The organism is Calothrix sp. CBUCES-K 9914 (assembly GCF_059640475.1).
The window spans coordinates 1-43575 of record NZ_JBXXZH010000056.1; the positions used below are offsets into that span (position 1 = coordinate 1).

Genomic DNA, 43575 nt, shown 5'->3' on the forward strand with positions numbered 1-43575 from the left:
CCTTATTACTTAAGAATGGTTCTTGACCAAGGGTACTGGCCAGATACGTTTATGACTCCACCGAGTGATGAGGCATTGCAGCGTGATGTAGAACTTATTAAAGCAATGGGTTTTAACGGAGTACGTAAACACCAAAAAATTGAAGACCCACGTTTTTTATATTGGGCAGATGTTTTAGGGTTGTTGGTTTGGGAAGAAATGCCTAGTGCTTATCGCTTCACCCGTAAAGCAGTGGAACGGATGACGCGCGAGTGGACTGAAGCAATAAAGCGAGATATGAGCCATCCGTGTATTGTAGCTTGGGTACCTTTTAATGAATCTTGGGGAGTGCCAAATCTCGTAGAAACGGCAGCTCATCGTAACTACGTTTTAGCAATGTACCACTTAACGAAAACGCTTGACCCAAGTCGTCCAGTAATTGGTAACGATGGTTGGGAAAGTATAGATACAGATATTCTCGCAATTCATGACTACGACACTAAACCGTTGCACCTAGCTCGTCGTTATGGGGGAGAAGTTAAATTGTCAGATGTGCTTAATCAAAAGCGTCCCGGTGGACGTATCCTTACCCTTGATAACTTTCCTCATCAAGGACAACCAATTATGCTGACTGAATTTGGTGGTATTGCTTATGCTCCTGATGATAGCTTAGATAAAGATAAAGTTTGGGGATATGAGCGCTGCTTCAATATTAGCGAGCTACAAATGAAATACGCTGGTTTGCTCGAAGCGGTTAATAATATAGAGATATTCAGTGGATTTTGTTATACACAATTCACCGATACCTTCCAAGAAGCTAACGGTTTGTTGTATGCTGACCGAACGCCAAAATTCCCCATAGAAGAAATTCGCGCTGCGACGCTTTCAGGGGAAGGATTTTGCACTCCCAACAATTGTTAAAGTGTTATCTTGTGGCACAGGCATCTTGCCTGTGCAGTGATATAAGGGCAGATTAACCATATAATACAATTAAACGCACACCCACCCCTTTAACCCCCGCTCCGTTAACACAATGTCGTAATTTTGCGTGCGTTTGGGGGCGGTTTGGGGGCAGTTTGGGGGCAGGTTTACAGGGTTGTATATATATAATCCGAATTTTTGCGTTAACCTGTCCCTACGGGTATAATAACCACATCACGCACGCCCTTTTTTGGTCGTTGCATTTAAACGTGCGTGTCTCGTTAAATTAAAAAGAAACGAACAATATTTATAATTATTAAATAAATTATTGAGCAAAAGAGTAAGAAAATAATATGGCACCTACTAATGAAAAAATGGGTAAAGTTACTACCACCATCACGGTTACTAACCACATAGATCAGATTTTAGCTCTTCGAGGGTTTATACCAGAAGAACAAGTACGCTCAATTACATTACATGATGTTTTAGTTGATACAGGAGCAACAAGGCTTTGCTTACCTAGAAATATTGTTCTTGATTTAGGATTACCTCTTCAGGGAGAAGTAGATATAAAAATAGCTACGGGAATAGAAACCGCACGTATATATAAAGAGTTACATATAGTAGTTGAAGGACGAGAAGGATTGTTTAATTGCATTGAACTACCAGAAGATTCAGACCCATTATTAGGATTAATACCATTAGAAGATTTAGGGTTAGAACCTGATTTAACAAATCAAAAACTGCACGTTTTACCAGAGTCTGGGAAAAACACTTATTTGATGGTTTTGTAACCAGGGTGCAGGTTTACGGGATTTTAATATAGTCTGAGATTGTGGGTTAACCTGCCCTTACTGCAATTTAAGGTGAAATATGACTTTTTAGAATACAAAGTAAGGAGTAATAAATATTTTAAATTTGGGACGGTTAATTTGTAGGCTGTGTAACAAATGAGGTACTGGCGCCACATAAAATAATTTAGGGTATAAATAGGCATCCTTGCCTATAAGATTCCACCAGTTATGATAGCTAAGGATACGTGTTTAATTTGTCCTCATAGCATGGTGTAAATCAATGTGCGGAATCGTTGGTTATATTGGCACTCAAGCAGCGACGGAAATATTGCTCTCAGGTTTGGAAAAGCTCGAATATCGTGGTTATGATTCTGCGGGAATTGCTACGATCTTGGAGGGTGATATAAATTGTGTACGCGCGAAGGGTAAGTTACACAACTTGCGCTCGAAGCTTGAACAAATAGAAAATCCTGCTCAAGTGGGTATAGGTCATACACGCTGGGCAACGCATGGAAAACCAGAAGAGTACAATGCTCACCCCCACATGGACACTCCCAACCGTGTGGCTGTAGTACAAAATGGTATTGTTGAAAATTATCGCGAGTTACGCGAAGAACTCAAGAGTTTTGGTGTTGAGTTTCGTTCGGAAACCGATACAGAGGTTATTCCACATTTAATTTCTAGATTCCTGCAAGAGGAAATTGCTACAGGGGAAGCATATTCACCCTTCTTTGAGGCAGTTCGTAAAGCAGTTGGTCAACTTCATGGCGCCTTTGCTGTAGCAGTTGTTAGTGCTGATTTTCCTGATGAGTTAATTGTAGTACGTCAACAGGCGCCTTTAGTAATTGGGTTTGGGCAGGGTGAATTTTTCTGTGCATCTGACACACCTGCGATTGTTTCATATACCCGTGCGGTATTACCACTTGATAATGGTGAAATAGCCAGGTTAACACCGTTGGGTGTGGAAGTTTATGATTTTACGGGTAAGCGACTTAAGAAACAACCTCGCTTACTCAACTTGAGTCCAACAATGGTTGAAAAACAAGGATTCAAGCACTTTATGCTCAAAGAAATATATGAGCAACCAGGTGTTGTGCGTGCTTGTTTAGACGCTTATTTTACAGAGTCTCCAAATAATGAATCTCCTATAAATTTAGGAATTCCCAGCGAATTTTATGCTGATTTAGAACAAATTCAAATCGTAGCTTGTGGTACTAGTTGGCACGCTGCACTTGTAGGTAAATACTTACTAGAACAGCTAGCGCAAATTCCAACTCAAGTCAGCTATGCTTCTGAATATCGCTATGCACCTGCACCCTTAACTGCTAATACTTTAACTATAGGTGTTACCCAGTCAGGTGAAACAGCCGATACACTAGCAGCACTGGGAATGGAAAGAGAACGGCGCCAAGGTCGTGAGCCAAAATATCAAGCAAGGCTTTTAGGTATAACCAACCGTCCAGAAAGCACCCTTGGACATTCAGTTCCCCATATTATTAGTACATTAGCAGGAATTGAAATTGGTGTAGCTGCAACAAAAACATTTATTGCCCAATTAATGGCATTTTATGCGCTGGCAATTGATTTAGCATATCGGCGCCAAGCCTTACCTGTTCAAAAAATAGAAGATATAATTAACGGGTTGCGTCAAATTCCTAAAGAAATCGAAGCAACATTAGAAAAACAAGAACAACTGAGCGAAACTTTAGCACATAATTTTGCTGATACCCAAGATGTTATATTCCTGGGACGCGGAATAAATTTCCCAATTGCTTTAGAAGGCGCCTTAAAGCTCAAAGAAATCAGCTATATTCATGCAGAAGGTTATCCTGCTGGAGAAATGAAACATGGACCAATAGCATTATTAGATGCAAAAGTACCAGTAGTTTCAATTGCCGTACCTGGTGAAGTTTACGAAAAAGTAATTTCTAACTCCCAAGAAGCCAAAGCGCGCGACTCCCGTTTAATAGGAGTAACACCAATAAGCGACGGAGAAGCAGGAGAAATTTTCAACGACTTACTACCCATAGCCAACGTCGATGAAATATTATCACCTATCCTCACCGTAGTTCCACTGCAACTACTCGCTTATCATATAGCCGCGCGTAGAGGTTTAGACGTAGACCAACCACGCAACCTAGCAAAATCTGTAACCGTAGAATAATCTTGTAGCACAGCCTTCCCAGGCTGTGCAGTTAATGTAATTTTATTTACCACAGAGACATAGATAGCACAGAGAAAACAGCTAATATTTGTAAGTTGAGTGAAGGCGCCTTCATACTGGTCTGTGTCATTAAATTTGGAGAGTAGAAAAAACGAACCGCAAAGAACGCAAAGAACGCAAAGGAAGAATTAAGAAGAGAGAACACACCAAAACTATTGACACAGACCAATACCTAAGAACGCCTACTCGTTTACGAGCATCTTGTCTAGCTTGATGCTTGAAATAACTATTTGGATCGAAACGTAACCCTGGCAAAATAAAAGCAAAATTGCGGGAGCATCTAATGAACCTACAGTAAGCTGCTTATCGCACAATCTGTTAGCGTGACTATTTAATACGGTTTTCCGAACTACTTATCTTGAGGCGCCCTTAATGAGATTACTCAATGAATGTTTCAGCTTCAATTGCAGATTCTGACTTTAAACTTAATAATTCATATTTGTGTTCTTTTTTGTTAGTAAAAGAAAATAGTATTGCAGAATCTCGGATAGTTGCCAAATATTCTTGTGCTTTACTAATAGTCTCTACATCTTTAATCGCAGAATCTGCTATTAAGCATTTGTATTTTTTTGTCGAGCCTACTTCTTGTAAAGTTGCTGTTCTGCCAGGATAATTAATTTGAATCAATTTGACTTTTATAGAAATTTCTTTTTCTGCTGTTGTCTGAATATTTTTGATAATATCAAGAACCTTATATACAGTTTCTAGTTCTATTTCTCCAGTTTGCAGTTCTTTGTTAGGAGAAGCCCAGCCTATATGCAACTTACTTATTCCAATTCTAGTTAAAGCTTTTAAAAAATCAGTATATTTAAAAGCAGTTTTCTTTTTTAGCATATTCAATTTAGTCGGCAATTCATCTGCATTTGCTCCAAGATTTATTAACTGTATAAATTCTTTTAGGCATTGTCCTAAAAAAGACTCTCCTAAACCTAAACTATCTTCTTCATATACAGTACCTTCTAGACGCATACCAAATGAACCCTTAAATACACGAGACATAGCAACTTGGGTCTTCTGCTTTACTTCTTGTTCAATAATGTGGCTTTCTGATTTCCCTAGCTTTATTTGTCCTATAGCATCAATTGTCTCTTGTAATGAAAATAAGATTAATCCTAAATCGCCTACAGGAACTTCTAAGATATCTTTTTTTGGAAACTGTAAAACAAAGTCTATAATTTCTCTTCTTTTTTGTGTAGAAATTTTGGTAATATTATTACCATCGTCATTATTTGTGGATTGAATTATTTCCCCAGACTCTGGCATATATTCATCTGGTATTTCTTTACAATCAACAATATTGTAAACAGCGTCTTGGCTATCTTCATAAGGAATTTCTATTTGATAGACAAAAGCATCTTCTGTATCAGCAAATATATCTTTAAGCTCAACTTCACCCCGAACTATGTGCTGAAATCTAGATGAAGATACGGGAGCATATAACCATATTTCCGCAGAGTCTGAACTATCTACGCAAACTGCAATAAAAATAAATCCAGATTTATTTTTACAGGAAAACAATACAGGTTTATCATAAAAGTCATAAACTTCTATGATTTCAAGCTGTCCTAATACTGTTTTTTCCGGCAAAAAACTCATAATTTATATTGTTATTTTTGAGTAGAATTTTGTTGATTGCCATCAATCGGTTCAAAAACTTTCCAAGGCTCTTTATTCTCTGGTATCCACCAAGTATGATGAGATTTACCAACATTTGATGGAGTATTTTTTATTGTTCCCAGTTCGTCATTCAGAGTACCCTTGGCTATTTTCTTATTCCTAAAATACGCGACTCTACGAGATAGCTTTTTAGCATCATCCAATGACAAATAAATTGATACCCCACAAGCTTGACATTCCGATGTACCTTTAGGACATTCTCTTTCTGGATTTTCTTGCCGCCAAGATAGGAAATCTTCTGGTTCCGGTTTTTCATTTTTTATGTACCTGTAAAACTCTCCCGACGCAATATCGCATTCTGATGGAGGGCAGTCATTTGGGAAGTGTTTCGGATATGCCATCCTGTACTCTTTGATACAAAAATAAATTAATTTTATACATGTTATAACTTATTTTTTAGACTGGTATCACTAATTTACTATAAATCATAAACAAAATCTCAAAACTTTATGAACCTTTGCTTTTTGCCAAAAGCGTAGCTCGTAACATAACTTGAAGCGAAATCGCCAACCCAATTTTCAAAAATAAACTCATTCTGTTGATTGGGTTCTGTTCGGCACCTCTGTATCGACAACCGATATTTAATTTATTCTGTTTACCGTACTCTTTAATACGGTTTACCGAACTACATATCTTGAGGTGCCGGAATAGCATTCAAATCCGAGCATTACCAACAAATAGGATATACTTTGTATATCTAGAGGTACGATGAATGAAAACTCAAATTGGACGCTGGGGTAACTCTCTTGCCATCAGAATTCCCAAATACATTGCTGACGAATTAGCTTTGGCTGTAAATGGTGAAGTAGATTGCCGTCTTGAAAATGGTGTAATAATTATCCAACCAGTAAAGCAAAATCGTAAATATTCACTCCAGCAATTAATAAGCCAAGAACTCGATACTGAACCAGAGATTGATTGGGGGGAAGCAATCGGAGAAGAAGAATGGTAGATTACGTGCCTGCGCGTGGTGATTTTATCTGGCTAAACTTCGATCCCCAATTGGGACGCGAGGGTCGGGGTACTCGTCCAGCATTCGTTATTAGTTATACAGAATTTAATCAATATCGTGGTTTTGCCTTTGTGTGTCCAATCAGCAATACCAAACGCCGAAACCCTTTCTATGTAAATATTCCTGCCAATCTACCTGTAACGGGTGTAATCATGACTGACCAACTGCGCTCGTTAGACTATCGTGCAAGACAAGCAGCATTAATTTCAACATGTCCAGAAGATTTATTAATGGAAGTACTTGAGCGTATCTACCCAATTATGTTTGCTCATCAATTAGAGTAGTCAGTCAATTTCTTTACTTGGTTTCTGCCCTAAGTTATTAATGCCATTAACTACTACCCTTTCTGATGAACCCAAATTGCCCAGATCAGTTATGTTGTACAGGGGAACACCATAGGATGGTTGACAGATAACAACTCCTATTGCACTTGATGTTGCCAGTATCAAGTTGATTCGACAGATGTTTATTAGTTTCAAGGTTTTTACGCACGTTGATAGTATTTGCTAGATGATAATGATTACATAATTTATGTATATTTACGTATATCTTACGGTAGATTCAATTTTGTATTGGGCGCCTTGAAGAAACTATCACAACAGCTTAAAATCCGCCTTAAGAAAGTTTTTTAAAATACTATGTACTGTAAACAATACCTTCGCTAAATTCACTGCGTCCTTCCCAAACAACAGTTACTAGAGATAAAGTGTCTAATGATGATAACGATGACAAAGATGATAAAAATGATAGGGATTCTAATGATTGAATTATAATCATTTGCATTTAACAGTTAAGATTGATTTTGAATAAATAGTATTATAGATTACAAATTTTGATAATTTTGCTTTCTGAACAATTAGATAGGGGGGCGGGCAAGGATGCCCGCTCCACAAGAGGCAGCACAAGAGGCTGTACAAGAGATTTAATAATCAGCAATATTCTATCTTTGGGTAGATTAAACTTGACAAATAGGCGCCATAAAAAATCTTATTTGTAACCAATAAATCATCCGTTACATCCGTTTATAATCCGTTGCTAACTTTTCTTACTACGCGCATATGCTAAGTTTGCCCATATAGTCTTGAATGTTTATTATATATGAGTAATTCTTCTAAAAAGCATCCCCAAGCTTTAGTAATTGGTGCTGGGGTTAATGGTTTAACTTCTGCTTTGTGTTTGCAAAAAGAAGGTTTTAAAGTGACTGTGGTTGCTGAAAATTTGGCGCCGGATATAACTTCTGTTATTGCGGGTGCGTTATGGGAGTATCCACCAGCAGTTTGTGGACATCATCGTAATGAGGAGTCTCTTACCCGTTCAAAAGAATGGTGTATGACTTCATATGAGATATTTGATAAACTTGCATCAAAACCAGAAACTGGAGTTAGAATGCGTCCTGTTGTGTTTTTCTTCAAGCAACCTATTGAAGATAACGAGCAAGAATATAATAAGATGCTTGAGTTTAAAAATAAAGTACAAGGTTTTGAGCGTAATTCAAATTTAATTCAAGACAATAATATTAATACTCGTTATCAACTAAAAGATGCATATACTTTTATCGCTCCGATGGTTGATACTGATATGTATATAGACTGGTTGGTTAAACAAACTCTTGATTCAGGAATTAATATTATTCAACAAAAATTATCTGGAAGTTTATTAGAGCAAGAAGAGCATTTAAAAGCTGTATTCGGCGCCGATATTATTGTTAATTGTAGTGGTTTAGGTTCAATTGAACTAGCAAATGATGATTCTATGTATCCTTTACGTGGTGCATTAGTGCAAGTTGAGAACGATGGTAAAACAATGGCGCCTGTCTTAAAATCTTATTGCATGTCTTTTGATAGCTCTACATCCGACCAAGATATGATTTATATAATTCCTAGAGGAGATGATAGGCTTTTACTAGGTGGATTAGTTGAACCAGATGAATGGAGTATTGATATTGGACTTAATAATTATAAACCTGTACGCGACATGTTAGAACGGTGCATAGACTTTTTACCAATTCTTGAAAATGCAAAAGTTGATAAGGCAGAACCTGTAAAGGCAGGATTGCGTCCTAGTCGTAAACAAAATGTAAGATTGGAATATGAGCCAAACTCCTCAATAATCCATAACTATGGACATGGTGGTTCTGGTGTAACATTATCTTGGGGATGTGCAATTGAAGTAGCTTCCTTAGCAAAAACTAGAAATTATGGGCATAGATTTTACTCGCAGATAAAATAGGTAGAGACGTTACATGTAACGTCTCTACATCATATTATATTATGGGTAATTAACCTGACATGATATTACATGGTTTTACGGATATTACCTTGCCAGTTAATGGTTTGCTTTGCAGAACGTTGTCCTAAAGTTCTGGTTATTTCTAGTTCAATGTTGACTTTGGCGCCAGCGTGTGATGCTTGTGATATATTTGGTAGTTTACCCAAAGCTAGAGTAAATCGATTGAATTCGCGCGTTACAAGTTCTGGAGAAATATCACCTGTATACACTTTTTGATTATCAGGGAAACCACGTTCGCTACTGTCTTGCACATAATACTTAATCCGAAATTGAGTATTAATTATATCTGACCTTCCCCCTAAATCTACTATTTTTAAATTCAGGTTTTGTTCGGTGCCAGCAAATTCTGCCACAGCTAAACGTGCGACATCTTTTTTCGGAATGGCGTAGTTTAATGTATATTTAGTAACGTTACCTTCTGTTTTACTATTACCGTCAACCCATAAATCTTCAGGAAAAGAAATATCTACTTGGTTCTTATCATTAAGGATAATGGTTGCAGATTCAGTATAACGACTGACAGGTTGTTTGTCTTGCCAAGAGAGCGCAAAAGTTGCTTCGAGTCGTTTGTCGAATTCTTGGTATTCATCCTCAATAACTGAACCTGGAGCAAGTAGAGCAGTGGCGCCTGTACGAGTATCCCATTTGTTTTTGGACAAGTTGAATTGCTTACTCGCTAGTTCAGAAATTGGTACAGCTATTTTAAAGTTATCCGGCGCCAACGTTTCTTTGCTCTTAACAATCTTTAATCTTCCTAAATAACCTTTTTTACCATTGCTACCATTACTGCCATAGCTACCATCACGACCATCGGTACATCTGTATTTTTTCTTAGAACATTTATAATCTGGACTGCCTGGAGTTCCTTTACAAGTTTCTATTTCCCAATCTTTTTTACGACAGTTACATCCTTGTGTCCCAGAGGCGCCTCGTCCACCCCGTCCACCTTCTCCTCCTGATGCACGCACAAATATTTGTTTTAAGTCTTCTAAATTATTGAAGTAAACAGTTAGTAACCCGCCCGAACCACCGTCTCCACCTTTACCACCGTTTCCACCATTTCCACCGTTTGCTGCCTGTATATCGTGGTCTTTATTAGATTGGTGTACACAATAAGCATTGCTACCATGTTCGCCGTCTTCTCCATCTTCTCCATCTTTACCGGATAAATCAAGATTTATCGGAGAACGATTTGCAAAAATATTTTGGTTTTGACCTGATGTACCATCTCTTCCAGGGCGCCCATCACTACCATTGCTGCCATTTGTGCCGTAGTTTCTACTTGCTATGTTGTAAGGGTTTGTTGTACATACAACCGATGCTGATGTCGGCAAAGAACCATTAAATAAGCTAAGTGTAAATAATAATGCTAGTTTACCCCAAACCAATTTATGCATAAATATATTACTAAATATTACAAATAAGTAAGCAGCTTTTTTAAGCTACAACTCCAAACAGTAATATTCCTGATTTATGCACATTATTCATTCCATCTACTGTGGGATGGGCATCCTTGCCCGTCCCATAATTAAATCATGTTATTTAGCTACCGTTGGTAATCGATAATACCCCTTCTGTATCCCATACCCATAATAAGAATCTGTTTCATCCATAACATCATTAACAACCATTCCAAGAACATGCTGACTTGACTGTGTAAGTAAACTTTTCATTTCTTGGGAAATTGCTGAGTTAGCGGCGCCTGGACGAACTACTACTAAGGTGCCATCAACGAGTTTACCCAAAACTAAAGCATCGGCAGCATATATTACAGGTGGGGTATCAATGATTACAAAGTCATATTGTTGCTGTGCGGTTGCAATTAGCGCGTTCATTCGTGGAGAGGCAAGTGTGGCAAAGGGGTTTGAAGGAGTGGCGCCAGCAGTTAGGAGATAAACGTTATTTGCAATATGCTTTGCTGCTGAGGCTAAGTCGATTGTACTTTCTAATATTTCGTTTAATCCTTGCGAGTTTTCAATTTTCCAGATTTCGTGTTGACGCGAACACCGCATGTCAGCATCGATGATTAGTACTCGGCGCCCAAGTTGAGCCATTGCTAGTGCTAAGTTGGCACTCACAAAAGATTTACCTTCGTTGGGTACAGCGCTGGTGATAACAATGCTTTTGATTACTTGGTCGGGGAGAGTGTATTCGAGTGTTGCTTGAAGTTTTTCAAATGCTGCACTTGCTGGTGACCAGGGGTTATCACGAATGGGTAAAGTTGAGATGTCACGATTTCGATAATGACGACTTACAGAAAGACGCGGGATAGTACCAAGTAATGCATAGCCAAGTAGTTCTTGTGCTTCTTCGATGGTTCTAACTGACCCATCAAATGCTTCTAACATGAGCGCGGCGCCGATGGCTAGTATGATACCTAAGAATCCACCTAATGCTAAGTTCAAGTATAATTTGGGTGATACGGGGCGATTTGTAACTTGAGCCTCGGAGACTATACGCGCGTTACCAACAGTTTTGTTTTCGATAACTTGTACTTCTTGGTATCGTCTCAAAAGTTGTTCGTAAGTTTGACGCGCGACTTGTAAGTTACGTTCGAGTTGACGTTGGTTTTGTTCGAGACGTGGAAGTATCGAAGCGCGCTGTTTATATAGAGTTAAAGCATTACCTAAAGTGGCAACACGATTTGATAAACCTGTTCTTTCAATTTCTTGTTTGACAAGTTCGGCAATTAAGTTTTGTTTGAGGGGGTCAAGTTGTAAGTCGCGTTCTCTGAGAGCTTGTGATGTGCCGAGAGTTTGCACGATACGAAGTTCTAATTGTTGTCGCAGTACTTGGACTTTGTTGGCTAAGTCAATAATTATTGGATGCTCGTCGCTATAGCGGGTTCTTTCAACTGCAAATTTGTCTTGGGAGGAGCGAAATTCGTTGAGTAGTTGCTGAACTGCGGTTGATTGGCTGAGGGTATTAAGGGCAACTGCTTGACGTGAATTTAGACCAAGTTGATTTTGCAGAGCTTGGATTTGTGAGCTAATATCTACTAACTGTGCTTCTGATTTTATAATCTGGTCGGCTAAATCACTTTGATTCTTAATTGATGTTTTAGCTTCTTCTTGCAGTTCTACGACGCGATTTTTCTCTTTGAATTGCCGTAGTCCATATTCTGCTGAACGCACTTTTGCTTCGACTTCGGGTAATTGCTTGCTAATAAACTCCCGCGCGGCAACAGCTTCGGTTCGGTTTGTGCGAATATCGTTTTCGAGATAGTTTTTGATTAAAGTATTAACAACAACAGCAGCTTCCTTTGCATCAGAACTACGGTAACTAATTTGCAGTACATCAGTTCCTTTGACTCCGGCAACTTTTATCCTCTGAGAAAATTCAGCGACTGTGAGCGGTTGTCCTTTCGAGTTTTTTAGTTCTAGGGTATCAATAGTCTTTTGAACCAGAGGTTGAGAGCGAATGATTTCTGCTTGTGTTTCTAGAGGGTTAGCTGAGTTGAGACCTGGAATATCTATATTTTGTGATTCGGTAATTCCTGTCAGCGATGAATACAAATTGGCTCTATTGAATATGAGTTTTCCATCAGCTTCGTAAATAGGTGTTTGCGAAAACGTGACTGCTCCTGTGATTCCGACTACAGAACTAAGAACAACGGTAACTGCAAGCCAGCGGCGTTTCATGATTCGCCAAGCTTGTCGAAAATTGATTGAATCGTTTTCAGCATTTACTGGCATAGGAAAATTGTGATAATAATAAATTTAAATTTGAAGTCAATATATTTCAGTATTTACACAAACGGCATCAGTATATTCGCCTAAGTCAAGCTATTTAGATATTTGACACTGACAGTAGACCTCTCCCCCAACCCCTCTCCTGCAAGGAGAGGGGGTTAATATTCTCCCCCTTCCCTTAAAGGGAAGGGGGTCGGGGGGTTAGGTAATTAAAAATAAATATATGCTTTGTGTGTTATTTTTGCAAAAAATTGGGAACTCTAGGTATTAAGACAATAAAGATATCAGTACGATGTCAACAAATACCACTTTTTTCCAAAAAAACTTAACATTACCTAGGCAACTCACGATACCCCCAACTTTAGCGGTATTTCTACTTATCGCAGATTTGGCAGGCGTGTTTATCAGTGTTGGCTTTGCGCTGCAAACGCAGTTTAAAGAATTAATACAGCAGTTTAATCCCTTTGTTTCTGGAATAGTTTTATCAGTGTTAATTGGACTATATATATTTGATGTGTACCTCCTGCAAGTACAGGTAGCACTTGTTTGGACGAGATTTAGATTTATTATTAGTCTGATTACAGCAAGTGTACTTAGCGCTGCATTCATCCACTTATCAAACATTTGGCAAGCAAACTGGCAGCTAAGTCAAGGTATTTTGCTAGCTAGCTTAGGAGTATTTCCACTCTGGGCAATTATCTCTCGATTTTTAGCCGTTATTTATATACGCGCGCCGTTTGGAAAGGTTGGCATAGATGCTTTGTCCACTAGTAACCGCTGGTTAGTTGTGGGAGCAAGTCAAGGCGCCTATCAATTTAAACAAGATTTAGCGCAGCAGAATAAATATACTAATGTAATATTGACAAACTCTAGTAAATTCTTAGAATCTAATTCGCGTCCTTTATCTGGAGTTGTTGTGGCAACACAGGCGCCTCCGGAAGCAGAAGAATTACAAATGCTTTCAAAATATAGTCTCCAAGGGATACCTATTTATCAACTACCTGATGCCTACGAAAGAATCTGGTATAAGGTTCCACCAAATCTACTAAATGATAGTTGGTTTGTGTTTGATAAAGCGTTCAAGCTGAACTCAAATAAATTTCACCAGAACAGTAAGCGAGTAATTGATGTTGTTGCAGCCAGTTTGCTTTTAGTCGTGCTGTCTCCGCTGATGCTGTTAGCAGCTATTGCTGTTAAATTGAACAGTCCTGGTTCATTACTGTATTCACAGGTACGCAGTGGATATAATGGTGAAACTTTCCGCGTTCATAAATTCCGCTCGATGTATCAAGATGCAGAACAACTCGGCGCCCAATGGGCTATGGAACACGACTCACGTGTAACATCTGTAGGGCGTTGGTTACGATTAACGCGCGTAGATGAGTTGCCACAGCTATGGAACGTATTGAAGGGTGAAATGAGTTTGATTGGTCCGCGTCCCGAACGACCGGAGTTTGATGTCAAGCTTGCTACATCCATTCCTTACTACAATATGCGCTACAGCGTCAAGCCGGGAATAACAGGTTGGGCACAAGTTATGTATCCTTATGGTGCATCGGTTGATGACGCGCGCGAAAAGCTATCATATGACCTTTATTACATCAAACATTACTCACTTGCTTTGGATTTGGTAATTGCACTTAAAACCATTCGTGTTGTGTTATTAGGTAAGGGTAGATGATACGATTTTGGATTTTCCCTAAGAGGAACATGAATGGATTTTGGATTTAGGAATCACGTGTACATATAAAATAGACAGGGAGACCTAATGAGAATGAAAATTTTGGTTACAGGTGGAGCGGGTTATATAGGTTCGCATGTTGTTCGTCAACTTGGTGAAGCTGGTTATGACATAGTAGTTTACGATAACTGTTCAACAGGCAATGCAACCGCTGTGTTATTTGGTGAACTGATTACTGGCGATTTAGGTGATATTGAACGCTTGTATAAAATGTTCGCGCGCTATAAATTTAGTGCTGTCTTACATTTTGCAGCTAGTTTAATTGCTCCAGAGTCAGTTGTGAATCCACTTGACTACTACGCGAACAATACTCGCAACACGCTGAATTTACTCCGAGTCTGTGAAACATTCGGTGTTAACCAAATAATTTTCTCTAGTACTGCTGCTGTATACGGTGAACCGCAGCAAAACCCCGTCACAGAAGAAACCCCTACTATTCCTATTAACCCCTATGGACGCTCTAAGTTAATGAGCGAGTGGTTGATTCAAGACCAAAGTCGAGCTATTAATTTACGCTATGTTATACTGCGTTACTTTAATGTAGCAGGCGCCGACCCAAAAGGAAGAATTGGGCAAATGAATCCGAATGCTACACACTTAATACGTGCGGCGTGTGATGCAGCACTCGGACGCAAACCAGGTGTTAGAATATTTGGCACAGATTTTCCTACACCTGATGGTACTGGTATACGTGACTATATCCATGTTGAAGACCTTGCCTCGGCACATATTGCAGCATTGCGATATTTAGAAGAGGGTAATTCAAGTCAGGTTTTGAATTGTGGATATGGTCACGGTTACAGTGTACATCAGGTAATTGAACGTGTGAAGGCAATTTCTGGAGTTGATTTTGCTGTACTTGAAAGCGAACGGCGCCGAGGCGACCCTGCTTGTGTAACTGCTAGTGGGAAGAAAATTAGGGAGGTGCTTTCCTGGGCGCCTAAGTTTGATGATTTAGATATTATTGTGCGTAGCGCGTTACTTTGGGAAATTCGTCGCGATAGTAATATTCCAAAGCATCCGTTAATTAATACAATTGCTCGGCGTTTGCGTCAAAATATTACGCGCATTGAAGATTTACACATGAAGTCATGGCAGAAAGAATACTTGCAGCATTAGAAACCGGGTTTATGTCTTTTTATGCATAAATCCTGAAAATATCAGTAAATACCACGAGTGACTTTTTATAATTGTGATGTAAGCTATTCTTATACAAATTAACTACTTAAGTACAGCTACTACAGTGACAACAGTGTTTCTGAACTTAGTATGTGTAAACGTTTTAAGATAGCACTAACACTGCTATTCGACATGATTTTAGAGAAGTAGGATAACTCATATCTGATGAAACTCTAACGGGGGTAGTAGTTTTTTAATGTATACCAACCTGCATTTACCGTCTATAAAAGCTATGAAGAAAAAAAAATCAAATGCGTTTGGCAGTTCTTGTTACTCATCCAATTCAGTATTTTGCACCTGTTTTTTGCTACTTAAACCAGCAACCAGGTTTACAGTTGAAAGTATTTTTTGGTTGTAATCATGGAGTGATTCCAAGAGAAGACCCAAATTTTGGAGTTGTTTTCCAGTGGGATTCAAAGCCAACAGAAGGTTTTGACTATGAGTTCTTGTCTAGCAGTTCACTTGAAAGTTTACAAGGGTTTGCAGGGATTAAATTAGCTATTCAAGCGGTTAGTGCGATTAACAGCTTTCAACCTGATAGTGTGTTAATTTTTTCTTACTCACCCACTTTTATCACAGCTAGTACAGTATTTTTACGTTTAGCTGGTCATAAGCTAATGCTAAGGGCTGAGACTACAGATGAAGCAGTAATACGTTCTTCTATCAAGAAGAACGTACGACAGATTTTGCTAACTCTTTACTATCGTCAATTTACCCATTTTTTCCCTATTGGTATTAATTCAATTAGGCACTACCGTCGAATGGGAGTTGATGAAAGCCGCTTAACGTTGGTTAAATATGCTATCGACGTTGATTTCTTTCAGAAGCAGGTAGACTTTTGGTTGCCACAAAGGGAACACTTACGCGCGATGGCAGGCATTAAACCAGATGACCATGTTTTTATCTACTGTGGTAAGATGTTTGCGCCTAAAAACCCTTTACTGATTTGCGATGCACTCGCAATGCTGGCGCCGGAACAAAAGGAAAAACTTTGGTTGCTTGCTGTTGGGGATGGTGAATTAAGGCAGCAGTTTGAAACTACAGCGAAAGCACAGTTAGGAGAAAGAGCTGTTTTCTTAGGTTTCAAGAACCAGTCAGAGCTAGGACAGTATTATGCAATGGCAGATACATTAGTTCTACCTTCTCAAAGTGGTGAAACATGGGGGTTGGTAGTTAACGAGGCTCTACAGTTTGGTTTGAGAGTGGTTGTAAGTGATAAGGTGGGTTCTGGGCAGGACTTAATAACCAATAGTAAACTTGGAGAAATTTTTCCATCGGGAGATGTCTCTGAATTATTAAGAGTAATTTCTCAAGCAATAGTTCAGGATAAGCAGCCAAAGCGTAATTTATTTCAATCACCTCATCCTAAACAACTTTGCCTAGCTATTAATTTGGTTACTCAACAACTATAGATATTTAGTATTTATGAGAGTTTTAACAGTAGTTGGAGACTTAGGAGCAGGTGGAACCCAAAGAGCGGCTCAGAATTACACTTTAGGCTATAAACGAGCAGGGTGCCAAAGTGCAGTTCTAGCGATTAATGCAGGAGGAAGCAGAGAGGAGGTGCTAAAAAATTATAATATATCAGTATTTATAGGAGGCAATTTATTAGAAGAACAAAATAGAGCATTACAATTTGCAAAAGAGTGGAAACCTGATATTATTCATATCCACCGTCGAGGTTTTGCAGATCCTAAAACAGCAAATATAATTAGAAAACTTAAAAGTTATAACAATCGAGTATTAGAAACTAATGTATTTTCACGAGTAGACTACTCATCTGATAGAAATTTAATAGATATTCATTTACAATTATCACGTTGGTGTCTATGGAAATGGAAACAGTGGTCTCGCGGAATAAAACCAACTCCAATCGGTGCTGTAGTTCCTTACATGGTTGATTCCTCTGCGTTTTACCAAGTTTCTTCAGATAGTCGAAACGCTTTTCGTAATGCTTACGGTATCCCTGTAGAAGCTTTTGTATTCGGACGTATTGCTCAACGCAGTTTACCAAAATGGTCGCCAATTATTTTTGATGCTTTTACAGCAGTGGCGCAAAAGTATTCCCAAGCGTACCTATTACTAATTGGTTTACCTGATGAACTTCGACAATTATTGACATTTATTCCTGAAAATATACGTAAAAGGATTATCGAAATACCTTTCATTCAAGGTGATGAAAATTTACGCATCTGCTATAGTGCAATTGATGTCTTCCTTCATGCTTCGTTCATTGGTGAAAGCTTTGGGATGGTACTAGCAGAGGCAATGCTTTGTGGCTGTCCTGTAATTACTTTAAGTACTCCAAGCAAAGATAATAGCCAGCTAGAAGTTGTTGGACACCAACGTGGTGGGTTAGTTGTTACCGACCAAACAAGTATGGTTGAGGCTATGATAAAAATTATTCAAGATGAGCTACTTAAAAAACATTTATCTGAAGAAGGAGGGCAATGGGTGAAATCTCAATACGAGATATCGAAGGTAATGCCAGGTTTACTTAAAATTGCAGAAATAGCCTTGATGTCTAAAACACGAAATGAGTTACGAACTGCACTAGGAAATGACCCAGATATTTTTACAGAAGCTGATTGGTTTGATATTCAAAAATTGCTAGAAAATAAGATGGGCAAAATATCAATAAATAACTACATAACTATGTACATAGCCCATAACCCTTGGATTTATCGTCTCTACAGTCATCGACTAAAATAAAAAAAATAAAACATTATACTACTTAATTAATCACGAAAAAAATAGTATTTTCAATAGTAAAAGGAAAGTAATTATGTCACATCTTAATTTGGTATCGGCTACAGATACTAATGCTGAGTCTCAACTTGACCAACTCAATCAAAACTTGACATTATTTTATAATCGACCTGAAATAAGTGAATATTTTTATCAAGCACATAATTCTAACGAAACGTGGACAAAAGATAGTTATCACTGGCTAGTTCGCCAACAAATAAGCTCTGGTATGAGCATATTAGATTTAGGTTGTGGATCAGGACATGTTTTTGCAAATCTTCAAGACCTTAATATTTCCTATACTGGTCTAGATTGGAGTAAGAGGCAGATACAGGAAAATATTAACAGTTACGCTGGAAAAGCAAGTTTTGTATCTGCATCTCTTTATGATACCAATCTAGAAAGTAATTCCTATGATGTTGTTTTGTCATTTTATGTACTTGAACACTTAGTTTGGCCTCACTTATTTTTGAAAGAAATGTTTCGGTTAACAAAACCAGGAGGTATGATAATAATATTGTGCCCAAATTTCAGAGGTTTAGGAAGAATTCCTTCATTACAATATGGTAAAATAGTTGCCCCCTTAAAAGAAAAACTTAATGATGGTAATATAATTGATGCTTTTTTGCACTTTGGCTTAAGGAATATTTATTATCCATATCAAATCAAAAATAACTATCCCCAAGTTAAATTTCCCTTCTTAATTAATCTAAACCCGACTTGTTTATCAGGAAATTACTATATTGATAATGATGCTGTTTATTTTGTAGATGAGGAAGAAGTAAAATCTGAACTTTGCTCTTTCGGATGTGAGATCATAACTTACACTTGTTTGGAGCAATTTGGTAAACAAGACAAAAAATATAAAGGTACTTGTTTCATTGTTGCAACTAAGCAAAAATAAATCTACTTAAAATTATAATTAATAATTCCAAAAATGATTAATATTTGATGTTACTGATATTGAATTAGATAATGATAAACTTACAGACTAAGCTATATCACAGTATTAATGTTATTAACTATATTTGGTCGCATCCAGCTAATCGTGATTGTAAAATACCAAGGTTAGCTAACGCAATTAAATGGCAAATTAATAAGAGAGTTAAAGGTAAATACTGGGATTTAAAAATATTCAATAATATTTATTTGCGTTGTTATTCAGACAGCATATCAGCAGGTGGGGTAATTTATACTAATGGCTTATTTGATTATCATGAAATGAGTTTCATACAGCATTATCTACGTTCTAACGATCATTTTCTTGATATTGGTGCAAATATTGGTGTTTATACACTACTAGCAGCATCTATTGTTGGTAGACTTGGAAGCATAGATACATTTGAACCTAGCCCAAAAGTATTAAGCAGATTACGAGAAAATGTTGATATAAATAATCTGGACAATGTAAATATTCATGCAGTTGCAGTAGGTTCATCGTCTGGAAACGTATATTTTTCACAATATGAAGAAGACTCTCTAAATCATGTACAAACAACTCCAACAAATAATGTTACCTCTGTAGAGGTTCCATGCGTCAGTCTAGATAATGTACTATTTGGCAAACGGTATGCTATGGCAAAAATTGATATTGAAGGAGCAGAACCCTTAGCATTTCAGGGAGCGAAGAATATGCTTTCAGAACAAAATCCTCCGGTATGGTTATTAGAAATAAATGCTCCTCAACTGCGCTTTTTTGGCTTCTCGGAACAGCAACTTACGAGCTTACTTGCAGACTATGGCTATGATTTAGCTTGGTATGATGCTAATTCACGTCAGTTGTTATGGGATAGTCAACCTTGGAAAGAGCATAAACATAATGTTTTTGCCATTGCGCGTTCGGCAAGGGACGAAGTTATGTCAAGAGTTATTGATAGGTAAAAACTATGAGTGAGCTTAAAAAAATACTAATTATTGGAAATATATCAGAAAAATTTCATATTGGAAGCATAATGAGCAGGGCAACTAAAGAGCTAGGGTTAGACGTAGCTGTAATAGATTCTAATATACATAACTATGCCCCATCCATGAAGCATTTATGGGGTAAAGCATTTTTTAAATTATCAGGTAAACGCCCTTTAGAATGGTGCTTATTTAGTAAAAATATAGTTGAAATTATTGAGCAGCTACAACCTAAAGTAGTTTTAGTAATAGGTATTTTGCCTCTTACAGATAAAGTTATTGATATCTCGCATCTGTTCAATGCTAAGATAGTTAATTATTTGACAGATGACCCCTGGAATCATTGGCACTATTGTTCCAAATTTCTAGATAATTTGAAAAAATACGATTTAGTCTTAAGTACAAAAACAGCAATATTATCCGACCTAACTAAACACGGAGTTAAAAGAGCAGTATTTATGCCTTTTGCTTATGACCCTTTTCTTCATTATAAACCAGATAATATTTGTCAATCTGACAAAGAATTGTTTGAAACAGATATATGTTTTATTGGAACAGGCGATACCGAGCGTTTACCTTATTTAAAATCTATAGCTTCATTAACCGAATTAAATTTAAGGTTATATGGTGGCGCTTGGCAAAGAATATTTATTAGTAAATGGCAGAAATACCCGACTGTTTTTGATAAACAATTAAGATTAGCTATTTATTGCTCTAAATTATCTCTTGGTATTGTCAGGAAACGTAATAGAGACGAATCGACGCTTAGAACATTTGAGATTGCGGCATGTGGCGGATGCGGTATTTATGAGGATACTAACGAACATAGAGAAATTCTTAAGGGTTATCCAGAATATGGTTTTTTTTCTTCACCTCAAGACCTTGCAGAAAAATGCAAGTGGTTACTCGAACATCCAGTAGAACGAGAGGAAATGCGACAGCTAGGTATTCAGATTATAGTTCAAAAGCATAATACTTATGCAAATCGGCTTAAAACAATTTTGGAGTTAGTAAAATAAAATGAATTATCGGCAACGTGTTTATGACACATATGTATCGAAAAATAAACAATTCTTACAAGATATTCTACCAAACCCTGAGAAGCAGAATGCTCGTAATATTATTAACCTACGTCGTGCTATTAGTTCTTGGGTGGAGGAAGTATCACGAGGTAGTAAGGTTTTAGATGTTGCTTGTGGTTCTGGAAATATTTTGAGTCTGCTAGAAGAAGAAGGATTCACAAGCTTATATGGAGTAGATATAAGTTTTGAACAAGTGCAAATTGCCCGCCAAAAGTTTCCACAAGTTGTTTGTGCTGATGCAATCAAATATCTGTCGCAACATCCAGACACATTTTCTTTAATAACAGCCTTTGATATTTTAGAGCATTTTAGTAAAGAAGAAGCCGTAAAATTTTTGGATACTATTCACTCTGCTCTTGTTCCTGAAGGTCGTTTAATATTACAGTTACCGAATGGCGATTCACCATTTGCTGGGGGTACAGTACATAGTGACTTTACTCATGAAGTAACTTATACAACTGTTAGTTTAAAACATATACTTTTAACTTGTGGTTTTAGCAAACTTCAATTTCAGGAACATCATCCACAACCAACTTCTTTAAAGGGTATAATTAGATATGCCTTATGGAGAATTTTACGACAAATCATCAAATTAGTTCACTTTATTGAAACAGGAGGACCTTCAACGGGTATTTACACCAGAGTTATGCGAGCTACAGCAGTCAAAATATCTTAATTTAGTCGATAAAGATACATTGTAAAAAGCTATGAAAAATTACTACCTGAACTCTTGGTTTGAGCAAGACAAAGGACATAAAACAAGTTTATTTAAACGCTTATTTTATTGTTTTACTCGCCCTTTACTTTCGGCTTATGCCCGTAGTTATTTATCTTCGGAAAACCTAAGTAATCTTAACCCGTCACTCATACTTCCAGGACGAGGGATGCCTTTAGAAACTCGTCGTCACTGGGGCGCCGCTTTTTGCAATATAAAAGAAGCTACTGTTTTAGTTCAAGGAACTGGAACAGGTTGGGATGTTATTTCTTGGGCAAGGCTAAAACCAAAAAAGATTATTGCAACAGATTTGTTTGAATTTAAACAATCCTGGGAGCAAATAGCTAGCTACTGCCATTCATTAGGTGTTAATGTAGAATTTCGTCAGTCTTCTTTAGAAGATCATTCTTTTTTAACAGATAGTTCAATTGATTTATGTGCATCAGACGCAGTTTTTGAACATTGCTTAGATTTAAAATCAGTCCTTCAAGAATCGTTCCGTGTTTTAAAGCCAGGGGGGACGCTTTATGCTAGCTATGGTCCCCTTTGGTATTGTGCTGGTGGCGATCATTTTTCAGGTCGAGGTGGATTAGAAAATGCTTTCAATCATTTGGCTTTAGATTCTCAAAATTATGTAAAGTATATTCAAAGCTTTTTAGCGAAAGAAGAAGACTTTCAAAGTGGAGGAAGATATATAGAGCTTAATCTTTTTTCTCGTTTAAAGACTAAGGATTATTGTAGCTTATTTCAGGAAGTTAATTTTAAAATTAAAAATTTAATATTAGAATTAAGCCCTCAATCTCTAGCATTTAAGACAAGATACCCTAATTTATTTAATCAATTGAAAGTCAAATACTTAAACGAATGTAATGTCGATGACTTTTTAATTAGTGCAAATATTGTTCGTCTTGTCAAACCAGTTATTTATTAAATTCAAAAGTATATTTTTTAATTATTCCGAGTATTTTTATATGCCCCATAAATTATTTAGAATACTCGATCAAGTTACTCCTGGAGTTTCTCGAAGCTTGGGTTGGGAAGTTTTAACAACTTTATTCTCTTTCCCTGCCTCTATATTGCTTAACCGAACATTAGGTTCTGAGGAACGAGGACTACTTGCTTTAGTTATTCTCGTTCCATCTACAATTTTTACATTAGGAACTTGCCAATGGGAGAGATTATTGCAAGGCTTAATTACTTCAAAACAAATATCTGGTAAAGAGGCATGGCGCCGAACCATTTACTATACTTGTTGGCTTTCATTTATATTTATTCCTATAGGTATAGCTATCAGCTTTATTTTTAATAAGCTTTCAGATGAAGCTCGAATACTTAGTATTATTTATTATAGCAATTTCCCGTTATACATTTTAGGTGGCAGTCTTTCTGCTATTTATATTGCTGTTGGTAGTATTAACGGTCAGTATGCAATGAAAATAGGTCTACAAGGAAGCTATTTATTTTTACTATTTATCCTATTTTTGACTAACCTTGTATCTGTGAAATCTATTATAATTCTATATATAGTTATGCATTTTATTTCTCTTTTAGTTGGTTGGTTCCAAAAAGAGAAGTTGCTGAAGGGAGAACTGCTAAAAGAAAAACCACCAATTTATCCTCTTGTAAAATCATTCTTTCCTTATTTGCTAGAATCTTTTGCTGCTAGAATAGATATATGGACTTTCTCTATCTTTGGTTCTTTAGTTAGTTTAGGTAACTATATAGGTATAACAGGTTTAATGATTCCTGTTGGTTTATTATCCAATGCTATGACTAGTGCTAGTAAAGCACATTTAGATTGGACTAAACCTAATTTAGTAAATCGTTATTTAAAAAAAGCTATTATTGTTTTAATATGTCTTTTAACACTGCTAATTTTGGGAGGAACAACAATCGGACCATACCTTTTAAATTCTGTTTTAGGTAAAAGCTTTCAAGATGGTTATTGGATGATTCCTTGGATTGCTGTTATTGTAATTATTCAAGCTGCTACTGTTCAATTTCATTCCGCACTACAACTATCAGGGAGCTTAAATACATATTTGATTATTCAAGCGATAGAACCACTTGCAAAAACAATAATTATCTTGATACTAGGGTGGTGGTTATCTGAATTAGGTATTATGATTGGTTTGATCACCTCGCATGTTCTTAAAATCATTGCATGTATTTACTTTCAGAAAAAAATAAAATTAACAACGACATAAATTTAGGAGATGTTTATGGATATAAATACATATGATGCAAGCAAACTTTGGCAGAAAGAATTAGCATTAGATGGGAAATATGAGCATCATTGTTACTCAAAATATGAAATGGAAAAGCTTAAAAGACTTGGACAGGTATGGCGTAGAATTTTAAAAGTTACTAAACTTAAACAAAAAAACCGCCTATTTGAGTTAGGTTGTGGAGGAGGAATTCATCTTGCACGGTTAGCTTTAAATGGCTTTGAAGTTCATGGTATAGATGTATCAAGCGCTGTAGCTAACAGGGCGCAAAATTTTTTGAAGGAGGTTTCTGAATTTCAACCTATTGAAGCGACTGTTGAAGTAGCTAACATTTTTGAGTATCAAAGTTCTCAACTATATGACATGTGCTATCATTTCGGTGTAGTAGAACACTTTTTAGAATTATCACAGCGTCAAGAAATTTGGAAGAAACTTTACTCTTTAACAAAACCAGGTGGTTGGATTGTATCTATAGTTCCTTGTGGTCAGCATTTGATGCGAAGCATGGTACGCGAACACGGCCTAGCAGGTTATAACATTCCTGAAATTGATTATAGTTGTAGTTCCCATAGAAAAGAATTTGAGGATTTAGACCTACAGCGTATTTATGCATTACCTCATAACTATTTTTCTTTTTTTTCAGCACATCCTTTGCAATTAGTTTCTAAAGTTATTTACCCAGTGTCATTCATACTTGGTAACATTACTATACCTTTTCTTCCTCTCTCTGAAAAGGTAAAAGAAACATGGGCACAAACACTTATAGTTATAGGTACAAAGGAAACTGTATAAATATGAAAATATCTCTTGTTGTCGGTGGGCGATGGCACGCTTTTGACCTAGCACGGGAACTCAATACAGCCGGAGTATTACATCGCTTAATCACTAACTACCCTAAATACAAAACTCGTCAGTGGGGAATACCAGACGAGAAAGTAGTTAGTTTACCTTTGACACTTCTGTTTAGTAGTGTTTTTCACAAAGTTGGAGGAGAAAAGCTTGTAATGAAATCCCAAGCTTTTCTTCATCATTTATTTAGTCAACATGCGGCTCGCTATTTAGAAGGTAGTACCCTAGTACATGGCTGGTCAAGTTTTTCTGAACCTTCAATATATTGGGCAAAAAAGAATAACGTACCGTTTCTCTTAGAGCGTAGTTCTTCTCACATGAGCGTGCAGTGTCAATTGCTGAGGGAAGAATATGATCAATTAGGTTTGACTTGGAATGAAACACATCCAAAAATTGTTGAACAGGAGTTACGGGAATATGAACTCGTAGACCAAATAGCAGTACCTAGCTTATTTGTTAAACGCAGTTTTCTCAGTCAAGAATTTCCTGAACAACGTTTAGTTCACAACCCTTTTGGTACAAATATCAATAGCTTTTCACCAGGAGTGAAGCAGGATAATATCTTTCGCGTAATTTATGCAGGCTCTTTGAGTGTACGTAAAGGTATTCACTATCTAGCGCGAGCTTTTATGGATGCAAATATACCAAATAGTGAACTGTGTTTGGTTGGTGGAGCTACAGCAGAAACATCTCGATTGCTAGCGGGAGCTACGGAGCGAATTAAATCTGTTGGTCATGTACCCCAAGCAAAGTTAGTAGACTACTACCGTAACAGTAGCGTTTTTGTAATGGCAAGCATTGAAGAAGGACTTGCTTATGTACAAGCTCAAGCTCTTGCTTCTGGTTTACCACTAATTTGTACTACTAATACAGGAGGGGAAGATTTGTTACGGATGTCAGGCACTCAACCTATCATGTTAGAGAACGGTATAGAAGAGTACCCTGCTGGGTATTTAATACCTGCGCGCGATAGTCAAGTCATTAGTTTTCTACTTAGCAAATTAGCAGAAAACTCCAATTTACTTAAACAGAAGCAGCAAGCTGCATTAGAATTACGAAAGCAAGATTTAAGTTGGAAAACATATGCACAACGCTCTATTAAATTATATACAGAAATAATTAATCAAACTAAAGTATAAAGAATGAATAAAATTATTACTCCTTAAATTATAATCAAAAAGGAGTTATATATAGAATAAATAGCCAAAATTTTAATTCTTTCTCATGTTTTATCTATTACAGTACAGCTATTTTCAAAAGCAAAACTTTAAACTTTATTCGATTAAAGGCTTCATCCGTAACACCATAAATAAAACAAAACAAACATGAATAAATATTTTTTACTGATTAATATGGTATTTTTGTTACCTATCTTTGGAACTGTTTTACTTCCTAACTTATTCAATTATAATTATTTACCGCCAATATGTTTAGTAGTTGGTTTAAAACTGTTTAATACCAAACTTCTTAACAATATGTTTTTTATGAAAAAATTGGGAGCAAAATTAATTTGTATTTGGACTGTTATGTCTGTTTTATTTACAGTAGTTTTTTATGATAATAAAATTAGTAATTTATTTAATTCTTTAGGAATTACTGTTATACATTTAGCAGTTATTTATTATTTAAATAATTGTCGAAAATGGACAATATTTTTAAGAGAATTTTGTTGGTTTATATTTTGGTTTATCGTAATTAATATTATCATTCAAATGCTACCTGTACCACTAGGAGAAATCATATTTCAAAAAATAAGCGGATGGACGGAATACACAACTCAATTTGATTATATTACTCTTTGGGATTCAATGAAAAATTTTCCTAGTTATACTCCTGCTTCATTCCCGACCTACCGGAATCATGGCGTTGCATTTGTAGCAACATTGGGTTTTGCGACTGGTGTAGCTTTAATTAAATTCCCTAGCATAATAAGGGAAAATTGTCTAAACAAAATTCATATAAATATGTTTATTGTTTTATGCTCTATTTGTATTTTTTTTAGTTATTCTAGAACTGCTTTTATTTCGGTAGCAATAATTAGTATGATATCGATATATTTAAACAATAAAAATTGGATTATATCTTTACTTTTATTTTTAGCTGCATTACCAATCTTTATTGCTATACAACAAGATTTTCAAAATTTTATATTAGAAATACTGCGAATAGACATTGTAAATGTAGAAAGGACAGGAGCAGGAAGAGAACTAATTTGGGATTTGCACTCACAGCTATTTGCCTTAAAACCACTTACTGGTTGGGGATGGATATTACCTTATGAGGATTTTGGCTACGACATTACTAAAAATCCCTTTTCTGAATCAGGTTTAACGTTTGTTTTAGTAACTCAGGGATTATTACGTGGCAGTATTTTTATATGCTTAATGCTTTTAGCTATTTTACGTAATCTCGTATTTGCGAAAAGAAGCTTTTATCATGCTTTATTATCTTTCATATGCATTTTTCTATTTATGCAATTTCTATTTCAAGGAAATTTAGTCGGAGCGACTAGTAGTATAGGTACTTGCTCTCAAGCTTTGCTTGCAATATCTCTTTATTCAGAGCCAATTAAAAATTAACAATATGTATGTAATTATGTTTAATTGTAATTTTAACATAATAATAAACAAACTTTATCAGATTATTTAAAAATCATGATAACTCTTACCCTGGTTTCAGATGCATTTGGTGGACGTGGAGGCATAGCTAAATTCAATAGAGATTTTATCAAAGCCTTATGCACATACCCTCATTCCCAAGAAGTTGTTGCTATTCCCCGTAAAGTAGTAGACCCAATTGATTTACTTCCTGATAAATTAACTTATGTTATAGAAGGCTCAATGGGAAAACTAAGCTTTATTATGGCAATGCTAAAAGTCCTAAAGCAAAAACCTAAAATCGACTTAATTATATGCGGACATATTAATTTTGTTCCTCTTGCATATCTAGTAAGTCTTTGGATTCCTTCACCAATCATTCTAATACTCCACGGGTATGAAGCTTGGCGCCCATCTCCTAATAAATTATCTAATTACTTACTTAAAGCAGTAGCTAGTATTATTTCAGTAAGTGAACTAACAAATAAGCGTTTTATAACCTGGACAAAGTTGAACTATATCAAAGAATTTATACTGCCTAATACGGTTAACCTTGAGTGTTTTACGCCAAAGGAAAAAAATTATGACTTATTAAAACGCTATCAATTAGAGGGTAAAACGACTTTAATGACTTTAGGGCGCCTCGACAGTCATGAACGCTATAAGGGTTTTGATGAAGTGCTAGAAATATTACCTAGTCTCATTCAAGAAATTCAAAATTTGGTCTACATTATTGCTGGTGAAGGAAATGACCGCACAAGACTAGAAGCAAAAGCTAGTTCTTTAGGAATTGAGAAACATATTATATTCACAGGGTTTGTGCCTGAAACAGAAAAAGCAGATCATTATCGACTCGCAGATGCTTACGTCATGCCTAGCAAAGGAGAAGGGTTTGGTATTGTCTTTTTGGAAGCAATGGCATGTGGTGTTCCTGTAGTTGCCAGCAAACTAGATGGTGGAAGGGAAGCTGTGCGAAATGGGTTATTAGGTATTATAGTTGACCCTAATAGTCCAGAGGAAATTAAAGCTGGAATAATAGAAGCTTTAAAACGTCCAAAAGGAGTAGTTCCGCAAGGGTTAGATTACTTCTCAGATCAAAATTTTGAGAAGAGGTGTCACACAATTATTGATTCAATTCTTACACAAAAGTAAACAGTAGATTAATTAATTTAATAGTACATAAGTATGTGTGGAATATTTGGGTACATCGGCGCCGAAAATTTAAATTCAGAAAGAGTTTTAGCAGCATTGCATCATCGGGGTCCAGATTCTCAAGGAACTTGGAAAGCAAATCTAGGTGCCAAACAAATTCATTTACTCCATACCCGTTTAGCAATTATTGACCTTTCTCCAGCTGGACACCAGCCAATGGTCGATGTTATCACTGGCAATGTAGTAGTGTTTAATGGAGAAATTTACAACTTTTTGGAACTACGCCAAGAACTCAAAGCTCACGGTTTAGTATTTCACTCCCAAAGCGATACGGAAGTTCTATTGTTAGGCTACCGTGTCTGGGGAGAAAAACTTATTGAACGTTTAGATGGGATGTTTGCCTTTCTGCTGTTTGACCAAAATCGTCAACGGTTGTTAGTAGCGCGCGACCATGTTGGAATCAAGCCTCTATACTATGCTTATACTCAGGGAGGAGGTATTGCATTTGCATCAGAAGTTAGAGCGCTAATTAGTTCTGAACTAGTAGCAACTGACTGGGATGAGCAAAGCATTTACGATTATCTTGTTTATGGGTCTATACAGGAACCTCGAACTATTCGACAAGCAATTAAAGCTTTTCCTTCAGCCCATTATTCCTGGGTTGATTTACAGCAAGATAGAGTTACATTAACTCAACAAGTTCGTTACTGGAATCTTGGAGACTTATTCTATAAACAAACACAGATAACACCACCATCAGCAAGCCAAAATACTCACACAGAAGTTTTGCAGTCTACGCTTAAAAATCAGCTAATTGCAGAAGTTCCCGTAGGTTTGTTTCTTTCATCTGGAATAGACAGCACAGCTTTAGCTTGCTCGCTTGCCCCAATCAGCAACAATAGAATGTCCACTTTTACGTTTGATTTACAGAATTCCAGCAAAAACGAAAGTTTTCTGGCAGCCATGACCGCACAACAATTAAATCTAAAGCACTATACAGCTGATCTTTCCCAAGAAACACTTGCTACTTGGTTACTCGATAGCTTTGCTGCAATGGATCAACCATCCTCAGATGGTACTAATACTTATCTAATATCCAGAGCTTCACGTGCATATGATATTACAGTTGTCTTGAGTGGTAGTGGAGCAGATGAACTACATGGAGGCTATCCCCATTTCAGTTCTCTAGTTTCTTTATATAAATTTGCACAAAAAGTGGGCATTATGAAGTCTGTTTTTTTGCCTTGTATAGAAAAGGTAAAGGGTTGGGGTAAAAATTCTATATATAGAGAAAGACTCCAACTTTTGTTACAACGGAGCAACTCACCTAGACAAATGGTGGATGAAGTTCGCCGTTACTTCACACCCAATCAAATATCTGACTTTTGGACTGGCGCCCAAGATTATGAGCAGACTACAATGCCTTGTAAGCATAAAGCCGATATTAGTCAAAATTTTGATATTGAAACTCAAATTTGTCTGAGTGAAGTTGAAGGTTATTTACAAAACACCTTATTGAGAGATAGCGACTGGGCAACAATGGCAAACCAGCAAGAGCTACGTGTTCCATATCTAGGAAAAAGTTATATAGAAACAGTATGTGGTATACCCTGGAGTGAAAAACGGACTACAAAAGCACAAAAAAAGCCTTTATTAGCTAGTCAGATTCCCAAAAGCTTTCAAAATGTTTTAAAACGTCAAAAAACAGGCTTTGATTTAGACTACAACCTATACTTAAGTTCCTCACTACGAGAGTGTATGCATACAGCCTTTACATATCTAAACCAGACCTATGATTTTAAGCTCAACACTGAACAATTAGAACGAGATTTAAAAATAGGAGACCCAGCTAAACAAGCTCGTCGTTATTGGGCACTTACTAGCCTTGGTTTCTATCTTCACCAACATAGCTAGGCAAATGACATCAAAAAAGTTAAAAATACTACACTATATTCCTGTCTATGCACCCGCATGGAAATTTGGTGGTCCCGTTCTCAGCGTTAGCCAACTTTGTGAAGGATTAGCAAACCTCGGCCATGAAGTTGAGGTCTTCACTTCCAATGCTGGTTTGGAAAACCAAACTGAATTACCTCTTAACCAACCAATAATTCGCAACGGTGTTAAAGTCACTTACTTTGTAAAAGAACCAGGAATGGGTATTCATTGCCCAGGTATGGAGCAAGCAGTTACAGCAAGAGCAAAGGAATTTGACATTATTCATGTTACAGGTGTTTGGCAACGTACTAGTACAGCAGCTTGTAAAGCCGCAAAAAAACACGGCATTCCTTATATTGTCTCACCACGAGGCGCCCTTGGACCTTACTCTTGGCGGCAAAAAACAGCAAAAAAGCTAGCTTACTACTTATTGCAAGAAGGTTTTAACGTTAGAAATGCCGCAGCTATTCACTATACGAGCAAGCAAGAACTAGAAGAATGCCAATGGTTACGTCTACCTGGGCAAGCTTTCATAGTTCCTAATGGCTTAGAAACTAAATTTTGGAGACATGCTCCAGATGAGTCAAAAGGATGGCGAAAATCGTATGAATTAAGTGAAGATGACTTTGTAATTTTAAATGTCGGGCGCCTGCACCATAAAAAGGGATTAGATTTACTACCAAAGACTCTCGCTCCACTGCGGGGACTAAATTGGCAAATGATTTTTGTTGGAGGCGATGATGATGGTACGAAAAAAGAACTGATGGCACAATTTCAAGCTGTAAACTTATTAAAGCAGGTTCATTTTTTAGATAGATGTAAGCCAGAGCAATTATCAGCTATTTACTCTGCTGCAAATTTATTTGTTTTACCCAGTCGGCACGAGAACTTTGGCAATGTTGTCATAGAAGCCTTATCCTGTAACTGTCCAGTTTTAATATCAAACAAGGTTGGACTTCATAATGAAGTTGCTGAAGCTGGTATGGGCTGGGTATGTCCGCGCGTTGCAAGTGAATGGACAAACGTAATTCGAGATTTAATCCAATTACCTAGTCAATTACAAAAAGCAAATTTTGATTCAAGAGCATGGATAAAATCATTGTTTTTAATCGAAAAAATTGCCAAGCATATTGAAAGTTACTATATTGACCTTTTAAACAATCATACATAATAAATTATTAACTTAAAAATTATACAATAAATTTAATAGGTATGTTTATGTTATACATTACAAAAATAAATTATTTAGGAGATAATTATGTTAGCACAATTTAATCTTTTTCTTAAAGAAGTATGGTTGGTTAGTAAGATTTTACCATTAGGTGAATTTACTCGTTGGTTGTCTGGAACACTTACGCATTTAGTTACACTTGCTAAAACTAAAAGTTTATGGGCTTTAGATAAAGCTTTCGGAGACTCGTTTGATGTTTTGTGGGATAACAAGAAACTACATTTCGATAATTTAGGGTTTGGGGTAGTACGTGAAATATATGGGCATTTATGTTACGTAGAAAAAGGTCGATTAAAAGAAGCCCGTCATATTCTTGATTTAGGTGCCAATGGAGGCGCTTTTACTGTTTTTGCATTAGCAGAAGCACCTTATGCACAAGTTCATGCAGTAGAAGCACAATCAGAATTTGTTAATGCGATAAAACATAATACTACTAAAAATGGATATGAAAATAGAGTACAAATTCAATGTGCTGTTGTAGGTGGCTTCTACAATAGTTGGACAAAATCTCTAATCAAATCAAATCCGAAAATTGAAGAGTTTAACATTCATGAATATATATCTCGTGTTGGTACTTGTGATTTCTTAAAATGTGATGTTGAAGGTGGAGAATTTTCATTCTTTCAAGAAGATTTAACTTGGACTAAATCGGTTAAACAAATGGTCATAGAATATCACCCAAGTGAAGGTAATGTCAATGAATTAGAGAAAACTATCAAAGCTCAAGGCTTTACAGTAAAACGTACAGATCACTCATCTCTAGGCTATTTTTATTGTACAAGGGAGTAATTATATTATGAATACAAATATAAGTGCTGTTATTCTCACTAAAAATGAAGTAGTCAATCTCAAACGTTGTATCGACTCACTCCAATGGTGTCAAGAAATAGTTATTGTAGACTCAGGAAGTACTGATGGAACAATAGAGTTAACAAAATTACTCGGAGTGAAAGTTTTTACTCATATTCAAAGTCCTCGATTTATCATTGCTGAACAACGTAACTGGGCTTTGAATAACTGTAATTTACAATTCGATTGGGTTTTATTCGTCGATGCTGATGAAACAGTTCCTCCAGAACTTGCTACAGAAATTCAAAAGGTTTGTGCTGACAAGAACAATCCCTATAATGCTTTTGAACTTACTGCCCGCTACTTATTTTGGGGAAAGTGGTTAAAGCTTACTCAAGGATACCCAAACTGGCATTCTCGTCTTGTAAAACGAGGAGAAGTCTTTTTTGCTGGTGGAGTGTGGGAACACTTTACAAACAATGCAAGAGTCGGTAAAATTGCAATTCCTTATGACCACTTTGCTAATTCTAAAAGATTTAGTGATTGGCTAGAGCGACACGACCGTTACTCTAGCTGGGATGCAGAAAACGTAATGAAATTTCTAGAAACACGTGAGGTTAGTAGTTTAGCGACTAATCGCAAGCTTCAATTACGACTACTCGCTGCAAAATTTTGGCTTTTACGTCCGATAGTTCGTTTTATCCAGATGTATATTCTTAGATTAGGTTTTTTAGAAGGATGGCAGGCTTTCTTTTTTTGCCTCCTTTATGCAATGTATGAGTTTATGACAGTAGTAAAAATTATTGAACTTAAACGAATTAAATCAGGGTTAGCTCTTTAATTCTTATACTAAAAATATGCAATCAATAACTATTTTAACTCAATACTTTTACCCTAGTTTTTCTGCCACTGCTCAATTAATGACAGATTTGGCTAAGGGACTAGTCACGCGCGGTTATACTTTGAATGTTGTTACAGAAACTCAGTCGAGTCTTACTATTCCAGAATCTTTAAATCAAGTAAATATAAATCGTGCGTTTTCTCCAATTAAATCTAGTACTAGTATTATCAGCAAAATTGCTAGTTCAATATTTTATATTTTAGGAGCGTTTACTTACCTCATTTTTAAACAACCGCGAAATGTACCTCTTTTAATTGCGTCTAACCCACCCTATGCAGGTATTTTGGGTATTTGCTTTAAATTCTTAAAAAGAGGTAAATATTGCTTTCTACTACAAGATATCTTTCCTGAATCTGCTCTCATGACTGGTGTGTTGCAGTCACCAGGAATTTTATTCAAGTTTTTTAGTTGGCTGATTCACTTAACCTGTAAATATTCGCAAAATATAATTGTTCTCAGTAGCTCAATGCAAGCTTTTTTAGAACTAAAATATCCTGACATCAAAGACAAAATACAAGTTTTTGAAAATTGGGCTATTGAAAATATTTCACCAATAGGGAAGGAAAACAATTGGTTTGCTAAACAATACAATCTTGATGAAAAATTTACAGTTTTATACTCAGGTAACTTAGGTAGACTGCACGATATTGAATCTATCGCGATTGCAGCAAAGTTACTCAAAGACGCTCCAATTCAATTTGTTTTTATTGGTGAAGGAATAAAAACTAAAGTCTTAAAAGAAGCAATTGCAACATATGAGTTGAAAAACATACTTTTGTTACCTTTCCAAGACCGAGAAACACTTCCACTTTCCCTGACCGCTTGTGATGCTTCCCTCGTCAGTCTAATTCCAGGCGCCGAGTCGATTGTTGCACCATCTAAACTCTACGGAATGTTAGCAGCAGGAAGAACAGTTATCGCGATTACTTCTCCAAACTCATATATAGACCAGTTATTAACAACTTACAATTGTGGAGTTAACATCCCTCCTAATAACCCTCAAAAACTTGCTGAGGTGATAAAGGAACTAGTACAACATTCTCAAAGAACTAAGGCAATGGGCAAAAACGCGCGTCAACTGTACGAGCAAAAATATACGTTCCAGTGTGCGCTTGATAAGTATACAAAGCTGTTAACTGAACAATAATAATCTGAATCGGAGTATTTTTCACTCCGACAGCACTACAAACATACTTTAGGTATACTACTTACGTAATATTACTGTTTAACTAGTAACATTAGTGCATTAAATTTTACTGGTATTTTATTGACAATTCATATGAATTTCACCTAATAAAGATTCTTGATCTCTTATACTGTGTTTACTTGTTCACGATTTGCAACCTTTGTGAACAATGCGATTTGACCATTTCAAAAAATGATTCTGTTTTAGGGAAACCTAGAACTGTACATTGTATAAAAGTTTACACAGAAAATCATAGGGGATTTAAGATGAATAACGCTTTTAAGAAACTTTTGATTGGCGCCTCCATCACTGCTAGCATCAGCGCAGTTGCAAGCGCTCCAGCATTTGCCTCCGGTATAACAAACGTTAGTGTTACTGGCAGTGACTACATTAAATATGATGCGAAAGATGGCAAGACGTTTCAGAATAACAGTGCGAGTTTAGAACAAATCTTAACTGGTGATGCTAGTAATCCGACTGGTAATATTGAACTATTCGCAAGCAGTGAGCAATCATTACTTTCTCCAAACTCAAATTCAAACGCTTTGCAGCGTTTTCTAGCGCTCAACAATTTCCTCAATTATAACCAAGTTACAAGCCTGAATGGTCAAATTGGTGGAAAACAAATCACTATTAGCAGTCTTACAGCAGCAGACTGGTTTGGTGCATCAACTGTAGCAAATGTAAAAACAGCCTTAGGTAATGCACTAAACGATAATCAGCGTTTAGCAGCAATTAGTTCATTGTATAACCCATCAAATACAGCAACCTCTTGGTTTACTGAGACTTTATCCAAGTATGGCGCCACAGCTAATCAAACAACCTTCACCGCTTTCCTACTTGCTGGAGGATTCCAAAGGTTCAGTGACCCCAATATATCATATGTTAATCAAGATAATGATGGACTAATTAGAATTGGGTTAGCAGGTCATTATGATGCGGCGCCTTTGTTAGGAATTTCTTCTAATACACCTTTACAGGCAAGCGAACTAGTTAAAGTTGCTTATAACAATGGTCAAGCGCAAATCCTTTACAGCCATAATGCTACACTATCTGGACTAACTGAAACAGACGGTATATCCCACAATGGTAATTACGAAGTCACGCTTGCAGGTGTAGCTCCTCAACCTACATCTTCTAAAGTGCCTGAACCTGGAGTAATATTTGGTTTGCTAGCTGTTGGTGGTGTGTTTAAAGTTCAGCGTCAGATGAAAAAAGCTTGCATTCGCTAGTTAATTTCTTTAAGTACTAAAAAAGCAAAACCTCAATATATACATAAAAAGCTTGCTTATGCAGGCTTTTTTTTTATAGTTACATCTTCATCTATCAATATAGACTAATATACAAAAACATTTTTTATGAATGTTTATAAATAACATTTAGAAATTTGTTATTGTTATTAAAGCAGTACATTTGTTGACTTGCTTAATCATGATTAAGGAAATATAAAGCTATAATTATACAAATAGATTAAAGCTGTTATCTATACATGGATTTATTTCTTCTGGCTATTTGCATATAAAAGTCGATGAAATACTACGCGCGTTGGGTAACAAATATTTGTATAGGTTGGCTTTGATACGTGAAAACCAACGTTGTAGAGACGCGATATATCACATCTCTACATAGGTTTTTGGTGTCTGTAAGTATAAAACATTGGACAAACAATCTCACCCTGAACATTAAAAATCAATAGTAAAAGTCGCCATTTGAACTTTTTTAATTCTTGAATTCCTTAACAATTGAGGTAACTGTAAAGTTTTGTTTCGTGCAAAAGTTTAGCTGCTTAGGTGTACCTCGGAGAATATTATGTTTGAGCTTCTACAAAAGTTGAACGACCACGGTCTACCATATCCCGACACTATTCACCCCATTATTGTTCACTTTGTGATTGCAATGGTGTTATTTGCTTTCGTATGTGACGTTATTGGTTACTTTACTAAGAACGCGCGTTTGTTCGAGGTGAGTTGGTGGAATATGTGTCTTGCCACCGTTGCTGTGTTTGTGGCAATCATTTTTGGTCAGTTTGAAGCTGGACTTGCACATCCATATGATATGGCACAACCTGTATTGAGTGTACACACACTAATTGGTTGGTCATTGTCTGGAATTATTGCTGCAATTACAGGTTGGCGATATGTGATTCGTTTGAAAACCCCAGAAAAACTTCCAGCTCCCTACTTAGGTGTGGGGTTAGTATTAGCTGGTTTAGTCTTTGTGCAAGTCTTCCTCGGTGATGAACTCGTTTGGATATACGGCTTACACACAGTTCCAGTTGTTGAAGCACTCAAAGAAGGATTACTGTAATGGAAACTGGACTCATTGAACAATTACGCGCGCACCTTGGCGCCAATGGTTTACCGTATATTATTCCGATTCACCCAAATTTAGTACACTTAACCCTAGGGTTATTTATTATCGGCATTACGTTTGATTTTGTTGGTGTACTCTTTCCATATCAACAACCAATATTCAAATTCTTGGCACTACCAGCTCTTCAGTCTAACTTCTTTGATGTTGGCTGGTACAACATGCTTGGTTCATCCATCATTACATTTTTTACAGTTGCAGCAGGTTTCTACGAAATGATGCTCGCTGAACCAAATATGGATGTAACTTCTGCTTGGGGACTCCACGCAATGGAAACAATGCTGTGGCACGGAGTAGGTGGTGTTTTACTACTCGCTATTATCGCTGGCATGACTATATGGAGAGGTTTTCAGCGCTTCAAATGGCGTAAAGACGAAGACCGTCAAGTTCAGTGGGGTTACTTAGTAGCAGGATTAGCAATTATGTTTGTCTTGTATCTCCACGGTACATTAGGCGCCCAACTTGCCGCAGAATTTGGTGTACATAATACAGCAGATTCAATATTGCGTAATGGTGGAAATATTCACAAGTTGTTGTTGAAGTAAGAAAAATCGATTGCCCATTACCATGAACACCCGGAACCTTTCAGCACTGACCGTTGGTACAGTTGTAGTGACTGCGGCAAGTCTTTGGATGGGACAGCAAGCTTATTCTTGGTTCCCTGTTCAAGCTACAGTCGAAGCGCAACTCATTGACGATTTATTTAGTTTTCTCGTAGTACTCGCTTCATTTATTTTCTTTGGTGTAACTGCTGCATTATTATATGCCGTTGTATTTCATCGCGCGGCAGAACATGATACTAGCGATGGTCCTCCAATCGAAGGTAATATTACCCTCGAAGTCGTATGGACAGCAATCCCTATAGTACTAGTAATTTGGATTGCTGGTTACAGTTACCAAATCTATGACCAAATGTCCATTCGCGGCCCAATGGAACACCACCTCCACATACCAATGGGTATGGACTCAGCAGCAGCGGCACCTTGGGATGGACTTTGGAACAAAAAACCTAGAGCTACCGAACAAGAACCAGACATTGATGTAACTCAACCTATCAACGTTATAGCGAAACAATGGGCTTGGGAGTTTCACTACCCTTACAAAAACGTTTCCAGTACAGAACTACATATACCTGTAAACGAACGAGTTCATTTGGCTTTAGAATCTCAAGATGTTCTCCACGGCTTTTTTGTACCTGCTTTCCGAGTCAAACAAGATATTATTCCCAAGAACAAAATCGACTTTGAATTTACTCCAACGCGCGAAGGTACATACCGTTTAATGGATTCACAATTTAGCGGTACTTACTTCGCCACAATGGAAGCAAATGTAGTAGTAGACTCGCTTGAGAATTACAAAAACTGGTTGAAGAAAGCTGCTAGCCAAGAACCGGCGCCTGCTATTAACCAAGCTGCTACCGAATATGCCCTCACAAAGGATAGTCCCTTTAAAACTGGTTGGCAAAGTGTTGAACCTGCGGCGCCTCCCATTGTTAATTACCAAGCTCCTAATTCTGTAAGGACTTCAGTCCTTACTAAATAACCATACCTAAATAATTATGGCAAACATCAACGTTGAGAAAAGTTCCAGCGTTGTGATTGAGAAACATCACTATCTTCCCCCCACAACCTGGAAAACTTACTTTAGCTTTAGCCACGACCACAAAGTTATTGGCATTCAATACCTTGTAACCTCATTCATATTTCTACTCGTTGGTGGCATTTTTGCAATGATTATGAGGGGTGAATTACTCACTCCACAATCTGACCTTGTTGACCGCACTGTGTACAATGGTCTATTCACCATGCACGGTACTGTAATGCTTTTTGGCTGGACTTTTCCAAGTCTACTGGGGTTAACAAGGGTCAAATTCTATAATCTTTTGTGGCACAAGCCCAAAGCACCTATTTGTGCGCTTTTGAAAGTTGTTGTCGAGGAGTGGTAATATAGCATTGTATCAAAACGACACTCAACATACATATTTATTCTCTAAAACAGCGCTTTTTTTGCGATAAATACGTAATAAACAATAAATCTGGTAATATTTAGTCGCATCTTTTTGGCACCTGTAACAAAACGATAATTTAATAATGGCGCGCGCTTTTTCAGACGTTGTTCGGGAGTAAGTAATTTACAGTAACCGCGCTTCGGAGTTAAGTAGCTTATGTTTTTTAACCAAGTCGGAAACATCAAACCCACCTACCGCTAAAGCAAGTTGTCTCGCTTCGTCAAAAGGAAACTCGCGCGCTTCAAAGGTATCCCATGCTTTGGATGTACCATTGGGTTAAGGGGTCGATACCATTAAAATCCTTACCTTCTAATAAATTTTGCAACACGAGACGAGTGTCTAAAACTCATATGACAGAAGTAATATTGATAGATAAACTTTCAAATGCTGAAAACTGGAATGAAGTTTGTAGAGACTTGCGCTCTTGTTGTAGCTATTCGTAAAATGCATGTAGAGGATTTAATTAAAGAGATATTACAATCCGACGGATATGAAGAGTCAATAGAGTTGGAAGGGGTAGACTGGTTTTGCCTGCTTGACGACCAAGAAGCATTAATAGTTAACTCAGAATAAGTTGAATAAATCCATGCTGTAAGTAATTGCAGGAAGCTGTGACTGTCTATAAATTAATGCCTGCTTTTCTTTCATTTATAAACCTTTAAATAATGTTTAATTAGGGCAGGATAAATATACAATAATAATTGTAAACTCAACCTAACCCATCTATATATACAGCAAGAATTTTACATAACTTGCTGTACTTCTCCCAAAGTTTGAGCAGTCATAATACAGCGCAAAATTTCTGTTAGCTTTTCGGAATCTGAAATTTCATTAATCTGCTGCATTAACTCTAAACCATCGGCGCCAAATTTGGCTTCTAAACCCATGCGAATATTTGACAACCTTTCATTTTGTTGTCCCCGCTTTTCGCTTTCTTCAGTAAGCTGTTGATACCAAGGCGATTCTTGTAATATAGCCATATCCCACCTTAAAATCTGTTGTACTAAAACGCTATCTAATACAAAACTAGCAAAAAAACCTAAGACTGGTTCAAATTGGTTTAATTTGTCATCTGTACGAATCAACTTCAATGCTTCTCTAATCGTACTTTGATTATCTCCTCCATTCAATATTGGCACAAATGGTAATAGTGACGGGATAGGTTCATTAAAAACCGTTGCCACATCTACCTCCCACAGGTTAATAACGCGGTAGTCTTGACATGCGTATATCCCCTCAAAGGTTGACTCATAACGCTCAGGAATTGTAGCATCACTATCTTTCAAGATATTGATTAGCACAGGAAAAACTGGCAAGTTGTATTTCTCCTCTGACAGTGCTATGTATGCTCGCATCCGTCTTGGCATGGTGTACTTGTAGCGCAACTGCAACTCGTTCAACACAAGGAAATCTTTACCTTTTTTATTGGTAACACGGATTAGTACGTCACTTTCTCTACTTATCCATTGAAATTCTGCATTCACAATTTCTTTTACCGTTAAATCGGTAAGTTGTGTTACCCATCTTACCCAATCTTCTGGGGCAAGACTAATTAATCGTTTTGTACCAATATCAGCAGGTTTAGCCATAAACTTATTCAGAGGCTGTGATAATAACATTGTATAACTTTGTATGCCAACAAGCAATAGTGTATGCCAATATATGACGAAAAACTTAAAATTTCTTATAATTAGGAATTAGAGTTGGAGCAGATGTGTGAAAGACGAAAGAATAATTTTTAGGTTAGACAGCAGTCTTAAAGAAGCTTTTATGGCTAAAGCACAAGCTGAAAATAAAAGGTATACCGATGTACTGATTGGGCTTTTGCAAAAGTATGTTGCACAGGCACCTTGTGATTTATCGGAGATAGAGCAAATTAAGTTAAGGCTTGAAAGATTGGAAGAAGAGGTAAACAAGACAAGTGCTTTGAGGGAAGAAATTGAAGGACTCAGGCAGTTTCGCGCGCGGGTTTTGGCGGCAACTGAGTAAAGGCGCCGTAGAGTGTGTAATTATGTCATATTTTGTCATACACTTGTTAATGGTGGTCATTAGTGATTCCCAACTCATTTAATTTGGCTTTGACATCATAAGAATTTTTGCCGCAGTAGTAATATTGTTTGTCGAGAATGTTAGCCAAGTAATATCCTTCTTGTCCGCCATTGATTTTAAAAAGCTCTCTTGCCACTGATGTAAGAGAAGTTCCAAATCCTTTAAAGGTATCCTCTATTGAAAAGCGTGGTAGCTCACCGGAATGCACCAACGTATTAATACTTAATTTCTCTATTTACAATAAACATAAATTTTTATCAATAACACGATAAAATAGCCTTTTTAGCCTGCTCCCGGCAGGCTTTGTTCGTATAGTCCCACCCTTATAGGGTGTAGGTGCAAGATATAAGCCTCTGACTGGCGCCGCAAGCGCTCCAGTAAAATATGAAACTAGCACATTTTTTGGAACCCTTATTGTATATGGATTTTTTGAATGTGCAAGTTAGGAGGTAGGTTGTAATGATTGTAAAATACCTCTCCATGTATTGCCTCACGGATATCGGTAGTCTCCTTGCCAAAGCTGTCCTTTGGAAGATGCCAAGCAGGGTTTAAATTTTTGTACAATGTAAATTAACTTTTATAGTTCTATTCTTTGCTGGCGCCGTTTCCTAATGTCATGCGTTATTACTAGCCTGTATAAATACCCATTGTTTATCTTGGTGCCGAGCAACTTGGTAGTAAAGTGGTATTATAATAGAGGTACTAGTAGGAGTAGGCAGAGTATTGGGCGCCGACTTGCTTGCTTTGAAGGGAGAGAGTATTAACTTTTAACTTGTCATCACAAAGATGTATGACGCCAGTATCTACCTCTATATTAGTATGCAAGTAATCGCGCGTCCAATTACAAGCATATTTAAGTAAATCGAGATTAAGAATTTGTTCTAAATTCCATACAATTACTGTTTGGTCGTCTCCTGCGGAAGCGAGAAATTTGTTATCAGGGCTAAAAGCTACCTTCATGGGTAGAGAAGTATGTCCACCTCGTAGCGTAGTTAGTAACGTCCCGTCAATTTTCCAAAGTTTAACTGTATTATCAGCACTGCCTGCTGCAATGATATTACTATCGGGACTAAACGCAACTCTTGTAAAACCAACTCTATCCCCATTTAAGGTTAAGAGCAAAGTTCCATCAGCGCGCCATACTTTAACAGTACCATCATAGCTTGCACTGGCAATTTTTTGACTATCAGGACTAATTGCAATACCCCAGACAGCGGTCTTATGACTTTTTAGTGTTCTCAATAAAGAGCCATCTGTCCGCCACAGCTTAATAGTAGTATCAGCGCTTGCTGAAGCAATAAATTTACCATCACGGCTGTAATCTACGCTCCAAACTCTCGCAGTATGCCCCAAAAAAGTTTTTAACAAAGTTCCATCTAGTTTCCATAGTTTAACAGTTTTGTCCTCACTTGCTGAGATCAGCATTTCACCGTTAGAACTAAACGCCACATCTGTAACCAGACCAGTATGTCCTCTCAAAGTTTTAACCAAAGTACCATCAAGTTGCCACAGTGTAACCGTACCGTCATCTTCTCCAGCGGCGATAATATTACCATTGGGACTTATTGCAACAGCACGAAGAGCATTTTGCGTTTTGATCGTTTTCACTAGTATGCCATCTCGACCCCATAGTTTGAGTGTGTGGTCTGTGCTTCCTGTTGCCAAAAGTTGAGCAGACCCCAAAGGGTTCCAAGAAAGAATAGGACTAAATGCTACTCCCCAAATGGCAGCAGTGTAATCAGTTAGCTTTTGCATGAAACCGGATTTTAGGCGCCAAAGTTTAACTGTTGCGTCTTCACTGCTTGAGGCAACAATTTCACCGTCAGGACTAAAAGCAACTCCCCTAACCACCCCATCATGTCCCTTAAGAATTTTTATACTTGTACCATCGGTTCTAAATACGCGGACGGTTTTATCTGCACTTGCGCTAGCAATCATTGTACCGTCAGCACTAAAGGCAACAGCATTAACTTCACCGCTATGTCCTGTAAAAGTTTTTAGGTTAGTGCCGTCTAGTTTCCACAATTTAACTGTATTATCGGCACTAGCAGAAACAAGAGTTTTGCCCTCTGGACTAAATTTAACACCCCAAATTCCAGATTGATGTCCTATCCAGCTTTTAAGATTGTTTCCATTTCGATCCCATAATTTGATCACACCAGCCCCATCAACTGAAGCAATGGTCTGGTTATCATTACTGAAAGCCACACCCCAAATTCCCGCTTGATGTCCTTCAAAGGTTTTTAATAAAGTACCATTTAACAATACCTTCGCCAAAAATATGATTGGCAAAAATACTTTTGCCGTCAGTGTTTCAAGTCAAAC

General features: G+C 37.1%; 40 protein-coding genes and 1 pseudogene. 32 read left to right on the forward strand and 9 right to left on the reverse strand.

The window, feature by feature from the left end:
• The 3 genes from AC2JBO_RS14995 to glmS all read left to right on the forward strand — a co-directional run.
• Positions 1-900, forward strand: a 900-nt coding sequence (locus AC2JBO_RS14995) for a glycoside hydrolase family 2 TIM barrel-domain containing protein (RefSeq protein ID WP_496954450.1), incomplete at its 5' end; no start/stop codon positions are given.
• A 353-nt stretch (positions 901-1253) separates the two neighbouring features.
• Positions 1254-1694: an aspartyl protease gene (locus AC2JBO_RS15000; protein WP_496954451.1), complete on the forward strand. Its 441-nt coding sequence runs from the start codon at positions 1254-1256 to the stop codon at positions 1692-1694.
• A 280-nt stretch (positions 1695-1974) separates the two neighbouring features.
• On the forward strand, positions 1975-3858 hold the full coding sequence (gene glmS / locus AC2JBO_RS15005) for a glutamine--fructose-6-phosphate transaminase (isomerizing) (RefSeq protein WP_496954452.1): 1884 nt from the start codon (positions 1975-1977) through the stop codon (positions 3856-3858).
• 438 nt (positions 3859-4296) lie between these two features.
• Here glmS and AC2JBO_RS15010 read toward each other — a convergent pair whose 3' ends face one another.
• Positions 4297-5514: a DUF6575 domain-containing protein gene (locus tag AC2JBO_RS15010; protein ID WP_496954453.1), complete on the reverse strand. Its 1218-nt coding sequence runs from the start codon at positions 5512-5514 to the stop codon at positions 4297-4299.
• Between the two features lie 11 nt (positions 5515-5525).
• Positions 5526-5936: a hypothetical protein gene (locus tag AC2JBO_RS15015; protein WP_496954454.1), complete on the reverse strand. Its 411-nt coding sequence runs from the start codon at positions 5934-5936 to the stop codon at positions 5526-5528.
• Between the two features lie 371 nt (positions 5937-6307).
• Here AC2JBO_RS15015 and AC2JBO_RS15020 point away from each other — a divergent pair, with 371 nt between their 5' ends.
• Both AC2JBO_RS15020 and AC2JBO_RS15025 read left to right on the forward strand, forming a co-directional pair.
• Entirely contained in the window at positions 6308-6547 is a 240-nt protein-coding gene (locus AC2JBO_RS15020; RefSeq protein ID WP_496954455.1) for an AbrB/MazE/SpoVT family DNA-binding domain-containing protein, read from the forward strand.
• On the forward strand, positions 6541-6891 hold the full coding sequence (locus AC2JBO_RS15025; RefSeq protein WP_496954456.1) for a type II toxin-antitoxin system PemK/MazF family toxin: 351 nt from the start codon (positions 6541-6543) through the stop codon (positions 6889-6891). Before AC2JBO_RS15020 ends, AC2JBO_RS15025 begins: the two co-directional genes overlap by 7 nt.
• 352 nt (positions 6892-7243) lie before the next feature.
• Here AC2JBO_RS15025 and AC2JBO_RS15030 read toward each other — a convergent pair whose 3' ends face one another.
• Positions 7244-7384, reverse strand: a complete 141-nt coding sequence (locus tag AC2JBO_RS15030) for a hypothetical protein (protein ID WP_496954457.1) — start codon at positions 7382-7384, stop codon at positions 7244-7246.
• 321 nt (positions 7385-7705) lie between these two features.
• Here AC2JBO_RS15030 and AC2JBO_RS15035 point away from each other — a divergent pair, with 321 nt between their 5' ends.
• Entirely contained in the window at positions 7706-8836 is a 1131-nt protein-coding gene (locus tag AC2JBO_RS15035) for an FAD-dependent oxidoreductase (protein WP_496954458.1), read from the forward strand.
• Positions 8837-8901: 65 nt separating this feature from the next.
• Here the strand turns inward: AC2JBO_RS15035 and AC2JBO_RS15040 are convergent, their stop codons facing one another.
• Together AC2JBO_RS15040 and AC2JBO_RS15045 are read right to left on the reverse strand one after the other, a co-directional pair.
• Positions 8902-10293: a collagen-like protein gene (locus AC2JBO_RS15040; protein WP_496954459.1), complete on the reverse strand. Its 1392-nt coding sequence runs from the start codon at positions 10291-10293 to the stop codon at positions 8902-8904.
• Positions 10294-10434: 141 nt separating this feature from the next.
• Positions 10435-12591, reverse strand: coding sequence for a GumC family protein (locus AC2JBO_RS15045; RefSeq protein ID WP_496954460.1), 2157 nt, complete (start codon positions 12589-12591; stop codon positions 10435-10437).
• Between the two features lie 289 nt (positions 12592-12880).
• On the opposite strand from AC2JBO_RS15045, the gene AC2JBO_RS15050 reads away from it, so the two are divergent.
• The 24 genes and pseudogenes from AC2JBO_RS15050 to AC2JBO_RS15165 all read left to right on the forward strand — a co-directional run.
• Positions 12881-14269, forward strand: a complete 1389-nt coding sequence (locus tag AC2JBO_RS15050; RefSeq protein WP_496954461.1) for a sugar transferase — start codon at positions 12881-12883, stop codon at positions 14267-14269.
• Between the two features lie 87 nt (positions 14270-14356).
• Positions 14357-15448 carry a UDP-glucose 4-epimerase GalE gene (gene galE, locus AC2JBO_RS15055; protein ID WP_496954462.1) on the forward strand — a complete coding sequence of 364 codons (1092 nt, stop codon included), beginning with the start codon at positions 14357-14359 and terminating at the stop codon, positions 15446-15448.
• Positions 15449-15759: 311 nt separating this feature from the next.
• Positions 15760-16920, forward strand: coding sequence for a glycosyltransferase family 4 protein (locus AC2JBO_RS15060; RefSeq protein ID WP_496954463.1), 1161 nt, complete (start codon positions 15760-15762; stop codon positions 16918-16920).
• 13 nt (positions 16921-16933) lie between these two features.
• Complete coding sequence (locus tag AC2JBO_RS15065; RefSeq protein ID WP_496954464.1) at positions 16934-18220, forward strand: glycosyltransferase family 4 protein; 1287 nt, start codon at positions 16934-16936, stop codon at positions 18218-18220.
• A 73-nt stretch (positions 18221-18293) separates the two neighbouring features.
• Complete coding sequence (locus AC2JBO_RS15070) at positions 18294-19160, forward strand: class I SAM-dependent methyltransferase (RefSeq protein WP_496954465.1); 867 nt, start codon at positions 18294-18296, stop codon at positions 19158-19160.
• Between the two features lie 71 nt (positions 19161-19231).
• Positions 19232-20137, forward strand: a complete 906-nt coding sequence (locus AC2JBO_RS15075; RefSeq protein WP_496954466.1) for an FkbM family methyltransferase — start codon at positions 19232-19234, stop codon at positions 20135-20137.
• 5 nt (positions 20138-20142) lie between these two features.
• Positions 20143-21177, forward strand: a complete 1035-nt coding sequence (locus AC2JBO_RS15080) for a CgeB family protein (RefSeq protein WP_496954467.1) — start codon at positions 20143-20145, stop codon at positions 21175-21177.
• 1 nt (position 21178) lies between these two features.
• Entirely contained in the window at positions 21179-21916 is a 738-nt protein-coding gene (locus AC2JBO_RS15085) for a class I SAM-dependent methyltransferase (RefSeq protein ID WP_496954468.1), read from the forward strand.
• A gap of 31 nt (positions 21917-21947) precedes the next feature.
• The gene (locus AC2JBO_RS15090; protein ID WP_496954469.1) at positions 21948-22886 is read left to right on the forward strand and encodes a class I SAM-dependent methyltransferase; all 939 of its coding nucleotides are present in this window, start codon (positions 21948-21950) and stop codon (positions 22884-22886) included.
• A gap of 40 nt (positions 22887-22926) precedes the next feature.
• Entirely contained in the window at positions 22927-24162 is a 1236-nt protein-coding gene (locus AC2JBO_RS15095; protein WP_496954470.1) for a lipopolysaccharide biosynthesis protein, read from the forward strand.
• 15 nt (positions 24163-24177) lie between these two features.
• Positions 24178-24975 carry a class I SAM-dependent methyltransferase gene (locus AC2JBO_RS15100; RefSeq protein ID WP_496954471.1) on the forward strand — a complete coding sequence of 266 codons (798 nt, stop codon included), beginning with the start codon at positions 24178-24180 and terminating at the stop codon, positions 24973-24975.
• Between the two features lie 2 nt (positions 24976-24977).
• Positions 24978-26171, forward strand: a complete 1194-nt coding sequence (locus AC2JBO_RS15105; RefSeq protein ID WP_496954472.1) for a glycosyltransferase family 4 protein — start codon at positions 24978-24980, stop codon at positions 26169-26171.
• A 186-nt stretch (positions 26172-26357) separates the two neighbouring features.
• Entirely contained in the window at positions 26358-27611 is a 1254-nt protein-coding gene (locus AC2JBO_RS15110; protein ID WP_496954473.1) for an O-antigen ligase family protein, read from the forward strand.
• A gap of 75 nt (positions 27612-27686) precedes the next feature.
• Complete coding sequence (locus AC2JBO_RS15115) at positions 27687-28781, forward strand: glycosyltransferase family 4 protein (RefSeq protein WP_496954474.1); 1095 nt, start codon at positions 27687-27689, stop codon at positions 28779-28781.
• 33 nt (positions 28782-28814) lie between these two features.
• Complete coding sequence (asnB, locus tag AC2JBO_RS15120) at positions 28815-30695, forward strand: asparagine synthase (glutamine-hydrolyzing) (protein WP_496954475.1); 1881 nt, start codon at positions 28815-28817, stop codon at positions 30693-30695.
• A gap of 4 nt (positions 30696-30699) precedes the next feature.
• On the forward strand, positions 30700-31887 hold the full coding sequence (locus tag AC2JBO_RS15125; protein WP_496954476.1) for a glycosyltransferase: 1188 nt from the start codon (positions 30700-30702) through the stop codon (positions 31885-31887).
• Between the two features lie 87 nt (positions 31888-31974).
• Positions 31975-32736 carry an FkbM family methyltransferase gene (locus AC2JBO_RS15130; protein WP_496954477.1) on the forward strand — a complete coding sequence of 254 codons (762 nt, stop codon included), beginning with the start codon at positions 31975-31977 and terminating at the stop codon, positions 32734-32736.
• 7 nt (positions 32737-32743) lie between these two features.
• Positions 32744-33577, forward strand: coding sequence for a glycosyltransferase family 2 protein (locus AC2JBO_RS15135; RefSeq protein WP_496954478.1), 834 nt, complete (start codon positions 32744-32746; stop codon positions 33575-33577).
• Positions 33578-33593: 16 nt separating this feature from the next.
• Positions 33594-34784: a glycosyltransferase family 4 protein gene (locus AC2JBO_RS15140; RefSeq protein ID WP_496954479.1), complete on the forward strand. Its 1191-nt coding sequence runs from the start codon at positions 33594-33596 to the stop codon at positions 34782-34784.
• A 305-nt stretch (positions 34785-35089) separates the two neighbouring features.
• Positions 35090-36055, forward strand: a complete 966-nt coding sequence (locus AC2JBO_RS15145; RefSeq protein WP_496954480.1) for an NF038130 family PEP-CTERM protein — start codon at positions 35090-35092, stop codon at positions 36053-36055.
• A gap of 577 nt (positions 36056-36632) precedes the next feature.
• Positions 36633-37130, forward strand: a complete 498-nt coding sequence (locus AC2JBO_RS15150; RefSeq protein WP_496954481.1) for a DUF2231 domain-containing protein — start codon at positions 36633-36635, stop codon at positions 37128-37130.
• Positions 37130-37738, forward strand: coding sequence for a DUF2231 domain-containing protein (locus AC2JBO_RS15155; RefSeq protein WP_496954482.1), 609 nt, complete (start codon positions 37130-37132; stop codon positions 37736-37738). Before AC2JBO_RS15150 ends, AC2JBO_RS15155 begins: the two co-directional genes overlap by 1 nt.
• Before the next feature lie 22 nt (positions 37739-37760).
• The gene (locus tag AC2JBO_RS15160; protein WP_496954483.1) at positions 37761-38735 is read left to right on the forward strand and encodes a cytochrome c oxidase subunit II; all 975 of its coding nucleotides are present in this window, start codon (positions 37761-37763) and stop codon (positions 38733-38735) included.
• A gap of 16 nt (positions 38736-38751) precedes the next feature.
• Positions 38752-39051: pseudogene (locus tag AC2JBO_RS15165) on the forward strand (cbb3-type cytochrome c oxidase subunit I); the annotation flags it as partial.
• A 131-nt stretch (positions 39052-39182) separates the two neighbouring features.
• On the opposite strand, the gene AC2JBO_RS15170 reads toward AC2JBO_RS15165, so the two are convergent.
• Positions 39183-39383, reverse strand: coding sequence for a hypothetical protein (locus AC2JBO_RS15170; protein ID WP_496954484.1), 201 nt, complete (start codon positions 39381-39383; stop codon positions 39183-39185).
• Positions 39384-39585: 202 nt separating this feature from the next.
• On the opposite strand from AC2JBO_RS15170, the gene AC2JBO_RS15175 reads away from it, so the two are divergent.
• Positions 39586-39774, forward strand: a complete 189-nt coding sequence (locus tag AC2JBO_RS15175; RefSeq protein WP_496954485.1) for a hypothetical protein — start codon at positions 39586-39588, stop codon at positions 39772-39774.
• A gap of 170 nt (positions 39775-39944) precedes the next feature.
• Here the strand turns inward: AC2JBO_RS15175 and AC2JBO_RS15180 are convergent, their stop codons facing one another.
• A complete protein-coding gene (locus tag AC2JBO_RS15180) occupies positions 39945-40790 on the reverse strand; it encodes an Rpn family recombination-promoting nuclease/putative transposase (RefSeq protein ID WP_496954486.1) in 846 nt (281 codons plus the stop codon).
• Positions 40791-40917: 127 nt separating this feature from the next.
• On the opposite strand from AC2JBO_RS15180, the gene AC2JBO_RS15185 reads away from it, so the two are divergent.
• Positions 40918-41190, forward strand: a complete 273-nt coding sequence (locus AC2JBO_RS15185; protein WP_496954487.1) for a hypothetical protein — start codon at positions 40918-40920, stop codon at positions 41188-41190.
• A gap of 46 nt (positions 41191-41236) precedes the next feature.
• Here the strand turns inward: AC2JBO_RS15185 and AC2JBO_RS15190 are convergent, their stop codons facing one another.
• Both AC2JBO_RS15190 and AC2JBO_RS15195 read right to left on the reverse strand, forming a co-directional pair.
• Positions 41237-41461, reverse strand: coding sequence for a hypothetical protein (locus AC2JBO_RS15190; protein WP_496954488.1), 225 nt, complete (start codon positions 41459-41461; stop codon positions 41237-41239).
• A 491-nt stretch (positions 41462-41952) separates the two neighbouring features.
• Positions 41953-43542 (reverse strand): WD40 repeat domain-containing protein, encoded by a 1590-nt coding sequence (locus tag AC2JBO_RS15195; protein WP_496954489.1) that lies wholly within the window; start codon positions 43540-43542, stop codon positions 41953-41955.
• Positions 43543-43575: the final 33 nt, after the last annotated feature.

Excerpts from the sequence above, each read along its gene's own strand:
- AC2JBO_RS15000 (WP_496954451.1), top strand. The coding sequence starts at position 1,254 with ATGGCACCTACTAATGAAAAAATGGGTAAAGTTACTACCACCATCACG.
- glmS (WP_496954452.1), top strand. The coding sequence starts at position 1,975 with ATGTGCGGAATCGTTGGTTATATTGGCACTCAAGCAGCGACGGAAATA.
- AC2JBO_RS15010 (WP_496954453.1), bottom strand. The coding sequence starts at position 5,514 with ATGAGTTTTTTGCCGGAAAAAACAGTATTAGGACAGCTTGAAATCATA.
- AC2JBO_RS15015 (WP_496954454.1), bottom strand. The coding sequence starts at position 5,936 with ATGGCATATCCGAAACACTTCCCAAATGACTGCCCTCCATCAGAATGC.
- AC2JBO_RS15020 (WP_496954455.1), top strand. The coding sequence starts at position 6,308 with ATGAAAACTCAAATTGGACGCTGGGGTAACTCTCTTGCCATCAGAATT.
- AC2JBO_RS15025 (WP_496954456.1), top strand. The coding sequence starts at position 6,541 with ATGGTAGATTACGTGCCTGCGCGTGGTGATTTTATCTGGCTAAACTTC.
- AC2JBO_RS15030 (WP_496954457.1), bottom strand. The coding sequence starts at position 7,384 with ATGATTATAATTCAATCATTAGAATCCCTATCATTTTTATCATCTTTG.
- AC2JBO_RS15035 (WP_496954458.1), top strand. The coding sequence starts at position 7,706 with ATGAGTAATTCTTCTAAAAAGCATCCCCAAGCTTTAGTAATTGGTGCT.
- AC2JBO_RS15040 (WP_496954459.1), bottom strand. The coding sequence starts at position 10,293 with ATGCATAAATTGGTTTGGGGTAAACTAGCATTATTATTTACACTTAGC.
- AC2JBO_RS15045 (WP_496954460.1), bottom strand. The coding sequence starts at position 12,591 with ATGCCAGTAAATGCTGAAAACGATTCAATCAATTTTCGACAAGCTTGG.
- AC2JBO_RS15050 (WP_496954461.1), top strand. The coding sequence starts at position 12,881 with ATGTCAACAAATACCACTTTTTTCCAAAAAAACTTAACATTACCTAGG.
- galE (WP_496954462.1), top strand. The coding sequence starts at position 14,357 with ATGAGAATGAAAATTTTGGTTACAGGTGGAGCGGGTTATATAGGTTCG.
- AC2JBO_RS15060 (WP_496954463.1), top strand. The coding sequence starts at position 15,760 with ATGCGTTTGGCAGTTCTTGTTACTCATCCAATTCAGTATTTTGCACCT.
- AC2JBO_RS15065 (WP_496954464.1), top strand. The coding sequence starts at position 16,934 with ATGAGAGTTTTAACAGTAGTTGGAGACTTAGGAGCAGGTGGAACCCAA.
- AC2JBO_RS15070 (WP_496954465.1), top strand. The coding sequence starts at position 18,294 with ATGTCACATCTTAATTTGGTATCGGCTACAGATACTAATGCTGAGTCT.
- AC2JBO_RS15075 (WP_496954466.1), top strand. The coding sequence starts at position 19,232 with ATGATAAACTTACAGACTAAGCTATATCACAGTATTAATGTTATTAAC.
- AC2JBO_RS15080 (WP_496954467.1), top strand. The coding sequence starts at position 20,143 with ATGAGTGAGCTTAAAAAAATACTAATTATTGGAAATATATCAGAAAAA.
- AC2JBO_RS15085 (WP_496954468.1), top strand. The coding sequence starts at position 21,179 with ATGAATTATCGGCAACGTGTTTATGACACATATGTATCGAAAAATAAA.
- AC2JBO_RS15090 (WP_496954469.1), top strand. The coding sequence starts at position 21,948 with ATGAAAAATTACTACCTGAACTCTTGGTTTGAGCAAGACAAAGGACAT.
- AC2JBO_RS15095 (WP_496954470.1), top strand. The coding sequence starts at position 22,927 with ATGCCCCATAAATTATTTAGAATACTCGATCAAGTTACTCCTGGAGTT.
- AC2JBO_RS15100 (WP_496954471.1), top strand. The coding sequence starts at position 24,178 with ATGGATATAAATACATATGATGCAAGCAAACTTTGGCAGAAAGAATTA.
- AC2JBO_RS15105 (WP_496954472.1), top strand. The coding sequence starts at position 24,978 with ATGAAAATATCTCTTGTTGTCGGTGGGCGATGGCACGCTTTTGACCTA.
- AC2JBO_RS15110 (WP_496954473.1), top strand. The coding sequence starts at position 26,358 with ATGAATAAATATTTTTTACTGATTAATATGGTATTTTTGTTACCTATC.
- AC2JBO_RS15115 (WP_496954474.1), top strand. The coding sequence starts at position 27,687 with ATGATAACTCTTACCCTGGTTTCAGATGCATTTGGTGGACGTGGAGGC.
- asnB (WP_496954475.1), top strand. The coding sequence starts at position 28,815 with ATGTGTGGAATATTTGGGTACATCGGCGCCGAAAATTTAAATTCAGAA.
- AC2JBO_RS15125 (WP_496954476.1), top strand. The coding sequence starts at position 30,700 with ATGACATCAAAAAAGTTAAAAATACTACACTATATTCCTGTCTATGCA.
- AC2JBO_RS15130 (WP_496954477.1), top strand. The coding sequence starts at position 31,975 with ATGTTAGCACAATTTAATCTTTTTCTTAAAGAAGTATGGTTGGTTAGT.
- AC2JBO_RS15135 (WP_496954478.1), top strand. The coding sequence starts at position 32,744 with ATGAATACAAATATAAGTGCTGTTATTCTCACTAAAAATGAAGTAGTC.
- AC2JBO_RS15140 (WP_496954479.1), top strand. The coding sequence starts at position 33,594 with ATGCAATCAATAACTATTTTAACTCAATACTTTTACCCTAGTTTTTCT.
- AC2JBO_RS15145 (WP_496954480.1), top strand. The coding sequence starts at position 35,090 with ATGAATAACGCTTTTAAGAAACTTTTGATTGGCGCCTCCATCACTGCT.
- AC2JBO_RS15150 (WP_496954481.1), top strand. The coding sequence starts at position 36,633 with ATGTTTGAGCTTCTACAAAAGTTGAACGACCACGGTCTACCATATCCC.
- AC2JBO_RS15155 (WP_496954482.1), top strand. The coding sequence starts at position 37,130 with ATGGAAACTGGACTCATTGAACAATTACGCGCGCACCTTGGCGCCAAT.
- AC2JBO_RS15160 (WP_496954483.1), top strand. The coding sequence starts at position 37,761 with ATGAACACCCGGAACCTTTCAGCACTGACCGTTGGTACAGTTGTAGTG.
- AC2JBO_RS15170 (WP_496954484.1), bottom strand. The coding sequence starts at position 39,383 with ATGTTTCCGACTTGGTTAAAAAACATAAGCTACTTAACTCCGAAGCGC.
- AC2JBO_RS15175 (WP_496954485.1), top strand. The coding sequence starts at position 39,586 with ATGCTGAAAACTGGAATGAAGTTTGTAGAGACTTGCGCTCTTGTTGTA.
- AC2JBO_RS15180 (WP_496954486.1), bottom strand. The coding sequence starts at position 40,790 with ATGGCTAAACCTGCTGATATTGGTACAAAACGATTAATTAGTCTTGCC.